Below are 55,343 nucleotides of genomic sequence, written 5' to 3'. Positions count from 1 at the left end.
CTTCATCGCTTCCTCTTTTTGCACGCTTTCTCAACAACCTCGCCCCACTTTGTGGGGTTATTTTGTTTGGCCGCGTGACTTTGCCCGCGTTTTCGTTACACGGGCTGCCGCTGGCGGCAACAAGGCCCGAAAACGATCGGAATGTCACAACAACGCAATGGATTCGCCTACAGGGATCGTGTCATGCTGGGCATACGGAAACGGCGTAAGCCAATCGAATATCCAGGAGGAATCGCTTATGAAGGAGAACGAGGATGCGGAGAAGAAACCGGAACCGATAAGAAAACGATGGAGCCGCCGCGAGGCGATGGCCGCCTTCGGCTTGACCGGAGCCGCGGTAGTCGCGGGCGCGCTGATGAACACGATGGGCTCGGAGGCGTCCGTTCAGCAGTCGGTGTACGGGGACGACGCCGAGGAGCTGAACGGGCGGATCGACGTTCTGTCGCGCAAGCTGACCCATCTGTGGATCGATTTGGAGGAAGACTTCCCGAGGCTCGAGACCGAGTCCGACGATACGGGGAGGCTGACGAGAGCGGTCCGCTACATCGAGGATAACAACTTGAACAACCGGAAGCTGTATTTGGCCAAAAGCGAGTATATCGTATCCTCCACTATCGTGATAATGAAGCGCGGTTTTCGCATCATAGGAGTGCGTTCCGGCCGTCCGAGCGATCCGTCGGGCAAGACGGAAGGCGGTACGCGGATCAATTACGCCGGAACGGGCCCTTGCTTCCAATTGGGATTGTCGACCGGCACCCCTTATAACGACATGGTACAAGGCTTCGCCCTGGAGCAGATCACGCTCGCTTACGCGGGAACGAATACGGCTCCGCTCAACAACCCGATGTCCGTCTCCATCGGCAGGGGCACTTACGGGCCCGGAACGTATGCGGTCAAAGATTACGGCAATGGCGGCATCCAGTTCCGCGACGTGCAGATCGAGCGGTTCGAATACGGCTTCTGGGGCGAATACAGCGACGTGAACAGCTTCGACACGGTCAATCTGTTCTACAACAAGATAGGGATGTATATCGGGGCGGGAAGCGGGCAGAACACGCTGCGGGAATTGTATACGATCGGCAACGACACGGCCTTGTCGATAATGGGGGCGGGCGGCATACGGGTGCAGGACTGTCAATTCGTCAAGGACGGCAGCTCTGCGGAAGCGCCCATCGTGATCGTGCTAAGCTCCCCGCACAATTCCGCTTATTTTCACAGGTGCTGGTTCGAGGTAGGCTCGTCGCACCGGCTGGATGCCTTCGTCAAGATTTCGTGCGGTCCGAACGCGCCTGCCTCCAAAAGCATCAAGTTCCGCGATTCGTATTTGGCTATCGGGGCCAAGGTGAACGGCGAGCCGTTGTGCAGCTATTTCGTCATGGTGGGCAATGCGAGCCATGTCGTGATCGAGGAGGTGACGAATTATCCGCATAATTTGAAAAAGCTCGTCGCCTTCGAGGGCAGCTTCGCCAGGCAGTCGGTGTCGTTCCAAGGCTGCGTCGATTGGGATTACGGGGACGGGACGCTGTTCGACAATCTGGGAACCGGCGAAGCCAAATTCAGCGCGCAGCTGCTCACGAGAGACGGCGTGAAGTTCAGGGAGAGCTTGACGATCGAACAACCGAGCCATGTGCGCGCTTACCGCGGAACCACCCAGTCGATACCGGCCGCGACATGGACGAAGGTGGCTTACGGCACCGAGTCCCGGGACAACTGGGGGGAATTCGATGCGGCAGCCGGCACGTTCACGGCCAAGGCGGCGGGGATTTATCTCGTCGCCGCCCAGGTGCAATGGTCGCAGCCGGCGGAGGCGAACCGGACGAGGCTGGCGATCCATCTGGACGGCGGCGCGGGGGCGTTCGCCTACCTTGACGACGGAGTGACGGAGGGAAGCAGGTCGTATTTGGCCAAGGGAACGATGCCCGTGCAATTGAACAAAAACCAAACGCTGGATATCCGGGTATGGTCCGAGCAGGCGATGACCATTCAGCCCGGCGCCGGCTCCACGACGCTATCGATCGTGAAAATTTCGTGACGGCTATCCGATATCGCCCAAATATTTGCTGCGGTATTCCTGGGGGGTAACGCCCGTCATACGTTTAAACATTTTAGTAAAATGGGACACGTTGCGATATCCGGACTCTTCGGCGACCTGCACGATTTTCATGTTCGTTTGCGACAGCAGGCGCCGGGCTTCCTCCATCCGGACTTGGCCGATATAGTCGGACAGCGATTGGCCCGTTTCTTTTTTGAACAGTCGGGATAAATAGGAAGGGTTCAGGTACACCTTCTCGGCGAGCTCCTCCCGCGACAAATCGTCCTTGAGATGGGCGGCGACGTAGTTCATGATTTTCGCGACGATGCCGTCGTGCTGTTGGTCCGTTTGCTGGAAGCAAGGTATTCCTTTATGAACAACCGCAAACGTCCAGCGCTTCAATTGCAGGACCGATTTCAAGGGTGGAGCCGGAGGATTCAGATCGGCCGCCTGATAGACGCTGTACACCGGTATTCCGTTCTCATGGAAAATCGTATACAACGTGTATAAAGTTCCATAGTAGATGCCCTCCATCGCTTCCTTCGCCGGGGGAACTCCCTGCTCGAGCCGTCCGAACGTCTCCTCCAGCTTCTCCCGGACGCTGTCCCATTTACCGAACTTGAACGGGATCGCCCAGTCCGGCAGCCAATACAGAGACGGCAATTGCGCCGAGAACGACTTCATATCCTTCTGGTAATAGACCGTGTTGGCCGCCGTAACATGATGCCGCTCCAGCTCGAGCAGCGCGTAATAAGTTTCGCTCAGCTTCAGAAGGGGAGACGGTTCGCCTACGTAGCAGCATAGCGAGCTGCAAAAGTATTGCAGGCAGGCGTCCAAATAGCTCGCGCAGTTGCGGTCGATTTGCGCCTGGATCGTCTCCAGCTTGCCGGCTGCGTCGGCTTCGAGATAAACGAGGGCGAAGATCGTGCCGTTCCGGTCTTGAATGACGTCTCCCGACAGACCGTTCAGCACAATGTCCCCTGCCGCATTGCGCAGCGCGTATTCCATCGTCGTCTCGTCCTCGGCCGATATATGTTGCTTCCATTGGGAGGCGCTGATGAGGATCGGGATGACGAAGCCGTCGGAGGCGAGCGGCTTTTTGAACAGCGAAATCATCGTCTCCAGCCGTTCCACGTTCAGCAGTTGGCGCCCGCTCAGCAAATCCTGCCAAAATTTATCGATAATGACGGGCCGCTGCGTCTCCCATATATCGATTTCCCGGATTCTCGCGACCATTTCGTTGAAGCTGTTCAACACATAGCCGAGCTCCCCTTTGTCGCTGCTGTGCAGCGTGACGCTCAGGTCTCCTTTCCCGACCTTGGCCATTCCCCGCAGCAGCGTTCTCATCGGCTTGTACACGACGTTTTGCAGAACGGCTATGAACAGCACGATAATGAGGGCCGCGGCGAGCGGAATGAGATATATCGCTTTCTGGTAGAAGAGGAGCGAGCGGAATAGCTGCTGCTCCGGAATGGACACGGCGATCGTAAAGGGGGCCAGCTCGGACTGTTTGGCGATGACCAGAAATTTCCGCTTATCCGGTCCGATCGCCTCCGAATAGGTATGGCCCGTTTCGGGAGCCGTCAAGCCGTTCGTCGCGAATCTGGAGGGGGTGAGCGCCTCTCCTTCCCGCGACAAGATTACCGCCTCCGATTCCGAGCCTTCGACCGATTCGACCGACTGCAGAGGTGCGATCAGCCGGTCCAGCCGAATCCAGGCGCCCGCGACCAGATTGACATCGGCCGGGACGAGCTTGATCAAGGCCGCCTCTTGGCGGCTCCGGACGATGATCCACCGGTCGGTTCGGTCTGCGCGAATCGTTTCCTTGAAAGCCGGCAAATCGAAATTGTTCAGAAATTTGTCCTGAAATTGGCTTGTCGCGATAAATTCGTCCCGGTCCGTCCGGTAGACGAAGAAGTTTTCGGCGTCGGGGAATTCCTCCAGCTCGACGCCCAGCTTGCCCATCAGCAAATATTTGGCGAATATGTAGTCGCGGCTGGCGTACGGATGCAGGCCGAGCGACTTCAGATCGGGGTCGTTCAGCACGAGCTTGTACAAGAAATCGCTTACCCTGTCGATATTTTTGTCGATGCCGTCGAAGTAAACCTGCAGCAGGTCGTTTTTGGCCTGAGCGGCCTGAGCGCGGATCATCTCCATACTGTAATAATTCAAGTAGGACAAGAAGCTGACGAGGGGTGCGATGACGATGACGAACCCGATAATCATTTTGATCCGCAGTGTGTGTCTCAGCTTCACGAGCCGTTCCCCCTATTCGATCTCTTTCCTCATCATACAGGCGAGGCCGGATTGAAGTCTACCGCGCCGGCGTGACAAACGTATCGCTCTCGTGACTGGCAGAAGGAAGGCAAGCCCCTTCCCGGACGGATAACGAGAATCGGATGCCAAAGCGACGGATATGTCACAACAACGCAATGGAAGCAAGGGAGGGAGGCGTGTCATGATGAATCCGTCGCCGCCGATCGTCCGGACAGGAGCTCATCCGCCGACGCGCGGCGACAAGTTCAACCGGATGACAGAGGGGGAACTTTCACGATGGAGGAGGAGAAACGAATTGATCAAACGGATTGCGACATTGGCTCTGCTCGGCGCTCTGGCGACCGGATGCGGGAACGGGAACAAGAACGGGGCCGAGCCGGGGGCGGCAGCCCAAACGGAGCCGGTCACCCTGTTGTTCTACACGGCGCAGAACGGGAACTACGCCAAGGAGGAAAATTTCGAAAGCGACATCGGCCAATTTATTAAAGCGAAATTTCCGCACATCAAGCTCGAGCATATCCATACCGCCAAAGGCTCGGAATATCAGGATCTGATCGGCGCGGGCAAAATTCCGGATATTGTGCTCGATTCGAGCTCCAACGTTACTTCCGCGATTATCCGCAACGGTCTGCAGCACGATATGACCGCCCTGCTCCAGAAGCAGAAGTTCGATCTGAACCGGATCGACCCGGCGCTGCTCCAGGTCGTTCGCAATTACGGGGACGGGAAGCTGAACGGACTTCCTTTTCTGGGAAGCAACTACTTGATGTTTTATAATAAGGATGTGTTCGATAAATTCGGCGTTCCGTATCCGCGCGACGGCATGACGTGGGACGAGACGTATGAGCTGGCCAAGAAGCTGACCCGTACCGACGGGGGCGTGCAGTATAACGGCTTCCAGGCCGATCCCGGGCTGCTGCTGAAGTATAATCCGAGATCGCTCGGATTTCTCGATGCCAAGGAGGACAAACCGGAAGTCGCAACGGAAGCGTGGAAACAATACGTTGCCCATGTAAAGCGGTTTTACGATATTCCGAACAATCCGGTCAGCAACGTGGACAATTTCCCGAAGGGCCAATACGCGCTGGCCGTCCATGTCGCCGAGAAAGTAATCGGATGGCCGCAGGCGAATCCGAATCTGAATTGGGACGTGGTGGCCGCGCCGGTGTTCAAGGACGCTCCCGGCGTAGGTCTCCAGTCCAACTTCTACTCGCTGTTCGTAACCGGCCAATCGAAGCATAAGGACGAAGCCGCCGCCGTCATCGCCCATCTGCTGTCCGACGAAGTGCAGACGCAGCTGTCGAAGAAAGGGCTGATCACGCCGTTGGTCGGCAAGGACGTGCAGAAGGCGTTCGGCGATAATATGCCCGAGCTGAAAGGGAAAAACGTGCAGGCGGTCTACGCGAACAAGTACGCCCCGCCGCCTCCCGCGCGCGCGAACGGACTGACTTTCGTAGACGGCTCCTCGAAAATGCGCGCCGCATTCGTCGACATGATGAAAACGAACGAGGATATCAATACGGTGCTGCGCAAGGCGGAGGACGCGATCAAACAGGACATCGCCGCCGCCAAGGCGCTGCAGACGAACAAATAAGTCGATTTCGGCCGGGGAAATGACGCAACGGGCGAGCGGTCTGGGAAGGAACGGTGTTGACGGATGAATATGGCGCGTTGGGCGCTCCTTTTGATGACCGCTTGGCTGCTTGCCGGGGCGATCGGCTGCGAAAGAGACGGAGAGCAGGCTGGATTGCCTCCTCCGAATGAGGAGCCTCCGCTTGCGGTCGGCTTCATGAATATCGCCTGGAGGACGGCGAAGACGGATACGGAATTTCAGCGCGAGCTGGAGAAGCGGTTGAACGTAACGTTTACGCCCAGCTTCATCCCCCGCAGCGATTACGAGCAGAAGCTGAAGGTAGCGCTTACTACGGGTCAAATTCCCGATCTCGTCCAACTGCTGCCCGACGGGCCCCAGCATTATACGTCCGTACAGGTGAAGGCGATCGAGGACGGGATGTTTGCCGATCTGACCCCGTATATCCGGTCGGCTTCTTTTGCCCGGGACTATCCGAATTTGGCCTCCTACCCGGCCTCCGTCTGGGACAAATTGACGTATAAAGGCAAAATATACGGCATCCCCCGCTATTTGGAGCCGGAGACGTTCGACGGCTTCTACATGCGCAGAGACTTGCTGGACGCGGGCGGCATGAAGCTGCCCGAGACTGTCGACGAGCTCGCCGACACGCTGATCCGGCTTAGCTCGCCGCCCGACCGGTACGGGCTCGAGATAGGCGGCGCCAAGGCGCTCGACGGACCGGGGCTGAAATCCGTTTCCGTCGCTTTCACCGGCGTCATGAATTGGGGCGTCGACGACAAAGGAAACTTTACTTATCAGAACTTTATGCCGGAGTACAGGCAATATTTGCTGTGGCTCAAAAAACTGTACGATGCCAAGGCGATCGATCCGGAGTTCGCGCTCGGAGCCGACGCCGACGCCTATAAGAAGGGCGAAGCGGCGGCCAAAGCGCACCGGTGGCATTCGTACGCCCCGGCGGACAACCCGCGCATGACGACCGTTCCTTTCGCCGCCCATGTGAACCCCGCCGCGGACAGCGTGCTGATTCCGCCGGTCAGAGGGCCCCGGGGCTGGGCTGTAGACGCGAATATCGGGTTCTACACGCAGACGGTGATTCGCGCCGAGGGCAACGAAGGACAAATTCCCCGCTATTTGAAGCTGATCGACCGATTGGCTGCGCCGGAGTACAGGGAGCTCGTAACGCACGGGGTGGAGGGCGTCCACCATTACATCAAGGACGGCCGAAAGAACAACCTGCCCCGCTTCGAAGAGGATTGCGTGGCTTGCTGGGGCTGGTTTCAACACGAGGCGCGGGATATTATGGCGGATACGCTCCAGCGCGGTCTGAAGAGACCCGAGGAGTTTGCCCAGACGGTCGATACCATATATGCGAGATACAAGGAAATGGGCTTGACCAATCCCCACTATTCGCTCGAATCCGATACGTTGATGACGCGGTGGGGGAACTTTACGAAAGATTTGAACGACAACCGGGTGAAGGTCGTCATGGGCATCATGACATTGGAGCAATGGGACGATTATGTGGACGGGCTCGTCGCCTCCGATATATACAAGGACATCCAACATGAGCTGAAGGCGGCGTGGGAGCAGTCTCAATAAAGTGTTTCGGATAGCGAATGATTTATATCGTTAAGAAAGCCGCTCTACCGGCAATTTGGGCAAACCGATCCGGCTGAATGAGCCGGCAACCCCGCCGAATCGGTTTGCCCAATCGACCCAAGTTGCCAATGGGGCGCTCTATTTGCCGGGCGGAGTCCCGCTATGCACGTTCAACAGGAACGAGGCATGTCTCTGCTTGCCGGTTAACCCCGTTAATAATTGCGCATCGTCTCGTCCAGCCGTTCGGCTGATACGGCGGCCTTTTGCGCAGCCTCCCCTACTTGGCCGACCGCTTCGACCAACGATTTCATCTCCTTCTCCGCCTTGCCGATCTCCAGCAGGCCGCTCTCCAGAGAGCGGACGATCTGCGCGAACGTTTCGCCGGTTTGCGCAGATTCGCGCTGTCCGGCTTCCACCTGCCGCTGTACGTTCTGAATCGAGTCGACCACCTGCTGCGTAAATTCGTTCGACCGTTCGATCAGCTTGCTGATCTGGGACACTGCCTCCCGTGTATCCTCGGACAGCTTCTTCACCTCGCGGGCGACTACCGAGAAGCCGGCGCCATGCGTCCCGGCCCGGGCCGCTTCGATTGAAGCATTGAGCGACAGCAAATTCGTCTGGGTGGAAATGTCCTTCACGATCGTGACGATTCCGCCGATTTGCCGGGAAGACTCCTTCAGTCGGGTTACCGCCGCTTCCACCTGCTGCGAGCTGTGACGAATCGTCTCAATGCGCGTCCGAAGCCCGGTCACCTTGAAGGTGCCGGCGTCGGCCAACTGCCGGGATTCGATCGCTTTGCCCGCACTGTGGGCGACCGAATCGTTCACTTGGGCGCTGGCCGCCGCGAGCTCCTGCGTAGAAGCGTTCGTCTGCTCCGTTATGGCGGCCAGCTCCTGGCTGATCGCGCTGATCGCCTGCTTCAATTCCCCTTTGATTTGATCGTATTGCCGTTCGCGCTGTTCGGTATTTTTTTTCTCGTAAGCTTCCAGCACGAGCTGCTGCTCGAAATTAAGCAGCTTCGTGACCGCTTTTCCGACGAGCAGGCTTTCTTCGCCGTTGCGGACGTAGGGCTGGATGACGGAAAGGAACGTGTTCTGCAGGTTTTGGAAGGCGCCCATGTACCACTTCGGTTCAAGTCCGATCCTCTGGTGCACTTCGGCGATCTTCAGCCGCTTTCGCACGAATTCGTCATCGAGTCTCCCGCTGAACATTTCGGTCAGATGATGGCGCAGCGTCTCCCGCAGCCGCTCGACCGTACTGTGCTTCTCAATAATCGATCGGAGTCCTTCCACATCGATCACCGTTTTGTAGAAAGCGTCGACGACTTCGTCGATGCGCTCCAGTATGAACGGCTGTATCCCCCGGATGATGCGAAGATCGTCCTCGGTCAGATCGATCATTTTGAGCTGATCGGTCCATTCGGGATTGCCGAGCGTATCGCCCTTCGGGGCGGCATCCCGTTCCCGCAAGCGGATCTCCGACAAGACGGGGCCGGCTTCGGGCTTGGCGGAGCTACTATTGCGGAACATGGAGGTAAAAGCATGATACGGACATTTAGTCATGGCGGATGCTCCTCGGGGACTTGTAGTTCCTTCCTCTATGCTTATTGTATAGGAGATTTTCATAACTTTCTAATTCAATATGTATAGAAATGGAAGCGGAAGGCATGATTTTGCACGTTTGAATTTTCGGATGAAATGAAATAGGCGGAGTAGTCGATGCTGCGGCGCGGAAGCGCTGTCGAAAGCGGGATGACTCGGCGTCGCCTCCGATTTATTACAACGGCAACAATATTATGGAAACGATCGACGATAATGATCATAAACGATTCGGTCGGGCAATGCTGTGATGGAAATCACGGGATACCCCAGCCTGCGCTGAAGCGGTCCGACTGACTGTTTACATTCTGTTCGGCTTAGCGGTACTCCGATCAAACGGAGATTCGCGCTCCACCAACCTGTGGGCGTCCGTATGGCTGCCGTGAAATCAAGTGCACGGTCCGTGAATTTTTTGTGCATAGTCATGGAATTGTTCTTTCCCTATGATGAAAGAGTGTACACGGCAGACAAATAAAAGCGAGGCCCCGCATTCAAGGAGAGAAACCTATTGGATATCGAACAAACGGTCAATCGAATCAGGCTGAAGACGCAATTGCTGATAGCGGGAGGAGGCGTCGCAGGTGTGGCGGCAGCGCTCGCGGCGGCGCGGAACGGAGCGAAGGTCGTGCTATGCCAGGATCGTCCGGTTCTCGGCGGCAATGCTTCCTCGGAAATTCGCATGCACGTCTCGGGATCGTCGCCTAGAGGGTCGGAGCTGCGCACCGAAGGACGGGAGACCGGGATTTTGGAGGAGATCATGCTGGAATGCGCCGTGCGCAACCCGCAGCGGAGCCCGGCGATGCTCGATCTGATCTTGTATGACAAATGCCGGGCCGAACCGAATTTGACACTGATGCTCAACACTACGGTAACGGGCGTCAGGATGAGCGGCAACAGGATCGTGGCTGCCTATGCAAGCCGGGAAAGCACGGAAGAGCGGTTCGGGATCGAGGCGGATTGGTTCGCCGACTGCACCGGGGACGGCCGGCTCGGGTACGAGGCGGGAGCTCTGTTCACGACCGGAAGGGAGGCAGCGGGAGAATATGGGGAGACGGCGGCCCAGACGGAGAGGGACGATTACCGGCTCGGTTCGTCGCTTCTGTTCATGGCCAGGGACATGGGCAGGCCGATGCCGTTCGTCGCCCCCTCCTGGGCGCGTACCTTCAGCGAAGAGGACTTGAAATTCCGCAGTCACAGCTCGTGGGAATACGGCTACTGGTGGATCGAATTCGGCGGCATGCTCGATACGATCAAAGACAATGAAACGATTCGCGACGAGCTGCTGGGTATTATGCTGGGCGTCTGGGACCATATCAAGAACAGCGGACATCATCCCGGATCGGCCAATTGGGCGCTGGACTGGTTCGGCTTTTTGCCGGGCAAGCGGGAATCGCGCCGGTTCGTCGGCAAGCATGTGCTCACCCAGACGGATTTGGAGGAGGCGGTCGATTTTCAAGATGTAATCGCTTACGGCGGTTGGTCGATGGATACTCACCCGCCTTCGGGGATCGAAGCCGTGGATGCAAAGCCTTGCAACCAGCCCTATACGCCGTATATGTACGGGATACCGCTGCGCTCGCTGGTCAGCGCCAATATTGCCAATCTCATGTTCGCCGGCCGCAACATGTCGGCGACGCATATCGCCTTTTCCAGCACGCGGGTTATGGCCACTTGTTCGGTTATGGGAGAAGGGCTGGGAACGTTCGCCGCGACCGCCATCGAGCTCGGCAAGACGCTGGAAGAAGCGTGGCGCGACGAGCGGGTCGTACGGGAAGCGCAGCAGCGGCTGCTTCGCCAGGGCGCTTATTTGCCGGGCAGGCTGCTCACGGACCGCAATCTGGCCGATGAAGCGAAGATCTCCGCGTCCTCGGAGCAAGAGCTCGGCGCCGTCGCGCAAGTTGTCGACCGCCACAGCCGTGCCGTGTCGGGACCGAGAGGGGTACGGAGCGAGCTGACCGCCCCAGGCACTCATCGCTGGATGTCGGAGCCGGCCGACAAAGAGCCGTGGCTGGAGCTCTGTTGGGAGCAGCCGGTAAGCCTTCGCCGGATTACGCTCGTTCTTGATACCGGCTTGCACCGGTACCTTTCCTTGACCCAGCAGGACGCCTTTCATGCCAGAATGGTATGGGGACCGCAGCCGGAGACGCTTAAGGAATTTCGGCTGCTCGCGGAAACGATCGGGCAATTCCGCGAAGTCGTTCATATTCGCGACAACTACCGGCGTCAGCTTGAAATCGGGACGCAGCTGGACGAGGTCTCCCGGCTCCGGCTTGCAGTTATCGCCACGAACGGACTGGACCACGCGAGACTCGTGGAAATTCGCTGCGAATAAGGACGTATGTCCGATAAGTATACAGCTAGCATACGAGCTTGGAAAAGGAACAAAGGGGGTTCGGTATGACCGGAAACAGGAAACGATTTGTAGCGCTCGCCCCGCTTCTAACCTTCGCGATTGTACTGGCGGGCTGCGGCGGCCGCGATGCGGGGAATGCAAAAGAAGAGAGAGCCGAGCCGGTAACGCTGCAGCTTGCGAGCCAGAGCGTAGGCACGCTTCTGGACGAGGATTTTCAGGAAGTGGTCCGGACGCATCTCGGCAAGAAGTACCCGCATATTACGATCAACTACAACCCGGAAACGAAAGGCACCACGCTAACGGAACTGATCGCGGCAGGCAGCGTCCCGGATATTGTCGTAACGTATACCGGAGTGCTTCCCTCTTATCGGGATATGCGGCTGGTTATGGACATGACGTCTCATTTCAAGAATCAGGGCGTCGATTTGGACCGGTTCGAGCCGAACTACATGACAGACGTCAGAAAGGCGTCGGACAAGGGAGAGCTGTACGGGCTGCCGATCAATGTCAACTACCATGCGATGTACTACAACAAAGACATTTTCGACAAATTCGGTGTTCCTTATCCGACGGACGGGATGTTATGGCAAGGCGTCATCGACTTGGCCAACAGGGTGACGCGAATGGACGGCGGCGTGCAATACCGCGGCTTCGATCCCGGCAGCACGGTACAGTGGATGTCGCAGCCTCTGGCGATCGCGGCGATCGATCCGCTAACGGACAAAGCGACGATGAACAACGACAGCTGGAAAAGGGTGTTCGAGCTGGCCCGATCGATCTACAGCATTCCGGGCAACGGTCTCATAGCCGAAACGCCGAAAAACCAATTCATGAAGAGCCGGACGCTGGCCATGCTGCTGGATCTCAATATACTCAACCAGTTGGCGGCGCCGGAGAACGCGGGATTGAACTGGAATGTCGTGCAGTACCCGAGCTATCCGGAGAAACCGAATACGTACGGCAATGCCAGCGTATATACGGTGATCGCCACAAAAGCGAGCAAGTATAAGGATGAAGCCGCGAAAGTCATCGATGTCATTACGTCGGAAGAAGTGCAGCTTGAGCTTTCGCGAAGAGGGAAGCTTTCCCCGCTCAGAAGCGAGAATGTCAAGCAGGCGCTTGGAGCGGCAAATTCTTCCCTGAAGGACAAGGGGCTACCGGGCATTTTCAAAAGCAAGCCGGTTCCGTACCCCGTCGCCTCGACCTATCGGGGAAAAGCCGAAGCGATCGCCATCGCGAAATTCAAGCTATATCTGGAAGGGGCTCTTGACGTCAATACGGCGATCGCGCAGGCCGACGAAGAAATTAACAAGAGGGTCGATGCGGAAAAAGGCTCGGCCAAATAGTCCATATTACGAGAAGGAGCTGCGTTAGCAATGAGAACTCGTTTCTACAAGCTCATAACCATCTTCTTATGCATGACTCTTATTTTTCCTCTGTACCTTTCTACCCAGAACCGGATCGCGTTAGCCGACGGGATGAACTACAATGTCGGCGGGCCGGTGAGCGCCATGCTGCAACTGATAGACGGGTATGAGGATTCCGGGGACATCAACCCGACATTGGCCGAGCAATTGCGATACCGCCTGACGATCATCCGCCTCTTGAAGGATCAGCAGGCATACGCGCAGGCGAACGCCTATGCCGCGGATATGCTGCATTATATCCAAGATCCGTCGGTGCGGCTGCAAAACCTGATCTCCGCTTCGGCCGTGTCGGGGATAGAGTGGGAGGCGAACGAGCTTATGCATATGCTGCAAGCAACATCCGATCCGCTGCTTATCGTGGAGAACGGTGTCTCCAAGGCAGTGGTCATCATTTCTCCGCCGCCTAATGCCGACGCGGTCGAAGCCGCGCAGCGACTTGTCCATTATGTGCAGAAATCTACGGGCGCCGCGCTTCCCGTCATGACCGAGCAGCAGTTGGACGCCACCCCTGGCCCGTTGAGCGGCGCGGTGCGTCTGTACGTCGGCACAACCGCTTCCGCCGGCGAAGCCTATGTCGAATCCGTGCTCCAGCACCTGGATCGGGACGGCTTCGTTATTCATCCGCACGGGAATTCCGTGACGATTATCGGTCCGAGCCGGTGGGGAACGCTTAATGGCGTACACGCGTTCCTGGAGAAATATGTCGGCGTGCGCTGGCTTCTCCCCGGTCCCGACGGCGAGGATGTCCCCGTGCAGGCGGACATTGCCGTGCCGCGCGACCAAGTGCTGGAGGAACCGGCGTTTACAGAGCGGGTCATCAGTCCGCTCAGCGGCAGTCCGTATGATACCACGAGACCCTTGCTGTCGCGTCAATATTACGAATGGGCGCAGGTTAACCGGCTGCAGGGCAACTACAACCGCCCCGTCGAGTTCCATCATAACTTATACTCGTTGTTCTCCGTAAGTCGGTACGGAGCGAGCAATCCGGAGTTTTATCCGAAGGGAAAGCCGCCGGCTCAGGGCGTGACGGCAGGCTGGCAGCCGTGTTTCTCCGAGCCCGGCACGGTGGCGGCCGCCGTATATGGAATTGTTCAATATTTTCAGACCAATCCGGACAAAACATCGTACTCGCTTGGCGTAAACGACAGCCGGGGATTTTGCGAAGCCGACCCCGCCCATCCGGCCTACCCGAACAAGACCAATTCGCTCGGTCTTGCCGACCTGTCCGACCTGTATTATGGATGGGTTAATGAAGTCGTCGGGCAGGTAGCGGCCGTATATCCCGATAAATGGTTCGGACTGATCGCTTATCAGAATGTGGTCGATCCGCCTTCATTCCCGTTGCATCCGAAGGTGATTCCGTTTTTGACGAAGGATCGGATGACCTGGCTCGATCCGGTCATGCAGTCCGCCGAGCATCAGCGGCTGCTGCAGTGGGAACAGAGAACCGGCCAGACCGGATGGTACGATTATATGTACGGATCCAGCTATGTGGTCCCTCGCGTTTACCCGCATCTGGCGGCCGATCATTACAGCTTGTCCTTGGAGCATGGAACGACTGCTCATTATGTGGAGATGTACCCGAGCGGAAGCGAAGGTCCGAAAGCATGGGTGACGGCCAAGCTGATGTGGAACCCGGAGCGGGATGTAGACGATTTGCTGGAGGAATGGTACGAGCGGACGGTCGGGACGGCGGCTGCGCCCGATTTGGCGGCCTATTACGATTTGTGGGAAAGCTTCTGGACCGAGCGGGTTCCGCTCTCCCCCTGGTTTCAAAACGGTAAGGCAAAGACGTTCCTGCCCTTTACCTCCGGAGCTTATCTGGATCTGGTGACCGAGGCGGATCTGACAGAGAGCAGGAGCCGAATGGAGGCGGTAGTGGATAAGGCCGGGACAGCCGCGCAGCAAGTACGCGCGAATAAGCTGATGCGGGCCTTCGAGCTTGTGGAAGCGGCGGTGCTCAGTTATCCGAAGCAGGGGGAGCCGCCGACAACGATCGGCGATGCTATGGACATACTCGACCATACGGAGGCAACGATCGCAGTAAAGCTGCAAATGGCCGATAAGCGCGACCAACTGATCGAATCATTTAAAAACGATCCGATACTGGCTCTTCCGTTCGTTCCCAACGTCGAGGCATCCGGATGGAACAAGCATAATTTGTGGGATATGGTCGATTATGTAAAACGCGAGGAGCCTGCGGGAGGACCTGTTACGGATCGGATCGGGCAAATCGCGGCCGCAGGCATCCCTTCGCCGATGCGCGACTTCGCCCGACTGCTGAAAAGTGCCGCGGAGGAAGCCGAGTCGCTAACCGAAAATTCGTCGTTTGAGACGGGATCGACCGGCGTTGCCCTATGGAAGCAGTGGATCGTATCTACCGGAACGATGAAGCGTTCTGTCGGTGTAGCCCGCACGGGCAACGCCAGCATGCAAATTACAGGGCTGGAGCGCGGTGGACCGTATCAGACTTTCCCCGTCAATCCGGGACTGACTGCGGCGCGCGTTCATTATTATGTGCCGGCCGGGTCGACGACCGATGGCACGATTCAGCTTAGTATGAATATCAGAGGAGATACGAGCGCGAATTTGGCCACGGTCACTTCGGAAATCCGTTCGCTTTCGGATACTGCCGGGGAGTGGGCTACACTTGGACTGCTGGAACAAATACCCGAAGTCATCAACAATAAACAGGTGAAGCAAATCCAATTTATTGTCGTGGTCGACGGTCTCTCCGTCACGGAATCGGTATATATCGACGATGCCATTGTATTGCAAGGCATATAAGCCTTGGAATAGAAGCCTTGGCAGCCCGGGTCCCTCTTGAGGAGGGGGTCCGGGCTGCCGTCGTTTCAAGACGTGTTATATGCGGTGTCCTTGTCGGTACTGCGACGGACTTATGCTCATTTTTTTGGAAAATATCCGGCTCAAATACATGCCGCTTTCGTATCCGCACCTCTCGGCAATCTCATCGAGCGTGAGACGGGTCTCGAGAAGCAGCGTTCGCACCCGGTTCAGTCTTATGGCGGTAAGGTAATCGATCGGAGTCATCCCGAACGAAGCCTTGAACCTGCGCGTAAACTGAACGGCACTAAGTCCGAATTTGCCGGACAGCGCTTTCATACTGAACGGCTTCAAGGCGTTATCCCGTAATATCTTCTCCGCTTGCCGAATCAGCGGATCATCCTGACGGCCGATCTTCTCGCGTTGGGCGCAACTCCACTCCCAGGCAAACAGCTGCCACAAGTCCTGCAGCAGAAAATTTCTGCGACTCCGGCTGAACGGATCGATAAGATCGGCCGCTTTGAGCAGGTGCGCGTGAGTGGAAGCGAGCCGCTGGATGTCTTGAATCATAAATTTGCCTGTCGGATCGGGAGTCAGTTGCCGTTCGCTGCGTACCGATTCCCCGCTCGGGGAATACCAGTTGAAGTTGGCGACGAGAAACGTCGATGGCTTCAGCATTTCACGCTGAAACGGCGTATCGGGAGGACACAGCAGCAGGTCATCCGCTCCGGCCGTGCCCTGATGCTTTCCGATTTTGAACCGGAAGCCGCCGGCGACCACGATAAAAATGATCCACAACGGAGAGCGCTCGTTGGCATGCTTGAAGCTCTCTTTGTTTTTCCATTCGGCCACGTGGATCAATTGCGGCAGAAGCTGTCCGGGATTGTATTGTTCCATAAACGCGTTCTCCATCGTAATCGGATTGTAACGGATAGACGGGACGGAAGGGTGAACGATCCGCTCTTGTTCCCGTCATACGCCGGGAAGAGACAACTTCAGCTTACCTCACGGACGAAATCTTGACCACTGTTTTACAAACTATATAAGATGAACTAAAGACCCAGCTAAGAGTTGCCCAATGCAATGGAAGAAGGGAATTGCCTTGTGAGCGAGTTTTGGCTCCCAAGTTTCAACCTTGGCCGCAGGCTATTCATTCAAAGAAACTCAAAACAACCTGTCTGAAGCTGCAAGGCAATCCCTTCCGGAATGGAATGAACGTTAAAACCTTTAGTTTAACTTATATAACGGTAAGAAATGCGAGTGCGCCACTAACGAATGCCGGTTTGACTTCGCGATTCCCGATTGCTACATTAATGAAAACACATTATGCCGCAAGGGTGGGACCAGCTTGACCGGATTTTTGCTTCTGTTAGTCATCGGCCTCGTATCCGCCACCTTCGGCAGCATCGTCGGGCTTGGCGGGGGCATTATTATCGTGCCGGCTCTTCTGTATCTCGCTCCGATCATGCTGGACAGGGACATTTCCACGGCTGCGGCGGTCGGTACATCGCTGACCGTTCTTATTTTTACCGCGCTCTCTTCCACGCTGACGTTCATGAAGGAAAAGAAGGTCGATTTTCGCAGCGCCTGGCTGTATTTCATCACGAGCGGCCCGGCCGCTATGATTGGCGCCTCGCTGACAGGCAACTTCGCTCCGCGTCCGTTCGAGCTGACGTTCGGCTTCTTCATGCTGTTCATGGCGCTGCTGCTCATCCTGCGCAACAAGATGAAGCCGGCGGCCATCGATTGGCGCATTTCAAGGACGTTCACGGATGCGCACGGAGATACTCACCATTACGGCTACAACATACCGGCCGCTCTCGCGGTCGGGTTTTGCGTAGGCTTCATTTCCGGTCTGTTCGGCATCGGGGGAGGGTCTCTGTTCGTGCCCGTCATGGTGCTGCTGTTCCGCTACCCGCCGCATGTGGCGACGGCCACTTCGATGTTCGTCATCTTCCTGTCCTCGATCCTCGGGAGCATAACGCATGGCCTTCACGGAGAAATCGACCTGTACAGCGCGATCGCACTCATTCCCGGAGCATGGGTCGGCGGCTGGCTGGGCGCGCGGATCGTCCGCAGAATGAGCGGGGGAGCGCTGCTGTGGGTGCTGCGCATTACGCTGGTCGCGTTCGCGGTCAAGATGATAGGGGGATAATTCCCGCGAAGCCGGGAAGGAAAGCGCTTTTGTCGGAAGCGCCTAACCGATTTGGGTGAAACTCCGAAGAAATGTTGACGTATATGTAATATACTAATCTCGTACCGCAGATTTGAAAGAGAAAGTATGAATGAAATGAGTGAGCGATATTGGGCAACGATCAAAAAACACCCTTTACGGTAAGCGGCAAAAGCTTCACCGCCGTCGCCATCAACACGGCCGCCAAGGCCGGAGAATGGATTAAGCTGAAGCTCGGGGCGCATGCATCGCTAACGACGAAGAGCACGCCGCATGACCTCGTAACCGAAGTGGACAAAGGCTCGGAAACGATGATCCGCAACTTGATCAAGACGCATTTTCCGCATCATTCGATATTGGGCGAAGAAGGAGTCGCGCCGGGAGCCGAGGCTTCGGCCCAAGCGCTGAAGGAGCTGCAGGACGAGGAATATTTGTGGATCGTCGATCCGATCGACGGGACGACCAACTACGTCCACGGTTTCCCGTTTTTCTCCGTCTCCATCGCGCTGGCGCACCGCGGCGAAGTCATCGTCGGCGTCGTCTACGATCCGAACCGCGACGAGCTGTTCGTGGCGGAGAAGGGCAAGGGCGTCTACGTCAAAGGCAAGCGGTTGGACGTCTCCAAGGAAAGCAAGCTGTCCGAAGCTTTAGTCGCGACCGGGTTTCCGGCGGACAGCAAGTTCGCCCTTCCGGTTAATATGAAAGGCTTGCAGGCCGTTGCGCCGAGAGCAAGAAACGTTCGCGTCGCGGGCTCCGCCGCCCTGCATATGGCTTATGTGGCCGCGGGCCGGTTGAGCGGCTTCTGGGAAATCGGCTTGAACAGCTGGGATATCGCCGCCGGCGCGCTGTTGATCCAGGAAGCCGGCGGTCAAGTGACCGACACGGCCGGACAACCGTATTCGCTGGCCGTCCGCCACGTGCTGGCCACGAACGGGGCGATTCACGAAGAGCTGCGGGAGACGCTGGCGAAAGCCCAAGCGACGGGGTTTTAGTCCGGGAGCAAGGAGATGACACGGCTTCTCGGCGGAGGGGCCGGATGTTTCCCTTATATGCGTCGCATCCAGCAGGACCGTCGGGCGTTTTCGAGGCCACTGAAAAAGACACGTTTTTTTCGTGAAGCATCGATTATTAAGCTTGATGTTACAAAAAAACAACGAAAAGACCGTTTAAAGCCATCTTACGGCTAAACACGGTCTTTTTCATCTTTGAAATAAGTCGAAAGGACTTTTTCAGTGGCCTCTCAGCTTCCGGACGGTTTTGTGCGGTTCAGACGGCTAACGGTTATCGGACCTGTCTGCCTCATCTTTTTCCTGTTGCTTTGTACCGCGTTTTGCTTTGTGCGTCCCCTCCAACCCCTTCAGTTCGGTGACTACGTCGATTAACTGTAAAACATGCCGTTAATTCGGTAGCGAATCACCCTTCAGCTGTTATTAACTGGAAAATGTACAGTTAATTTAGCTCGTTATTCTTGTTTGGCGTTATCGTGAACATTTACCTGCATGTATTCCAGTTATTTCGAATAATTTCGGTTTTTCGCTGTATTTACCTGCATGATTTCCAGTTGTTTTACAGAGGGCCGAATCCGGCCGGAGATCGCCTCATCCAAAGGCTTTCGCGGCCTTGGCAAGTGTCCCGTTTTACTGTCCGATCGGAAGGGACGATCGTCACCGCCCGGATCAAGAGAGCGGGCTAGCCCGCATAAGTATAATTCTCCGGGATCTGCATCAACGGGGGCTAAATGTGCCTACTGTGTACCGACGGACTATTTTCAGCAATTGACACACTCATAATCGACTGCTTCGTCTGCGCTTCCTTATCGCAAAGAACGAAAACAGGGAAACGCCGGATGAGACTCCTATCACAGCCCGTAATTGCCGCAGCCGACGAAAATCCATTCCTCCGCACAGTAAAATCCATTCCTTTCCGCTGACGAGTATGGTATATTCGCAAAGAAAAAGCGATAATGAGATTCATTATCAACGAATGCTGCCACATTAGATGCGGGAGGTTGAAAGGATATGAGCTTGGCCAGCACGGAAACGGAATTGGCCCGAATTATAAAGGAACGCCGGTCGGTGCATCAATTCGACAGCAGGGAAGTGGAGACCGATCTCGTTCGCGAGCTGCTTGATACGGCGGTATGGGCGCCGAACCACAGGCTGACGCAGCCGTGGCGATTCGTGCTCGTTCATGGAGCCGGTCGCGAGCGGCTCGCCAATATCGCCCGCGGCAACATCGAGAAAAGAGAAAGCGACCCGGCAAAGCGCGAGGAGATGGGACGGAAGTTTTACGACCGGTTCATGAACGTTCCCGTTTTTCTGGTCGTCGTGCAGAAGGAAAATCCGAATATGGCGGTGCGGGAAGACGATTTCGCCGCCATGAGCTGTCTTATCCAAAATTTCAGCCTGCTGGCGTGGGAGCGGGGGCTCGGACTTGTCTGGGAAAGCTATCCGCTGCTTGCACAATCCGAATTCCGCGAAACGCTGGGCATCGTTGCCGGCGAGAGGGCGATTGCGAGCCTTCACATCGGCTACCCGGCGAAGGTGCCGACCGCCCAGCCGCGGATTCCGGCCGCCGAGCTGCTGACCGTAATCAATCAGCCGTAAAGCTTCGCAACAAAGTACAGGACGCTTGCGTTACCCGACGGCGATACGGCCTTGCCCGCGGTGAAACGCGGGCGTTTTTGCGTAGACGGGGCCGAGACGTCCGGCTCGCCTTTTCGTGGACGAGAGGGACGTATTTTGGAATCCTAACTATTCAAACCGGACGTCTACAGGTATAATTTTATAGATAATGATTCTAAAGAAAGCAGGGCCATCGGAATGAGAAGCAGGTTCAAATTTACTATCCGCACCAAAATCGTACTAGGGTATATGGCAGCGATCGTATGCTTCATCGTTTCGCTTGTTTTCGTGGACAACCAGATTACCGTCATGCAGCAAGAACGAAATTACGTTATCGAGCACGATATCGGCGTCCACGACTTGACGAACCGGATCGAGAAGCATTTGCTGGATATGGAGACGGGCCAACGGGGATTTACGATTACCGGAGATCAGGAATATTTGGATCCCTATAATAACGGGAAGTCGAGCTGGAGGCAGGATTACCTGCAGCTGTACGACTTGCTGGCAGACAACCCCAGCCAGCAGAACAAGCTGGTGGGCATCAGGGCGCTCATCGAGCATTGGATTGAAATTGCCGGTGATACGGCCGTCAACCTGAAGAAGGAGAACCGGACCGAAGCGCTGGCCCAATTTTACAAAAAAGACCCGGGCAAGCAGGATATGAACGAGATCCGGGCCCAATTCGAAGCATTCAGAAATACGGAAACCAACCTGACCAATGAACGGGCCGCTCAGTTGAATGAGCGGAATACGGCGTTGAAGATAGTGCTATATATAATGCTGGCCGCGATTCTGCTCATTTCCACGGCGCTTGCGACCTGGATCTCCGGATCGATCGTCAAAACGATTCAGGAGGTCATTCGGTCGATTACCGAAATCGCCACGTCCGGAGGGGGCCTGGGCAGACGGATCGATGTGACGACCCGGGATGAGATCGGCGAGCTGGGACAAGCGACCAATGCGCTGCTGGAAAGCCACGAGCGCAAAAACTGGCTGAAAACGAAGCTGGCGGAAGTCGTCGGCATGTATCAAGGCATCGAAGACATGTGCACGCTGGGTCAATCGTTTCTGGCCAAAACGGCTCCTCTGTTGAACGCGGATTACGGGGTGTTCTACATCCGCTCCGGCAAGGGCGAGCAGCGGCGGATGGTTCGGTGGGCATCCTACGCTGCGGCGGGCGAAGCGGCGGGCACCGAAGGCTTCAAAATCGGGGAAGGACTCGTCGGACAGTGCGCGGCGGAAAATCGCGTCTTCCATATGACTCGCGTCCCTGACAACTATATCCGGATTGCTTCCGGTCTTGGACATACCGCTCCGCACAGCGTGCTGATCGCCCCGGTGGAGTTTGACGGCGAAGTAACGGCGGTTATCGAATTGGCCGCCTTGGAACCATTCACGCCGCTTCAGCAGCAGCTGCTGGAAGAGCTTCTGGACACGATCGGACCGGCCATCAGCAGTGTGGAGAGCCGCATGGAGATCGAGAGGCTGCTTCGGGAGTCCCAGGCGATGACGGAGGAATTGCAGACTCAGGCGGAAGAGCTGCAAACGCAAGCGGAGGAGCTGCAAACCCAGCAGGAGGAGCTGCGCGTGTCCAATGAACAGCTGGAGGATCAGAACCGCTACTCGGAGCAGAAATCAAAGGAACTGGAGCAAATCCGCATCGAGCTCGAGGAATATACCGAGCAGTTGAAGCAGAGCTCGAGGTACAAGTCCAATTTTCTGGCCAACATGTCCCACGAGCTCCGAACGCCGCTCAACAGCATGCTTATTTTGTCGCAGCTGTTGTCCGAGAACGCCAATCTCACTCCCGACGAGCAGCAGTATGCGAAGGTCATTCATTCGGCCGGCAACGATCTGCTCAATTTGATCAACGACATTCTCGATCTGTCCAAAGTCGAAGCGGGCAAGGTCGACATCGTCCCCGAGGAGATGAGCTTGACCGAGCTGCCGACGATCATGCAGTACCAGTTCGACAAAGTCGCCGAGCAGAAAGGGATCGAATTCGCCGTCCGGCTGGACCCGGAAGTGCCTACGATTTTCTGGACGGACGAACGCCGCCTGCATCAAATATTGCGCAATTTGCTATCCAATGCATTCAAATTTACCGAAAGCGGCTCCGTCACGCTCTCGATCGGAACCGTCGATCCGAAGCAGTTGGCGGGCTTGCTCCCGGTCAAACGGAGCGGACTCGTGCTTGCTTTTTCCGTCATCGATACGGGAATCGGCATCCCGAAAAACAAGCGGGAGGCGATATTCGAGGCGTTCCAGCAAGCGGACGGGACGACGAGCCGCAAATACGGCGGGACCGGGTTGGGCTTGTCCATCTGCCGCGAGCTGGCCAAGCTGTTGGGGGGAACGATCGTCGTCGACAGTATGGAAGGACGGGGCAGCACGTTTACGCTGTATTTGCCCTCGGTCGAGAACGGGCATATGCTGGAGCTGGTCCAGGCTTATGAGGAAGCGGCGGCGGGCGTCGAGCTTGCGGAAGCCCCCCTTCGGGCGGGTAGCGCCGACAAGAGCGGAGACGAATGGAATGCGGAGATCCACTCCGAACCGTCCGACAAGTCCGTCTTCGAGCGGAAGCGAGTGCTGGTCGTCGATGACGACACCCGCAATATTTTCGCGCTCAGAAGCATACTCGAGGAGTCGGGGATCCGCGTAACCGTAGCGGGCAACGGTCAAGAGTGCCTGGAGCTGCTGGAGAAGGAAGAGCGCTTCGATTTGATCCTGATGGACATTATGATGCCGGTGCTGGACGGCTATGCGACGATGCGCCAAATTCGCGAAATTCCGCAATTCGAGACGCTGCCGATTATCGCCCTGACGGCGAAGGCGATGAAGTTCGACCGGGAGAAATGTTTGGAAGCCGGTGCTTCCGACTATATAAGCAAGCCGCTGAACATGCATCAGCTGTTTTCGTTGATGCGCGTCTGGCTAACGAAGGGGTGAGTCATGGACGATCAAACGAAGTACGAGGGCGTCGACCCGGATGAGGACCAGACCGCAAACGAAATCGAGAACGTCGAGATCGAGCTTCTGCTCGAAGGATTGAATCGGCTTTACGGCTTCGACTTTCGGAACTACGTGCGATCTTCGATTCGCAGACGCATACTGAACCGCGTACGGATGGACAATCTTCCGTCCATCACCGCCCTTCTGGAGAAGGTGCTGCACGATCGGGCTGCGGCGGGCAAGCTGTTCGAGGACTTTTCGATCAACGTGACGGAAATGTTCCGCGATCCCGATTTCTTCTTCACCTTCCGGAAGATGGTCGTCCCTCTGCTCCGGGCGCTCCCGGAAATCCGCATCTGGCATGCCGGCTGCTCCACGGGGGAAGAAGTATACTCGATGGCCATTCTCATCCAGGAGGAGGGGCTTGCCGACAAGACGCAAATTTTCGCTACGGACATGAACGAGCGCATATTGGACAAGGCGAGGACAAGCGCCTTCCCGCTGACGCGGATGCAGGGCTACACCCGGAACTATTTGCTGGCCGGAGGAACGCAGGAGTTCTCGGCCTACTACACGACGGACAACGAGTATGCGTACTTCCACCCGGAGCTGCGGGAGAACATTATGTTTTTCCAGCATAATCTCGTAACGGACCGTTCGTTTCACGAATTTCATGTGATCGTGTGCCGGAACGTCCTGATTTATTTCAACCCGACGCTGCAGGCCAAAGTGCACCGGTTGTTCGACGAGAGCCTGCATCAGACGGGCATTCTGGCGCTGGGCAGCAAAGAATCTTTGATCTATATCGACAATGCGGACGGCTACGAGCCGATCGATTCGGGGAGAAAAATATTTTGCAAAAAGCAGAAGTAAGCCGCGCCGGGCATTTGCTTTCTGCTAGTCCTTGTTTTCTTTATCCGAACGATGAGCTTCCCTGTATTGCGTGGGGGTGATCCCCGCGCTTTTTTTAAACAACCGGCTGAAGTAGAAAGGGTCGGCGAATCCCGTAACGCCGGCGATTTCCTGGATCGGCTTATCGCCGGAGCGAAGCAAATGCTTGGCCAACTGCAGACGAAGCGACTGGATATACTCCACGATCGTCACACCTGCAAACTGCTTGAAGACATGGCTCAAATATTCGGAGTTGCGGTCCAATGCCCGTTCCATCTCGGCTTTGTTCAGCAGCGGGTCGCAAAACCGCTCGTGAAGCAACAGCAGCAGCTTGCGGTAAGTCAAGTACGAGGTCGGCGGAGAAGTTTGGGCATGGTGGTGATGAAGCCAGTCGTCCGCCAGCAGCTCGAGAAATTGTCCCAGCACGAGCGAAGCGCGGAAGCGGAAGTAGCCTTGCGGGAATTTCAGCCCATGTACGATACGTTCCAGCAGTACGAGCAGCTCATACTGATTGGAAGGCAAATACCGGCGCGGCAGCAGCAGCTTGTCCTCATCGGGAAACTCCCCGGTTCTCAGATTGCTCCCGGCCAGCATTTTTTTGAGGTCGATTTCCTGTTTTGTCCATTCGCCGATTCGCGCCAAGGCCGGGCACGCTTCGAACTGGAGCCAGAAAAATCCGCTGTTGTCGCCGATCCGCCTCCACCCGCCATGCTGCTCCCACGGCTCCAGCAGCACCATTTCCCCCGACTGCAAAGTCATATTGTCCCCGACCGCTTGCAAATAAACGGGACCTTCCGTCACCATAATCAAGTTGAAATAAGGATTGGCGTGGGGTGTCTGATAAAACATGCCGTCGCCCATGTGCCGGTCCGCCCATTTCACATCAATTCGGTTGTGCGTAGAAAGCGTATAAAACATCCTGTTCTCTCCTCAGTTCCGCATACCCCATTATCGCAACTTACACTATGTTGGCCTGCTGTCCGGTCCGCTATAATCGACTTGAACCGGCATTCAAATTCATTATAGCAAAACCGGCAGGGGAGCGATGACAGACGAAAGCATATGAGGTGGCCGTTTATTATTTTCCGAATTATCATTTGGATCCGCGCAACGAGCGATGGCACGGAGAGGGCTGGACCGAATGGGATCTGGCGCGTGCCGCGACCCCGCGGTTCGAAGGACATCAACAGCCCAAGCTGCCGTTATGGGGCTTCGAAGATGAAGCGGATCCGGGCGTGATGGCCAAAAAAATAGCGGCCGCCGCCGATCACGGGATCGACTGTTTTATTTTCGACTGGTACTGGTACGAGGACGGGCCCTATTTGCAGCGTGCGCTCGAAGAAGGATTTCTCGGAGCGGCGAACAACGGGAACCTGAAGTTTTCGTTGATGTGGGCCAACCATGATTGGGTAGACATTCACCCCGCCCAACGAAGCCGACCCGCGAACAAGCTCGCCGGCGGGACCGTTTCGGAGCAAGCTTTCCTGACAGCGACCGACCATATGATTCGCCGCTATTTTACGCATCCCTCTTACTGGAGAGTGAACGGGGGATTGTACGTTTCTTTGTATGAAATCATGAGCCTTATTCGCGGATTGGGCGGGATCGATAAAACGAAATCCGCTCTGCAACATTTTCGTGAACGGGTCAGGGCGGCCGGTCTGGGCGAGCTTCATCTCAATGCGGTCGTATGGGGCAAACAAATTTTACCCGGGGAACAAGGCATGACGAATGTGAATGACCTTCTGGACAGTCTCGGTTTCGACAGCATCACCTCCTACGTGTGGATTCATCATCAAGCGATGCCGAATTTTCCGACTACCTCGTATGACGAATACCGGGAGGCCAATGTCGCGGATTTCGGGAAATTCACCGACTTGTACAGGCTTCCTTATTACCCCAATGTTACGATGGGATGGGACCCGAGTCCGCGCACGATCCAGACCGACCGATATGACAATGTGGGCTATCCGTTTACGCCGATATTGGCCGGGAATACGCCGCAGTCGTTCGAGCAATCGCTGTTGGCCGCCAGACGATTTCTCGACTTGGGCAAGACCAAGCCGCCGATCGTTACGATCAACGCATGGAACGAGTGGACGGAGGGAAGCTACCTGGAGCCCGATACGGTGAACGGTTACGGTTACTTGGAAGCAATTCGGCGCGTGTTCGGAAGCCGTTAACCCGTCGGGACGAAGTCGCTTGATAATCTCGCGGGTGGAGGCCAGGTATGCGTAAGGATGGATGGAAGCGTCGAGACGATCGAGAAGATGGGACTGGACGAATAGTCGAACATCCATCAGGATGTTTATGCAGTTTGGAAAAAAAGGAAAAAAGAGAGAAAAAGGGAACAGGAAGGAATCCCCGGCATGGGACTCCTTCCTGTTTTTCGTTTCCAAACCATTATGCCGCAGCAAGCTACATCCCCGCCGTCGTCACGATGACGACATGGATTTCGTCGATGGCCCGGCGCACTTGACGGACGATGCTCCAGTTGTTGACTTGCCGTTCCTGAAGCGCCTTCAGCCTATCGCGGAGCTCCTGCTGCTCGTACGGGGAGAAATACGCCTTCAGCAGCTTCGAGGCGTCCAGCAGCATAACGAGCAGGACGGTCGCATCGTCGGCGGGCGGCTGCGCCAGCATGCCGGAGCGGATGTGCTGTACGATCCGGTGGACGGCGGCCGGATCCGGAGTTTGGACCGTCCTGGGAAAGACGAACAGCACCTTGCGGCGTTCCTCGCTCATCAGTCCGTCAGCGACCAGCGGCGCCATCTCCGCATCGCAGAATGGAACGCGGAACCGCCGGTGAGCGTACAGATCGTGTATCCATTTCCGTACCGTTTTCGGTTTGGCGGCAGCCGAGCATTGGGCGAGCAGCAGATCGGCGCCCGCCGAGCCGGTCGGAGTGGCGTTAACGACTTCGAGCTTGCCGTTCTCGTGCAGACGGAGCCGGCCTTCCAGCAGCAGACCGGCTATGCCCGCGCCGCAGACGTACGTTTGCATCACCTGCTTCACCGGCGGAACCAGCTTGTGTACGGCCGGATCCGAGGCGAGCAGCATATATTGTTGGGACAACGTCAGCCCGGACATCGGAGCCCTCCTAGCGGCAGATTGCGTTCCGCATCCTATGCCTATTTTTTTCTGCGACAGCACAATTCGCCTACGGGCGTGCATGTGCGGCATGATCGGTGAAGGCTGGCTGCCTTGGCCGGCGTTTTGCGGGACCGCGAATCCAACAAATAGCGGAACTAGAGTATGCTATTGACCCGACCACTCGTATGGATTGCAAAATAACGGAAAACCGTTCCGCTATTCTGCTGTTCCTGATCATACTCACCCCGGAAGATCGAGATAACGAATGTCTGTTCCGTTATCTTCAAGAGTATAACGGAATTCGGGACCATAACGGAACATAGTTCCTCTAATTACAGCAACGCGCCGTACCCGCTTCATCATCAAGGGGCCTCCAGCTTGTATGCGGATTATGCTGTCGTAGTTTTTTACGTTATACAAAGTTTAACATCGCCACGGCACGAAAGCGAGATGCTACTTTCCCTATCGCGAAAACTACCGCTATTCTCGGGAGCCAAACTTGTGCTATTCTCGGGAGCCAAACTTGCGCATTGTCGGGATGGCGAAAATCGTGTACAATCGGTTCTAGTCTAATTGTTAACCAAATATCATTATTACAGGTTGACAATTAAACGGGACGTTTGCCTGCAGCAGCACAATAGGGAAGGCGGGAAACGATGAATCGACGAGGACTGTTTATTACGGGAACGGATACGGGCGTAGGCAAAACGAGGGTTGCGGCCGGAATGGCCGCCGCGCTCCGGCGATTGTCCGCCGAGGGCCGATTCCCCGCCGCCGAAATCCGGGTGTGGAAGCCGGTGCAGACCGGAGTCGTATCGGCCGGACATTGCGATGCGGACAGCTTCCGGCTCGCGGCGGAAGGCGGTCTGGCGCAAAATCCGCGGGATATCGCCACGTTAACGTATGCCGAACCGTTGGCGCCATGGATGGCTGCGCGGCGGACCGGCGAGACGATCGATTATGCCGCGCTGCTTGCCGACGGGCGCAGGCGTTTGGGCGACGGCGATTTTTTGCTCGTCGAAGGGGCGGGCGGGCTCGCCGTGCCGATTACGGACACGAAGCTGATCGCCCATCTGGCGGCGGAGCTTGGTTTGCCGGTTCTCATCGTGGCTCGTGCCGGACTGGGCACCGTCAACCATACGCTGCTGACGGTAGCCTTGGCACGACATAGCGGCATACGCGTTGCCGGGGTCGTTCTGAACGGGGCGGCGGCTCACACTGAGGCGGATCGGCTCTCCGTGGAGGAAAATGCGGAAATGATCGCAGCCTTCGGGGAAGTCCCGGTCGTGGGCACGCTGCCGTGGACGGAGCAGGCAGACGGAGCCAGTTCCCCCGACTGGATCGACACGATGATAACACGGCTCGATTGGACGACATTGCTCGGAGAATAACAATAACGATATAAGCCATAGGAGGAGATACGCGTGATCGAATTGCGTTCGAAATGGGATATGTTCGCCGAGAAGGCGCTTCGCGGGGAACGGTTGACGATGGAGGAAGGACTTGCCGTGCTGGAGGCGGACGATGACGAGCTGCTGCCGATGATGCAAGCCGCTTTTCAGGTGAGGAAGACGTACTTCGGCAAAAAGGTGAAGCTGAATCTGATTATTAACGCGAAGAGCGGGCTTTGCCCGGAAGATTGCGGCTATTGCTCGCAGTCCATCCTGTCGAAGGCGCCGATCTCGAAGTACCCGCTGCTGGAAAAGGACGTGCTCGTGGACGGCGCCCGCAAAGCGATGGAGCTGAAGGCGGGCACCTACTGCATCGTGGCCAGCGGCCGGGGACCGACCGGCAGGGAGCTCGATCAGGTCGTCGAGGCGGTGAAGGAAATCAAGTCGACGATGCCGATGAAAATATGCGCCTGTCTCGGCATTTTGAGCGAGGAGCAGGCCGTTCGGCTGAAGGAAGCGGGCGTGGACCGCTACAACCATAATTTGAATACGAGCGCCGGCAACTTCGCCAATATTACGACTACGCATACATACGACGACCGGGTGAATACGGTGGAGAAGGTGAAGGCGTCCGGCATGTCCCCTTGCTCGGGCTGCATCGTCGGCATGGGCGAGACGAACGCCGAGATCGTGGAAGTCGCCTACGCGCTGCGGGAGCTGGATGCCGATTCGATTCCGGTCAATTTCCTCAATTCGATCCCGGGCACTCCGCTCGAGAACAACCGGGAGCTGAATCCGCGCAAATGCTTGAAGGTGCTTGCGCTATTCCGATTCCTATGCCCCACCAAGGAAATCCGCGTATCCGGAGGACGCGAAGTCAATCTGCGTTCGCTCCAGCCGCTCGGGCTATATGCCGCCAATTCCGTTTTCGTCGGCGATTATTTGACGACGGAAGGCCAAGAGGCGACCGCGGATCACCGGATGATCGAGGATCTCGGATTCGAGATCGAGCTGTGCGCGCTGTAAGGCCGGACGGGGATCATCCGATGCAATGGATGAGGATCGAACTGGACCGGTTGAAGGCGGAGGGGCAGTACCGGACATTGGCCGAGTCGGCTTCCTCGTGCGAAGACGGCTGGATTTGGCGGGACGGCAAGCGGATGCTCAACCTCGCGTCCAATCATTATTTGGGACTCGGCCATCGTCTGGATGAAGCGGCATTGGCGCGCTGGACGGAGAATGCGGGCGAAGCGGTCGCGGGGTTCGGGACGGATGCCGATGCGGCGATCCGGACGGGGGCGACCGCCTCCCGGCTTATAGTGGGAGGCGATCCGGCCATCGGCCGGTTCGAGCGCGACTTCGCCGCCTACAAAGGGACGGAGGCCAGTCTTGTCTTCGGCAGCGGGTATATGGCCAATGTCGGCATCATCGGAGCGCTGGTCGGTCGCAACGACATCGTGTTCAGCGATAAGCTGAATCACGCCAGCATCGTGGACGGTGCGGTGTTAAGCCGCGCGGAGACGGTCCGTTACCGGAATCGCGACATGGACCATCTCGAGTCGCTGCTCCGCAGGGCGGACCCGTCCAAGAAGAAGCTGATCGTCACGGATTCCGTGTTCAGCATGGATGGAAGCATTGCCCCGCTGGCCGAGCTGGCGGAGCTGAAGGAACGGTACGGCGCGATGCTCATGGTGGACGAAGCCCACAGCGGCGGCGTATACGGCCGGGAAGGAGAGGGACTGGCGCACGCTCTCGGACTGACCGGGCGGATCGACGTGCAGATGGGGACATTCGGCAAGGCATACGGCTGCTATGGCGCTTACGCCGCGGGTGATGCCGTCGTGATCGATTACTTGGTCAACAAGGCACGAAGCCTTATTTTCTCGACCGCGCTTCCCCCTATGGTCGTTCATGCCATTCGCGACCAGTGGAAGGCGGTCAGGAGAGACGGCTGGCGTAGGGAACGCCTGCTGAGCCAAGCCGAGTGGCTTCGGATGCAGCTACGGGGGGCCGGCTTCGATACGGGGGACAGCGAGTGCCACATCGTCCCGGTTATCGTCGGCAGCAACGAACGGGCGGTCGCGTTCGGCAGGCGGCTGCAGGAGGAAGGGGTGGCCGCCGTCCCGATCCGGCCGCCTACCGTACCGGAAGGGACGGCCCGAATCCGTTTCACGCCGATGGCGACGCACCGGGAGGAAGATTTGCAAATGGCTCTGGAGCGGATCGTTACCGTCGGCAGGGAATTGGGGGTTGTGCCAGGATGAATGGTTCCTGCTGCATATGGATACACGGCTGGGGCATGTCTCCGGGAGTTTGGGACGATCCTCGGGACCTGCTGCCCGCTGCGAGGCACCGGATGTTCAGCTATGCGGATTGCGACTCCGTCGAGCAGATGCGGGAGCGGCTCCGCCGGATGATCCGTGAAGAGACGGCGCCGGTCCATTTGATCGGCTGGTCGCTGGGCGGTATGCTGGCTCTCGAAGCGGCGTTGGAGCAGTGGGAGCGTTCAGCGCCGGGAGATGCGGGTGGCGCGGAGCACCTCCCGCATCCGATCGTTCGGGTCATCTTGATCGGCGCGACGCTTCGCTTCGCAGGCCCGGACAGGGCGAAATCGTGGCCGGAGCGCATCGTGCGGCGCATGAAGACCCAGATGGAGACGCGGCCCGAGGAGACGCTTCTCCGCTTTGCCGAGTCGATGTTTTCGGCGGCGGAGCGCGAGTACAGGTCGGAATATCCGCGGTGGATGGAGCGGCTTCGCATGAATACCGATTTTTCCCGTCAAGGCTTGGACGCCGGCTTGCAATATTTGCTGGAAACGGATTTGACCGGACGGTGGAGTCGATTTGCGTCCGGCCGTTCGGAGAACGGGAGTGCCGCATTGTCTGACGAGCATCGGCCGGACGTCGTCTGGCTGCATGGAACGGAAGATCCGATCTGCCCGTTTGGAGCGGTGGCGGATATTCCCGGCCGGGCATTGATTGTGTTCCGAGGCGCGGGACACGTCCCGTTTATGACGGAGCCGGACCTTTTTGCCGAAGCAGTGAGGAGAATCGTTCATGACTATCGATAAATCGCTCGTACGGCTACATTTCGACAAGCATGCCCACGAGTACGAGCAGTACGCCTCCGTGCAGATGGAGATGGCATCCCGGCTGACGGCATGCGCGGTCGAGGCGATGCGGACAGGAACCGGCGGGCGGCGGCCGGTGCGACGAATACTCGAAATCGGCTGCGGAACCGGCCGGCTGACCTCGATGCTGGCGGCGGCTTTCCCCGAAGCGAGGTTCGTATGCATCGATTTATCCGCCCGGATGATTGCGGTCGCCAAGCAAAATCTGGGTCGGACGCGGCTTGATGCGACGGGCGATGAGCGGATATTGTTCGTTGCGGGCGACGCCGAAAGGATTTTGCTTGAAGGCGACCGTATCCTTGCCGGGGCCGAAGAAGCGGAAGGCGGACAACAGGGGCGGCGGTTCGATCTGATCGTGTCCAACGCGGCATTCCAATGGTTCGCGACTCCGCGCGAGACCGTAAAGGCTTGTCTCGGCTTGCTTCATCCGGCAAAGGGGGCACTGGCCTTCTCGACATTCGGACCGGGAACGTTTCGCCAGCTGCACGCCTCGTTCGCGGAAGCGGAGCGGCTGTTGGGGCTTGCCCATGCGCCGCATGGACAGGCTTTCGCAGGTGGAGACGAGTGGAGGGACTGCTTCTCCGGCGAGCCCGGGACGTTTCAATGGAGCGGGAATGTCGTCACGGAGGTGAGTCCGGACGTGCGCTCCTTTCTGCACCGGGTCAAGCGGATCGGAGCGGGCAATGCGGTCGCAGGCGGCCGACGCGGCATGGGCGGCAGAAAGCTGCTGGAGACGATGGAACGCATCTATGCGGAAATGTTCGCGGCCCCCGGCGGCGGGGGAATAGAGGCCGATTACGAGATCGGGTACGGGACGTTCGTCCGGACTAATGGAGTGGCGGTACTGTAGACCGACCGAACCGTCGGTCTGGAGATTCGGGAACGACTGCGGAGAAGGAACAAATCGCGTTATGCGGTATCGCTACGTTTTGCGATAGTCGCGCGGGGACATGCCGTTTTCTTTGCTGAACCGACGGCTGAAATAGAACGAATCGTCATAGCCGATCTCGGCGGCGATTTGGTGGATCGGGATATGGGTGCTGCGCAGCAAAAATCTCGCCTGATCCATTCTCAGCCGATGTACGTATTCGCTTAAGGAATATCCGGTATGGCGCTTGAACATGCCGGCAAAGTGGCCGGGCGAGACGGACAGATGTCGGGCTAGCGTTGCGCGGTTCAAATCGTCCCGCAGATGGTCGCGGATAAAGGCGATGGCCGATTCGACCAGAACCGCATTCTGCTGAATATGTTTGGACGATTCGCGAGTCATGCGGATGACCAAATTCAGCAGCTGCAGCAGCTCGAGCTTGCAATGCCACAAGTAACCGGCATCTTTGCCTTTCCATAGATGCAGCAGACGGCGGTAAGCGTCCAGAAGAGCCCCGTTTTCCGTGAAAAACATCGTCGTCTGCAGCGGGATCGGGCCTTTTTCCGCTACGATCCAGCTATCGGAGGCGCTTTCCCAATGCATGTGATTATACTGGAACTGGCTGGAATAAAACTCGAGCGTGTTTGTCGGCTGTGTGGTCATTTTCATATAGCTTCCTTTTGGAACATAAAACAACACTCCGCTTCGCAGCTTGTGGCGTTTTCCGTTCAATTCCAAAAAACCTTCTCCGCTTCGCACCAGACCGAGCGTATGTCCGAGCGTCTCCTCGCGGACAATCGTATATTGAAAATGGACCCAAAACCGCTCCGGGCGATCCGACGCGTTCGTGAGCTGCGGCACGAAATTGTCCATAAAATCGTAGTTCATGCTGCGCGACCGCCTTCCCCGCCGTTCGAGATGATTTCTTCTTCCTTTCATTATAGTCAGTACGAGGTCGAGAAGGTAGCCCTCTTCAAGCAGTCGTTTCGACAGTAAAAAAGAAGGGGGCATGCAGCCCCCCGATAACCAAATTACCGATTGACGAATTCGACGTCGTCAACATAAACCTCAACCGAGTTCAGACTGTATACGAGTACGGCTAGTCTGGCCTTTTTCACCAGGACGTTGGTTCCCGGGAATTTCTCCGGTATGTCCACGTCCCAAGTTCCTTCGCCCCATGCGCCCGCCGATAGGGCAAGCAGATTTTGGGCTGGTTTGATGGCGGTGCCGTTCACATTTTTTCCTGTCGAGTCCAGCAAATATAAGCCGATGCCGATATTGGCATTCCCGCTTACCCCCGGTATGGCATTATACCGCAGCCTGACCGTAGCCGGCCCCGGCGAAACGTCCAACGTTTGCGCGGGTCCGCCGTATCCGGTTCCGGTGACATGAACGCTGGCCGTTCCCGAATAAGCAATCTCTTCTATCCGCCGGTAGTTCCTCGTCTGCGTAGTATTCGGGGACAAGATCCACGAGTCTGCCGAATCCGTTCCATGCTCGAAGGAAGGATTGACCGTGAGCGATGCCCCGAGCGGCGGACCATGAAGGACGAGATCGGGCGAGCCTGCCGACACGTTGCCTGCCGGGTCGACCGCATACGCCGTATACGTTCCGGCCGCGAACGAAGCTGTATTCAAAGCGCCCGTTGTATTGGCTTTTACGGATGTTTTCGTGCCGTAGACCGCGCTTCCGACCGTAACGGCGGCAGCCGCTTCGATTGCTGCCAACGTCGGTGCCGTACCGCTTGGCACCAGATAGATCCAGCCGTTTTCGGAGCTGGTCGCCCCGATTTTCGTTCCGATCGGCACCGGATCTGCCGCAGAGACGGAGAGAGCGGGAGCGATTTCGTCGCTCATGAACACATCGACGGACGCCGTTCCCCACTTCGTCAACTGGAAGGACGGCGACACGACCGGGCCATAGCTGGCATGCGTTACCGTTACGGTATGATCTCCGGGCGGGACATCTGCGATGGCATAATGCCCTTGCATGTCGGTGACCGCGCTATTGCCGGACCCTGTAATGGATACCGTTGCGCTTGCCAAAGGAACCGCGCCTGCCCCATATACGGAGCCCGTCACGATTCCGGCGCCGTTTGTCGCGGGGAAGCTATACAGCACCACGTCGTCCACATAAACCTGCACCGGATGATCGCTCTCCACCAGAATGATCGGCAGCAGCTTCTTGACCGGGACACTGCCGATTTTATCCGGAATTTCTCCGTTCAAATAAGCGGTTGCCCACGTTCCGGACCCTGCGGATAGGGGGAATATGTCGGAACGGACGGAACTGTTCTTGATAATATCCCCATTCTCATCGAGCAAATTGACGCCGATCTGGATCACGTCCCTGGCGTAAACGACCTCGGACACCGTCTTGTATCGCACTTGCATATTGGCGAATCCGCCGGAGCCCGGGACCATCTGTCCGGGGCCGCCCCAGCCGCTGCCATCGATCAGCAGACTTGCGTTTCCGGTACGTGCCGTTCCCTCTACCCGATGGAAGCTTCTGGTGTCGGTCGTCTTGTACACGGTCCAGGGCGGAGCTTGATCCGTGCCGTTCTCGAACGACGGATTCTCGATCAGATTGGGCGCCGCCAGCGCAGCGAGCAGCAGCTTCGCATATTCGCGGGAGGAGGGATCGAATCCCGCGGACAGATCGAGCGTTTTGCTCGTCACCGGCCCGCCTGACGGCTCGTACTGCCTCATGTAATCGGCCAGATGCCAAAATTCGTCCAGATTGTAGCCGGACCAGACTAGCGTGCTTTTCGAGTTGGCACTCGACATATGGATCAGAACGGGATCGTCCTTGAACTCATCCAGCAGGGCAAGCCTCTTTTCTCCCATCAGAAGCCGTTCCGTGAACGTGCCGGAAGCGTGTTCCAGAAGCGCCAGCGCCTCGATTTGGTCGGCGGGCGGGTCCGTTTGCTGCGGATAGCTCCATGCGGATGCTTCGAAATATTCGAAGGCTTTCAAAATAATGGCTGCGCGGGCCCGCTGTTTGTCCGTCTGCGCCATGGAGAAGGCGGCCTCCAACCATTGGCGGCTGTCCTCGATTTCCTCTGTCGTGACCAGCTCCAGGTAATCCGGACGAAGCGAGGAGGGCGACTGGAAGAATGGGGATTGCTTGATGCGCACCGTCCAGAAGTTTTCCCAATGATCGTAAAACGCTTTCAAATAGGGAGCGGCTGCCGAACCGACCGCACGCTCGTACCACTCGTCCAGCAGCTCGTCGACGTCCAGCTCCGGATTCCATTGAAGCTTGCTCGATATCCATGCCTTTGGGCCCTCTCCCCAGTTCGGATACAGCTCCGCATACTGTCCGATCACGTCGGCCTGTTCGGCGAGCTTATAATTTTCGGCCATTTGATGCGCGTAGATTCTCGGCAGCAAGTAAGGGTTGCCGTTCAAGTAGTCGTACCAGCCTACGCGGGAAGCCACCGCTTTCCAAGCGGCATGAAGCTGGAGGTCCGCAGCCTTTCGAGCGGGGTCGATCCAGTTCCAGCGGTCGCGGGTAATGTACACGATAATATTCGGGTTGAGCGCGAAGGTAGGGGGCTGCTTCACCTCCTGGTAAGCAAGCAGACCGAATTGTTTGCCCGGATGTACCTGAAGCACCCCTTCGACGATCTGATTCACCCACTGGTAGTAAAGCTCCTTCGGATTTTCCTCGCAGTACCCTCCGGAATCGTTAACCCCAAGCGAGTAGGCGGTCGCATCCGGATTGTTGTTAAAGTAAGCCGTAATGATCGCGATGGCTTCCGCGGCGGTTGCGTTGGTCAGGCATGGCTGCCAGCCGGCTCCTACCGAATCGTCCTTCGGCACGGTCGGATAATACTCCGGATGCGAGATTCCATATACGGAGGGCGGAAACATTTTATACAGGTTGTGGTGGAACTGATCGCGATAATGCATGCGATTGTATTCCGCCCACTTGATCTGTACGGAATAGCTGCTTTTGCCGTATTCATTGATCGGGCTGAATACGCGGCTTTGGAATTTCGGCTGCTGCACGATATCCCCGAGTGGCACCGACAAAAGGGTCGATTGCGGAATATCGGTTCCATTCTCTCCCGGCATCAGCCAGCGAACCCCGACATAGCGCTCGAGAAATTCATAGACGCCAAACTCCGTTCCCCATGATGTCGGGCCGATAATCGTAATTGTGCTGCCGTATGGGAAAATGCCGAATCCGTCATCGTCCAGCACGGACATTTTGTTCAAGGCGCCCGGATCGCCGCCTGCTCCGGTTGTCCCGACGTAAATCCGAGCTTTGCCGGCGAGACTCGGATCGGCTTCATAGGCGGCCGCGGTCATGACGGGCAGCAGCTGCCCGGTCGCTTGCTCAACATACTCGGCCAAAGTCTGCGCAGCGGCAATTATTCTTGCGTCCGCGTAGACCGAAGTAACGACTACTGCATGCGCCTGGCCGTTCGACACCAGGTCGATCGAAGGCGCGTCTTCACCGGATAGGAATCGATTGCTTTCGGAAGCGGCATTGCCCAGCGCGGGACAAAGCAGGGACGTAGCCAAAATGAGTATGATCCATCGGGACATTCCTTTCAGAGTTACTCCGATTTTCACATTCAAGCTCCTCTCTTAGCGTTTTGGCAGTTTGGAGCCGCTTATTTCGCTTTCGCGCTGTTGATCGTTTTCGTGGCTTCCTCTTCGGCCATCCGCAACGACGTGTTCAGGTCGACTTTTCCTTGCAGCATATCCAGCGCGGGCTTGATGTAATTGCTGATCAGGCTCGGATCGTACTCCGGCGCGTAAGCGATAGGCGCGGGCTTGACGAAGAGCGCCTTGTAGTTTTTGTCCTTGAACGGCGTGTCTTGGGCGTATGCTTTGCGGACCGCTTCGCTTGTCAAAGAGGACATCCATCCCTTGCGCGCCAGGCCGAGCTGAAATTCCTCGGAAACCATATATTTCAAAACTTCGGCAGCCGCATCGGGCTGCTTGGACAGCTTGGTCACCCCGAAAAACATCGGATACGATTGGGAGCCGACTCCCGGCAGTTCTTTAAAAACGGGCAAAGAGACAATATCCCATTCCATCGCTTTCATCTCTTCCGGATTCGTCAAGTACAGCTGGCTCGGGAAAGCGTACATCGCGGCTTCCTTCGTCTTGATAAAGGCATCCGACGCCGCTAATGTCGAATTTTCCGTGAACCTCTTTTTGTAGGCTTCGCCCGCCATCATTTTGCCGTACAGCGTTTCATAATACGTTTTCCACCTTGCGTCCGTGTTGATCGTCGGTTTGCCCGTCTTCGGATCGACCCGCGGCAGCGAGAACTGGTTCATGCGCAGCATATGATTGATCGTCGTGGTGTAGCCGTAATATTGTACGCCCCCGTCCTCGCGGGTCAGCTTCGCGGACAGCTCCGCCGCATTGTCCCAAGTCATGCCGTCCTTCGGGTAGGACACGCCGAACTTGTCGAAAAGGGATTTGTTGTAATATAAAATTTCCACGCTAGTCTGCACCGGCAGGCCGAAGATCGAGCCGCCGGTATTCAGCTTCATCACTTCGAGCAGCGTAGGCTCGAATTTCGAGGTGTCGATGCCGTGCTTTTTAATCAGCTCGTTCATATCGAGCTGGAGGCCGTACGATTGCAGCGCGCTTTCGAAGTTGCCGACAGTTGCGTAATAAATGTCGAATCTCGTACCGGAGGCGACCAGATTCTCGATTTCGTTGCCTTTCGTTCGTTGGAGATAGGCGATCTTGTAATCGGGAAATTTTTTGCGGATCGCATCGCCATAGTACGTGTTGAAGTATTCTTCAGGCTGTGTCGAGTTGCCGTAGAATACCAGCTCCACGGGCTCGCTTGGTTTCGGCGCGGGCGTATCCGCACCTGTCTTGCCATCCTGCGGGCCGCTCCCCTTGTCCGTCGAGCAAGCGGTCAATATGACCGCGAGCGATACGAAACCGGCGATTGCGGTTTTAGATCGGTTGCCTTTCCCATTCATCTTGCAGACCCTCCTAATAATTGTTGTCGGCTTCAATCAATCCTGTACTATGCCTAATCATATAAGGAAACGTTTGCAAAGAACATGAACAAGACGTTTCAGAAATCTGGATTTTATGAACCCGGTATCGAGAAAACGAGGGACGTCATTCGAAATGTCCATGATTTTGAGGCATTCCGTACATGTTTTTTTGTCGGCTTTGCAACTATGATTGATCGTGGGCCGGGCGGTGCCTGCGCGGTGCAAAGAAGAGAAAGGTGGAACGGAGAATGGAAGCTCGCGAACTGTTTGTACACGATAAATACGCCATAGCGATAACGTCCATGACCAAGCTGGGGGATAAGCTGTACTTGGGCTTGACAGGAGGAACGCGCTGTCTCGCTTCCTACGACATTGCGAAAGATGAAATCGTGATGGAAAACGAGATTTTCCCATGGATCGAAGGGCGCGGATACTGCGGGAAAATTCATAATGCGATGGGAGCTATGGGCGAGGACAGCCTCCTGATCGGCGAAGGAAACCATTTTACCTGGGACGGCATCCCGGTCGCTTACAACTACTTGTCCAAGGAGCTTCCCGAATCGATGCTGTACCGGAAACGGGAGCAAGGATTTCCCGAAGCGAAGTTTACCGACTTCTGCCTGCCGGATTTATCGAATTGGGATCGCCGAGCGAGCGACCCCGGCGGGAAGATCATCAAATACGGCACGAAAAACGGGACGGTCGAAGTCGTATGCTCGCTGCCCGATTATTTATACGTTCAGGCCATGGTGACCGATCCGGCACGGCAGCGCGCGTACGGCTGCACGATACCGGACAACCACTTCTTCTCGCTCGATTTGCCGACCGGGACGTTGACCGATTACGGGCATATTTCGGATTACGCCAACCACAATCTTGTCGTTACGCCCGATGGCCGGTGCCGTGGCGCATGGATCGACCGTTCCGACGGTTCGATGAAACTGCTGCAATTCGATCCGGACCGGGACCGACTGGAATATTCGAATACCGTCATCCTGAAAGATCCGGGGTCCAAAATCGCCGGCAACCTCGGGATCGACCAATGGCTGGTCTCGAGAGAAGGTAAAGTGTATATGGGGACGGTCGCCAACTCGCTCCTGTTCGAGTTTCACTTCGAGGAAGGGAGATTCGAATTGCTGGGACAATTGGCGCAAGGAGGACGCGTTACGTCCATGGATGAGGATGAGCAGGGCGTAATCTGGATCGGTGCGGGCTATCCGAATATGCATTTGGTCCGATTCGATCCGAAAGCTTCCGGGCGCGGACGTCTGATCGACTGCGGGCCGGTCAATTCCCGGTACGAGCGCTGTTATTTCCATGCATCCTCCTATGCGGACGGCAAGCTCTACCTCGGCGAGACCGACGGCTTCTCCCCTTCGCTCCATATTATCGATCTTCATACGCTATAAGAGAAGAAGGTGATGCAAAATGACAGACGGAATCGTGTGGGCATTCTGGGGGCATGAGCCCCTCCATCATTACCGCAGAATGGGCAGCGGCGCTGCGTCGATTTTTAAAAACGGAAAGTGGATCGAGCCTTGGTATGAACGGCTCCATGCCGAGGACACGATTCGGCAAGCGGCGGAATTGAAAATCAATCTTGTGTATACTCATTTTTTTAAAGGGTTCGGCCTACGTGCCGAAAAGGAACAGATGGAGCGCACGCGCGAACTGGTCCAATTGGCGCATCGATACGGCATAAAGGTGCTTGGCTACTGCCAGTTGAACTCGCTTCACTACGAGACGCTGCTGGACGAAGCGGACGATTTGGAGGACTGGGCCGGCAGAAATGCCGATGGCGGCATCGATTGCTGGGGCGGGGCTTATTATCGATGGGTTCCGTGCTTCAACAGCGATGCCTTCAAGCGATATATGAGGAAAGTGATCGCTTACGGCTTGCGGCACATCGGACTGGACGGATTCCACTTCGATAATTCTTACAACAAGCCCTGCTATTGCGATCGTTGTCAGCATGCTTTCCGCCGCTATTTGGCCGATCGTTTGCATGATCCGGAGCGTACACTCGGCCTCCGTCATGTAAGTCATGTGCGTATTCCGGCATTCTCGGGGGCGGTTGAGGCGATCTCGGACCCTTTGTATGGACAATGGTTGCATTATCGCAGGCAACTGACCGCATCGGTGCACGAAGATCTGTTCGGATATGTGAAGCGGCTGTCGGAGGATCGTGCCATTGTCGCCCATAATCCCGCATTTCCGCGTCATTACGGACATGTGAACCGAATCGGATACGAGCCGGCCTGTTCGCCGGATGCGGTCGACATCGTGTTCGCCGAAAACGACGGATTTATCGAAATGACGGAGCAAGGAATGAAGACGCAAATCGAGGCGTACAAATACGGCCAGCTGTTCGGTTATCAAGTATTCAACAGCTCCTGGCTGAAAGACGGTCAAGGGAATATACGAGTCCCCGAAACGTCGGAGGAAATTTGTCTGTTCGAAGCGGAGGCGTTGGCATTCGGGGGCATATGCGGCTCTCCGTGGCTTATGCGGCCGCTGAAAAACGGGAGCCGGTGCGTGATGGATCGGGCTGATCATACGAAGACTTTGGCGGACATCTTCGCCTACTTTTCCGAGCATTCCGCCTTGTATACGAATGTAAGAAGAACGAATCCGGTCAAGGTGCTGTATCACCCCGACAATTTGATGCTTGCCGTCAAGCAGGGTTACTTGAGCTTGCTCGCTGTCGTTCAGTCGCTCGTCCTGAAGGGGACGCCGTTCTCGTATTGCATGCTGGACGACATGCGCGAAGTCGGCGACAGCGATCTGATCGTCCTGCCGGGCATAGACTACATTTCCGATGCGGAAGTCGCCGCCGTCCGGGCTTTGTCGGATAAGGGCCACCCCCTTTTGGTGGTAGGCAGCTTCGCCGCTTATAACGAATGCGGGGTAGAGCGGGAGCCGGGTTCCCCCGTACTCGAAGAGCGCGATTCGATTGTTAGGCTTCCTTGCCGCTTCGATGCCGCCAAGTATGACCCTCGCAAGCACTTCTCGGCCATGAGCGCGAATATAGCGCATTTCGATCGAAGCTTTGCGGAAGTCGTCGGGGAAATGGTGTCCGGGGTACGGATTTCGTTCTCGCAACCGGGATTGTTATGTGAAACCGCATCGGATGCGAAAGGGCATTATTTGGTGCATGTGATCAATCCCGGGAACACGGAGACGATCGACAGCTTGACGGTCAGCCTGACGTTCCCTTTGGACGGGGGGCAGCCTCCTTATGCGCATTGCGAGCTGTATTCGTTCGAGCTTGCGGAATTGAAAGGATTCGAATGGATCGATAACCGGTTGGAGATCGACGTCCGGTCGCTCAAAACGTTTTGTACGTTAAAGCTGTACGGGTCTTCGGTTAAAGAGACGGCGGCGATTGGCGCGAAAGGGTAGACGGCGGAAACGAGTGGGAGATAGAATGAAGGGAAGGAGAGGGAGTGCCTCCGTGCCGCCTTCGCGCGGCGGCGTGGAGGCCGATCTGGAGGCTGGGGCGGACTGCGGGTCCGTGCCCGGGAGGAGGCGACGATTTGAACGGCAATCCTAATATTCGCAGCGCGGTGCACCTGTTTCTGGTGCGCGAGGGACGGCTGCTGCTGTCCCGGCGCAGCAATACGGGCTACGAGGACGGCAAGCTCAGCGTGGTGGCCGGCAAGCTGGACGGCGGCGAGCAGGTAGTGGAGGCCGCCAGGCGGGAAGCCGAGGAAGAGGCCGGGCTGAGGCTGCGGACCGAAGATATTAAAATCGTCGGTGTCATGCACCGGCGGACGTCCTTCGACGAATGGATCGATTTCTTCGTAGAGGTCGAGCGTTGGGAAGGGGAGCCGGTAAATGCCGAGCCGCACAAATGCTCGGAGCTGAGATGGTGCGGCTTGGACGAGCTGCCGGACGATGTTGTCGTTTATATGCGCCGGGCGCTTGGCAACTACCGGAACGGAGTATGGTTCGACAGCTATGGATGGGCAGCGTAGGAGCGCGGCATGAAGAATATTCGTTCCATAAACTAATAACGCCCGCCACGGGACGAGCTCTCCGCACCACACGGATTTAGGTAATTCAGAAAACAGAAATAGCGGAATAGATTTCCGCTATGGAAGTCATTTCCCGGTATTCCCCCAAATAAAGGAACTCCTTTCCGCTATTCGTCCGATTTTCCTGCCGAACACCCCCATTCGCGCCCGATAACGGAATGGTTTTCCTTTATTCGGTTTAGTTTTTTTCTATTTGGCGAGATAACGTACCTCGGTTCCGCTATTTTTGTTTTCTAATCAGTTAAGCGAGTGAGGACAAGTAGCTGCAATCTGATTCGCTCACCGGACTCGATTCGGTTCGGGGTTTTCCGTTCTGCCATTGAATTAAACGTTTAAACTTGCTAAAATGAGGACGAAATCGGTAAGATGAAAGGAAAGAGACGATAAAGGAACGGTTGTTTGTCCCGTCTCGAAACGTTCGGGGACGGCAGCCGGCCTATTTCCTATACAAATGACGGGTGGATGGTGCGATGATAGACGAACGGCCCAATCATAACGGCGCGGCCGAAGCGCCGGAAGTTGTTACCTTCGGCGAGACGATGGGACTCATGATGCCGACCGGGGTGAAAGGAATCGAGTATTCGGCCCAATTCGAGAAGTCGTTCGCCGGCGCCGAAAGCAACGTGGCCATCGGCGTGGCGCGCCTCGGACACCGGGTCGGCTGGTTCGGGCACTTGGGCGCCGATCCGCTCGGACGCTACGCGCTGAAGCAAATTCGGGGCGAGGGAGTAGACGTGACCCGCGCCCGGCTGGTCGAGGGCGCTCCGACCGGTCTGATCATCCGGGAAGTCGTGGGCGGCAAATCGTCCGTCTTTTACTACCGCCGCCATTCGGCTGCGAGTCTCATGCGTCCCGAGCATGTGGACGAAGCGTATATCAGCCAAGCGAAGCTGCTGCACGTAACCGGAATTACGCCGGCGCTCGGCGAAAGCTGCCGGGATACGGTACGGGAGGCGGTCCGTCTCGCCCGCAAGCATGGCGTAAAGGTTTGCTTCGATCCGAACTTGCGCCTTAAGCTGTGGTCGGCGGCAGAGGCGAGAAGCTTCTTGCTCCCGCTGGCCGAGGAAGCGGATTATTTCCTGCCGGGGCTCGACGAATTGAAGCTGCTGTACGAGACGGAAGACTTCGATACCATCGTCGAACGTCTCGGCAAGCTGCAAGCCGTCTCGATCGTCAAGGGCGGAGAAGATTGCACTTATGTGGTGGAGAACGGCAGCATTGCGTCCGTTCCGTATTTCAAGGCGGAGCACGTCGTCGATACGGTAGGCGCGGGAGACGGCTTCTGCGCGGGCTTTATCGCCGGCCTGCTGAAGCAATACACGCACGTCGAGGCGGTCCGCATCGGCAACTTGATCGGATCGATGGTCGTGCAGGCGCATGGCGACTGGGAAGGACTTCCGACCTGGGCGCAGGTGCGGGCGGTTCTGAACAACGAGACCCATGTAGAGCGTTAAGCGTCAGCGTTCCAGGGTGCGGGCGAGGTCCGACATTAGCGGAAACGGGTGGATGAGCGGATATGAAGAAGATCAAGCTGGTACAGCAAATCGCCGGGGAAGGCGTCGTCGCCGTATTGCGCGGGGAAACGCCGGACGAAGTCGTCCGCATGGCCGAGCATGCCATCGCCGGAGGCATCAAAGCGATCGAAGTGACGATGACCGTACCTTTTGCCTTGCGCGCGATCGAGGAGCTGGCCAAGCGGTATTCGAGCGCGAAGCCGAACAGCGACAACTACGCGATCATCGGCGTAGGGACCGTACTCGATCCGGAGACGGCAAGGGCGGCTATTCTCAGCGGCGCCGAATTCGTAGTAGGACCTTCGCTCAATCCGCAAACCGTGGCCTTGTGCAACCGGTACCGCATTCCGGTCATGCCGGGCGTCATGACGATTCAGGAAATCCAGGCCGCCCTGGAGCTTGGCGTGGACATCGTCAAGCTGTTCCCGGGCAACTTGTATTCGCCCTCGATGATCAAGGCGATCAAGGGGCCGATGCCCCAAGCCAATATAATGCCGACCGGCGGCGTATCGCTGTCCAATCTCGGCGAATGGATCAAGGCGGGGGCGATTGCCGTCGGGATCGGCTCGGATCTGACGGCGGAAGCGGTGAAGCAGGGCGACTACGCTCTGGTGGCAGAGAAGGCCGCGCAATACGTAGCCGCTTATCGCGAAGCGAAAGGAATTTGAGTGCAAGTGAACCGGAAGAGGAAACGGACCGCAGCCGCCAAGCGCTACGGTCTTTTTTTGTTCGTCTGCAGATGTAACGAGCCTTCCGCCGCATGAGGTGTGAAGAGGGAGAACGGTCTTTACCAGCCCTTATTTTGACGCGTGAGCCGCACGGGGCTTCCGCATAAATTGGCCTCCATCATGAATAGCGCGGAACGTCCGACCGCGATGGTAGCCGATAGCCAGGCCGCGCTATTCCGTGTCATCAAGATTTTCCGGCAGCTTGCAATCCGTATACCGGACGACATCTCCCTGATGGTGTACGACGACATACCCGAGCTGGAAATATTCGAAGTTTCCTTGACTACCGTGGGGCCGTCCATTATCAAATTGGCCGTTATGGCGTTGGATATTTTGACCGGTGAGGCGAAGCCGGAGGAAGGGACGAGATGGATCAAGGAGGTCGTAGAGGCTGAATTGATCGTAAGGGGATCGACGAGGGTCGTGCCGTCTTAAGAGCGCGGAGCCAGGACGTTGCTCTTTTCCGTCTGGCATATCGCGCCTTGACTAGTAGGAAATCGATTGCTAACCACGGAGAGGGGAATTGTCATGCCAAACATGGCGGATCAACGCGAGGAACACGGCAGCGCGGATATCGCCGCGACCCGCACCCGCAACATCTCCCATTGGCTATGCGTCGGCGACGGGGCTCCCGGTACGTGGCGCGCCTTCGGGAGCGGCTGGGGCACTACGGCGGAGCGGCCGACGCTAGCGGCAAGCGATGCGGGCTACCAGTATATGGACTCCGATTTGAACAAAACGATTTTATGGAACGGGGAGGCTTGGTTGGGAATATAGAGTAAAGAAAGCGTTGCGCCTTCAGAAACCGATTGCTATATTTAATAGGGAAATGGCCAATTGGGAAATTCGGGAGGAGTTTATTTATGTCCTACAGGTTCGCGATTCACGGCTGCCAACACTCGCATATCGCCACGTTCATCGATCAGATGCTGGCGCTCGGAGGAACCTGCGCCGGCATATACGAGAAGGAATCGCCGGGATTGGCACGCAAAATATCGGAACAACACGGTATTCCGCTCGTGGACGATCCGGCCGTATTCGAGGAGGAGTCGATACGGATCATCGGCTCCTCGGCGGTCAACAACCGCAAAATCGACGTCATCGAATGGTGCGAGCGGCACGGCAAGCATGTCATGGTCGACAAGCCGGTTATAACCGGCCGGGCGCAGCTGGAACGGCTGGAGGCGGTAATCGACAGGGGGCGCATTCAGGTAGGGGTCATGCTGACCGAACGATTCCGCCCCTCCGTCTCGACGTTGAAGCGGGCGATCGATGACGGGCGGTTGGGCCGGATCGTCAGCGTGACGATGCGCAAGCCGCACAAGCTGCTGCCGGCATCCCGCCATCCGTCGCATTTCTCCAAGGAAGAAAGCGGCGGGATCGTAATCGATCTGTTCATTCACGATTTCGATCTGCTGCGCTTCTTGACGGGACAGGAAGTAGCGTCGATTCATACCCAGTTGGCCAAGCATATTATGCCGGAGCATCCGTCCTTCTACGATACGGCGACCGCCCAGGTCATGATGAGCGGCGGGACGCTCGCGCAGCTGTATACGGACTGGCATACGCCGAGAAAAAGCTGGACATGGGGCGATTGCCGCATCTTCGTTAACGGCACGGAAGGCTGCGCAGAGCTGCGGTTGAATGGCGACCCGTCCGTTGCCGTCGAGGAGCTGTATTTCCAGATTACGGACAACGAGCCGTTCGAGAAGCAGGAGCTGCGAGCGCCGGAAGCTAACATTACGGAAGATTTTATGCGCAGAATCGAGAGCAAGCCGAGCGTGCAGACGCATCGGGATATTTTGGAGACATGCCGGGCGACCGTCATCGCCGACGAGAACGCGGTCGTGTTCGACGCGTTCCGGACTACATGATGAGACGCCACAACGGAATGACGGCCAGAGTGACGATCGCCGCGACGATCATCGAGATGCTCGCGATCGCTCCCTCGACGCTGCCCCATTCATAAGCCAGCGACGTTCCGGCCCCGTGGGCTCCCATGCCGAGGAGCACGCCTTTCGCCACGGGGCCGCGAATGCGCAGCAGCCGGATCAGATGCGGAGCGATTAGCGATCCGCCGATCCCGGTGACGATGACGAAAGCGGCCGTAACGGAAGGCACGCCGCCCAGCGATTGCGATACGGACATGGCGATCGGCGTAGTGACGGAACGGGGAACCATGCTTACGATCATTTGCGGACTCGCATGCATGAGCGCGAGAATAAGCACGGAGGAGACAACGGCCACCGAGGAGCCCAGCAGAACCCCGGCAACGATCGCAGCCGCATGCTTTTTGAGCAACGCGTAATGCCGGTACAGAGGTACTGCGAATGCAACGGTAGCGGGCTGAAGCAGATCGGTCAGCAGGTTTCCGCCCCGATTGTAAACGGCCACGGAAGTATGTGTAAGAAGAAGCCCGGCGATCAAAGTCAGCGGAACGATGACGATCGGGGACGAGTACCATTTCCGCATGCGGCTATGCAAGCTTTGCGCTCCCCAGTAACATACCACCGTAACGAGTGCCCACAACAAACCATCCATCATTTCGATACCCCTTTTCTGCGCGCCACCGCTTCGGCCAGTACGCCGGAGCAGCCCATGACCGCGAACGTGCCGATCACGATCGCCAGCAAGAAGCCGAGTCCGGTCAGGCCGAACAGCTCCCGGTGCCCTAGAATGCCGACGGCGGCCGGGATAAAGAACAACAGCATCTTCGAAAGCAGCCAGTTCGCCCCGGCTTCCAGCCATTCCGCTTGGACGATGCCCAGCCGGAGCAGGGCGAATAGGAGGAACAAGCCGATGATGCTGCCGGACACGGGAAGCCCGAGCGCGGCGGAGATCAAGTTTCCGATATAGGCGAAGCCGGCCAAAACGGCAATTTGCCGGACGATTGCGAAGGACGTTTTCATCGGGATTCGCCAACCTTTCACAGCCAGTATACAATTCCATTGTTCATAGGTAAAATACATATATGGAATCAAATCCATTCCATTTGTCTATGGCAAAAAGGCGGTGATCCGGACGGACATCCGGCATTTGAAATATTTTATGGAAGTCGTCAAGTGCCGCAGCTTTACGAAAGCGGCCGAAGCTCTTCATATTACCCAGCCGACGATCAGCAAAATGGTGAAAAGCATCGAGGAGGAACTGGGCGTCGTCCTGTTGAACCGGTCGGGAAAGCATGTCGAGCCGACGGATGCGGGGCTGGCGATTATGAATCAGGCGCAGCTGATCGTGAACTCGTTCGATAGCTTGTCGTCCGATTTGGCCGATATCGTCCAGCTGAAGAAGGGGGAAATCCGCGTCGGGCTTCCTCCGATGGCCGGGGCGCGCTTCTTCCCGAAGGTGATCGGCGAATTCCGCCGGGAATATCCGCTGATCCGGATCGAGCTGATCGAGGACGGGGCGAAAACAATCGAGAAAGGCGTGGAAAGCGGCAGTCTCGATATCGGCGTCGTCGTGATGCCGACGGATGACGACTTGTTTCAGTCCTTCCCTTTCGTGCGGGAAAATTTGATGCTGCTCGTTTATCCGGAGCACCGGCTCGCGAGGCGGAGCGGCGTGCCTCTCGAAGAGCTGAGCGAGGAGCGGTTCATTCTGTTCCGGGAAGATTTCGCCCTGCACGACCGGATACCGGCCGCTTGTATACGTGCAGGCTTTCAGCCGCAGGTCGTTTTTGAAAGCTCCCAATGGGATTTTATTAGCGAGATGGTCGCGGCCGATCTTGGCATCGCCATGCTGCCGGAGACGATATGCCGCAACCTCGATTCGCGGCGAATCTCCGTCGTGCCGCTCGCGCCGCCCGGAATACCGTGGCATCTGGCGATGATATGGCGTCGGGACGCTTATATGTCGTATGCGCTTCGGGAATGGATCCGTTTCGCCCGGGAGCGGCTGCAGCTGCGTTAAAGGAGCCTCGATTGCCGGAATAGTTAGACTTTTCCCCGAGTTGTGGACAAGGTGTGGATAAGTTTGTGGATAACTTGTTCCTACTTTTCGAGAATTAAAAACCTCCATGTTCGGCTGCACTTCAGCCATCGCATGGAGGTCTTTCTTTATGAAATAGTGGAATAGTTGTCCAGATCATATGAAGCTGAACCGGCTGATCGCCGGAGGTACGTCCAGCAGCTTCTTCAACTGCAAAAAGGCTTTTCTCGGCTTCACTTCTATATCGATTACATTATATTGCCACTCGGTGATAGCCGGAATATGAATCGCGTTAATGCCCGTCTCCAAAGCGGGTACGACATCGGTGCGGATCGAATTGCCGATCATCCACGTCTTGTCCCGGTTGAAGCTATGCTTCGTCAGGATCGATTCCAGCACTGTCGTCGTCTTATGGGAAGAGACGAACAGACGGTCGCCGAAATAAGCGTCCAATCCCATCCGGGTCACTTTGCTCGTCTGTATGCTATGATCGCCTCCCGTATATAGAAACAGCTCATGGCCTTGGTCGCGCAAGCTTCCGAGCGTTTCGGTCATATTCGGATAAGGCTCGATATTCGGAAAGTCGTATACGCTTTTGCCGAGAGAGGTCAGCTGCTTTCGTTCTTCCTCGCTGGGATGCCGTCCGGTCATCGCGGAGTAATGCTCGTACGTTTCTACGAGCGACTGTGGAAAATGACCGGCTGCAAAGCCCAATACGTGTATGCCCGCGGAATCGAACTCGTACTGCTTGCGCTTCACTTCGTCGGCGGTCAGCCTGTAGCCGCCAAACCACGTCGTCATCAGATCGGCGAATTGGTCGAGCACCTCGTCGAAATATTTGTTGCAATGGATGAGCGTATCGTCCAGGTCGAATAATATCGTTTGCTTGTTCATGTCGAATTCGCCTCCTTGCGCTTCTTGTAATCGGTGCGGGTACAACCTATTGTATCACGACAATCGGGGTATCCTAAAGAGGATTTGTTTGACACCCCACACCAGCAGCAGGAAAGGTGAGCCATGTTGAGAAAAATTTGCATCACGCTCGCGGCGGCACTCCTCGTTCTAACGGCCGCCGGCTGCCAGCAAGCCAATTACCGGATGAAGGAGCAGCGCAATCCGAACCATGATCCCCGCGGGATGAAGGACGAAAGCTATTTGGAGGACCGGGTCAACACCAATCTTCCGCAAGGCGGCACCTCGCCCAAGGACGAGCTCGATATGCAGCAGAACATACGCCCCGGCGACGCGAACGGCGGCAATCCGCCAACGGTCGAAGGCGGCAACATTCTCGAGCCCGGCTCGATGGGGAAGACGCCGCGTTAATGTCTTTGTACCGAGGGAGCGGCGGTGCTGCATGAATCGAAAAATAACGGAATTCGGTTCCGCTATTGGTATATTTCCCGACTTTTCCCGAAAATAAAGGAAGCCGATTCCGTTAAAGTGTCGGTTTCAGTGAGTTTTCTTGGGTCGCAGGCCGAATAGCGGAACCTGATTCCTTTGTTTTACTGTTGTGCTGCTTTATGTGCGAAATAGCGTACTGTGGTTCCGCTATTCAATGGTCTGAGGTTGAAGGCACCGAGGCCGCAACAAAGCCCCCGGAACATAACGTTCCAGGGGCTTTGGCGTTTAAGCTGTTACTCTGTCGCTACCGATTGATCGGCTTGCATGCCGACAGGAGAGATGCGGACGAAGTGGGAGTCCAGATCGCCAAGCAGCGCGTCCACCTTGGCTGCGGCTTCGGCTTGGCCGGAAGCTTGCAGCTCTTGGCGGTATACGCCGAGCAGGTCGGTCAAGTCTTTGCGGCTCTGCGCTCCGAGCGGCTGGATGCTTACCTTCGCGCCTTTGGCGACACGGCGTTCGATCGCGGCGGTATCGAGACCCATCTCCGGCACAAGGCGTTGATAGATGACGCCGCCGGTCATTCCCGCGCAAATCCATGGACCCGGGTCGCCCATTACGACGGCACGGCCGTTCGTCATATACTCGAACGCGAAGCCTTTCAGGTTGGCGCGGCTTGCAATCGAGCCTAGCTCGTCTTGCAGCGGCTGCGCAATTTCGCCGCCGAAGATGACGTCTGCGCCCGACAGCCGGATGCAGGCGCGGGAATCGGCTCCGCCCTGTACGATAAACGTGCCTTTTTGCGCGCCATAGCAGAACGATTTGCCGACGGAACCGTCGATATACGCGTTGTTTTTGCCAGGCGATTTCAGGATCGCTACTTTGCCGCCGAGCGACATTTTGCCTACGCCGTCCTCTGCGCCGCCATGAACGGTAATGTTCACGCCGCGCGCGTTGAAGGCGGCGAGACCGTTGCCCGGCACCGAGCCGTCGCTCAGCACGAGCGAAGCTTCAGGAAGCTTGTCGTAGCTGCCGTCGAAACGATCGCGTACGCGATGGCTGGAGAAGCGGGTGCCGATAATGCGCGATTCGGCGTCGATCTTCGACCAGTTCCGTTCAACCGATTTGTTGTACGAGAGCGAATCCGGGTAAAACTCTTGGCCTTCCGCCCCCGCCGCGATACGGATGTCGGACGAGATGGCCGCGGCCGCTTCCGCCTCGGCCGCCTGCAAGAACGACAAAGGTGCCGGACGGAGCAGATCGGACAGGTCGATGCGCGTAAGCTGAGCCGCTTGCTTCAGCAAATCGGAACGGCCTACGAGATCCTGCGCATTTTTGAAGCCAAGCTTTGCTACGATATCGCGGATTTCTTCACCCATGCCGCCGAACAGGCGTACAAGGGAATCGACCGCCAGATCGAATTGACGCGGTACGAAACGGCGCAAGCCTTTCTCTTCGGCTTCCTCCATCGAATCGATTTGCGTGGCGATCCCGACGTGGCATGTATCCAGATGGCAGCCGCGGCAAGTCGTGCAACCGATCGCCTGCATCGCGAGACTGCCGAAGCCTACGCGGTTTGCGCCGAGCAAAATCATCTTCACGACATCGGCGCCGGATTTCATGCCGCCGTCGGACCACAGCTCGACCTTGTGGCGAAGACCGGCTTCGATCAGCGCGACGTGGGCAAGCTTCGTGCCGATTTCCGTCGGCAAGCCGACATGAGTGAGCGAGTGGACGCGGGCCGCGCCCGTGCCGCCGTCGAAGCCGGACAACGTAATGACGTCCGCGCCCGCTTTGGCTACGCCCACCGCGATCGTTCCGATCCCCGGCACGATCGGCACCTTCACGATAATTTGCGCTTTGCGCCCGCTCGCTTCCTTCAGCTCGGAAATAAGCTGGGCCAAATCCTCGATCGAGTAAATGTCATGGTTGTTCGATGGCGAGATCAGGTCGGAGCCGATCGTGGCGTTACGGGCCGCGGCGATTTTCGCCGTAACCTTCGAGCCCGGCAGGTGACCGCCTTCGCCCGGCTTCGCGCCTTGACCGATCTTGATCTCCAGGAACGCTACGGCGTTAGCCAGCTCGACGTTGACGCCGAAGCGTCCGGAAGCGACCTGCGCGCCGCGCGTTTTTTTGTAGCGGCCGAGCATATCTTTGATTTCGCCGCCTTCGCCGTTCATCGTCACCATATTCATGCGCTCTCCCGCTTCGGCATAAGCGCGGAACGCGGTTTCGTTCTGCGAGCCGAACGACATGGAGGAGATCAGCATCGGCAAGCTGTGCTTGCCTACGGCTATGCTGACTTCAGACGGATCGACAGGCTTGCGTCCCGACTTCTCATAGTCGAATTCGGCGACGTGGCGGATCGAGATCGGATTTTTCTTTTCTTCTTCCTGCAGCTTGTCGCTGTATTCGCTGTATGGCGCTTCCCCGGAGGCTGCGTCGCCAAGCGCCTTCCACATCCGTTGGAAGAAGCGGAAGTTTTTGGCCGCCTTCGCCTTCGGATTTTGGGAGTCCGCGTACCGGGCTTCAGCGTCCTTCTCCAGCTCGGCATAGCCGGTACCGGCATTATCGCTGCCGAGATAGCTGACGATATCGAGCACTTCCGCGAGCTCCGGCTTCAGGCCGATAGCCGAGAAGAAGCGGGTGTAACCGCGCAGTTCGTGCGTTCCGATCGTCGAAATGACTTTTTCCAACCCTTTTTGCAGCGTCAGCAGCACTTTGCGGGCGGCAGCGGCGCCATCTTTGGCGGAAGCTGTCTCGAACAGAATATACGGCGAGACGATTTCCGCGCCGAGTCCGCAAGCGAGCGCGATGTCATGCAGGTTGCGGATCGAGGCCGAACGGACGGCGATCGAAGCGCGGCGGCGCAAATTGTCGCCGAAGCCGAGCTTGACGGCACGCAGGGCGACGTCGATTTTGGATATGGCCAGATGCGGGTCCATCCACAGGTTGTCGTCCTGATGGGCGTTCGCGTCGTCGAGCAGCACGAGCACGGCGCCGTTTTGAACGGCAGCCACGGCATCCAGAGCAAGCTGGTCGAGTGCCGCTTTCAGCGAAGAGCCGCGTTTGAACGTAATCGGAAGCGTAGCTACGGCATGATCGCCTTGCTTGCGGCATTCCGCGATAATTTGCTCAAGAGACATATGGCCGATTTCTTCGGAGGAGCCGATACCGTTGTCGCCTTCCAACACCATAGGCGCCATGATTTCGAAACGGGTTTCGCTGCACGGCTGTGCGTAAACCGAAGGACGCTGTCCGATTACGACGCGGGTGGAGAAGTGCTCCTGCTCGCGGTCGCGGTCGATCGCAGGGTTCGTGACGACGGCTACGCTCTCCTTGATGAAATCGGGAATGTTTTGACGCTCCCAATGAATAGCCGCATGAGGAGAATCGTGACCGAGCGAACGGATCGGTTCGGCTCCCGTTTGCGACATCGATTCGATCATTTGGATGCCGTCGCGATCCCAGCCGAACGCGCTGTACACCTTGTCGGTAGCGACGAATTTGGCGAACTTCTCTGCCGCGGCGTCGGTTTTGCCGAACGACAAATGCTTGCGCATGCCATCCAGGTTGAACCGTTTTTGCGCGCGCTCCAGTACTTTCGATTGCAGCTCGATGTAAGGGACGACGCGGACCGGTTGACCTGTCGTGAGCTCTACGCCGATTTTCTCGCCCGGAGCGATCGGCTTCGGTTCTGCGACCATTTGATCGACCGTAATAACCCCTTGCTCGGAGGAGAAGTAGAGCGAATCTTCGCTTTCCACCATCCATACCGGACGAAGGCCGAGGGCGTCGACGCTGAATACGCACTCGTTGCCGTAGCGGGATACGATACCCGCGGGACCTTGGGCATAGTGGCCCCAAATTTGGCGATAATACATATACAAGTCCTGCAGCTCCGGACGGAACAGCTTGATTTCGTTATGAATCGGCGGGAAGACGAGTTCCATCGCTTCGAACAGGCTCATGCCCGAACGGTGGATGAACGTCTCGATGACGCGGTTCATGTCCTGCGAATCGCTGCCGCCATCCACGAGCGGTACGCCGACCATATCGGCCTCGTAGCGCATTTTTTTGACGGTATTGATTTCCCCGTTGTGACCGAGCAAGGAAAACGGCTGAACGCGGAAAAAGTTCGAGAGCGTGTTCGTCGAATACCGGTTATGGCCGATCGTCACCTGTGCCGCGAACAGCGGATCTTGCGTATCTTTGAAATATTTGGGCAAAATGCTGGCCGCGCCCAATACTTTGTACGAAGCCGTTACGTTGCTGAGCGAAGCGACGTGAACGTTGAAGCGGTCTTCGATCGCTACATGAAGCTCGAACAGATGATCGGCGACTGCGACATTTTGCTGCTCGCACAATGCCGCCACTTGCCAGAAGCAAGGCTCGTCGAGGCGGCCGCTTTTGCCCAGCACGCTGCTGTCGGTTTGCGCTTCTTGCTCGAGCAGGATGCGGATGCCGCGTTCGGCGAACATCGAGCGGATGATCGTTTGAATTTCGGCAACGGTCTGGTCGAGCTTGCGCGGGATAAAGATGTGCGCAACCGAGAAGCGGGAGTCATGGGCGAGCTCGCCGGACAAACCGGCTTCCGTCAGCCGTTTGGCCCACAGGGCGCGCGGAATGTCGGTCAAGATGCCGCAGCCGTCGCCTTCGCCGTCGATAAATCCGGAACGGTGCTCCATTTTCACGAGCGCCTCGATCGTTTTCTGAATGTTGTCGCGGGACGGGTGCCCGTTTTTCTCGATAATGCAAATAATGCCGCAGCTATCGTGCTCGGTCTTTAACAGGTCTTTAAATCGACCTTCATTGATCATGTTTTGGTTCATATCTATTTCAGCCGGTACTCGTTCCCATGTTGCTTCCCCGGCCTACTGCACCTCCAGAATAGGATTGTAATGCGTTTCGCCGGAACGACGAAATAAAGCAGGCTCTGCTTGAGATAGTAGGGTAAGGGTTTAAGCTTATAGGGTTTTTGGGATGGGTTTAAGGGTTTTAGGTTTAAGGGTTTTAGGTTTAAGGGT

At 56.9% G+C, this 55,343-nt stretch carries 40 protein-coding genes; 28 read left to right on the top strand and 12 right to left on the bottom strand.

The genetic code is table 11. From position 1 onward, the window contains the following. Nucleotides 1-209: hypothetical protein (locus FE784_RS41660; RefSeq protein WP_218103850.1), on the top strand; the 209-nt coding region annotated here is incomplete at its 5' end. A gap of 29 nt (nt 210-238) precedes the next feature. Continuing rightward, nucleotides 239-2,032, top strand: a complete 1,794-nt coding sequence (locus FE784_RS32950) for a hypothetical protein (protein WP_139606499.1) — start codon at nt 239-241, stop codon at nt 2,030-2,032. Nucleotides 2,033-2,035: 3 nt separating this feature from the next. Here FE784_RS32950 and FE784_RS32945 read toward each other — a convergent pair whose 3' ends face one another. Next, nucleotides 2,036-4,288, bottom strand: coding sequence for a helix-turn-helix domain-containing protein (locus FE784_RS32945; RefSeq protein ID WP_139606498.1), 2,253 nt, complete (start codon nt 4,286-4,288; stop codon nt 2,036-2,038). Nucleotides 4,289-4,490: 202 nt separating this feature from the next. Between FE784_RS32945 and FE784_RS32940 the strand changes: the two genes are divergently transcribed. Continuing rightward, nucleotides 4,491-5,903: an ABC transporter substrate-binding protein gene (locus FE784_RS32940; protein ID WP_176706683.1), complete on the top strand. Its 1,413-nt coding sequence runs from the start codon at nt 4,491-4,493 to the stop codon at nt 5,901-5,903. A 63-nt stretch (nt 5,904-5,966) separates the two neighbouring features. Next, on the top strand, nt 5,967-7,502 hold the full coding sequence (locus FE784_RS32935) for an extracellular solute-binding protein (RefSeq protein WP_139606496.1): 1,536 nt from the start codon (nt 5,967-5,969) through the stop codon (nt 7,500-7,502). Between the two features lie 212 nt (nt 7,503-7,714). Here FE784_RS32935 and FE784_RS32930 read toward each other — a convergent pair whose 3' ends face one another. Further along, nucleotides 7,715-9,064 (bottom strand): globin-coupled sensor protein, encoded by a 1,350-nt coding sequence (locus FE784_RS32930; protein ID WP_176706682.1) that lies wholly within the window; start codon nt 9,062-9,064, stop codon nt 7,715-7,717. 544 nt (nt 9,065-9,608) lie between these two features. Here FE784_RS32930 and FE784_RS32925 point away from each other — a divergent pair. From FE784_RS32925 to FE784_RS32915, 3 genes are all read left to right on the top strand, one after another. After that, on the top strand, nt 9,609-11,432 hold the full coding sequence (locus FE784_RS32925; protein ID WP_218103849.1) for an FAD-dependent oxidoreductase: 1,824 nt from the start codon (nt 9,609-9,611) through the stop codon (nt 11,430-11,432). 65 nt (nt 11,433-11,497) lie between these two features. Continuing rightward, nucleotides 11,498-12,799: an ABC transporter substrate-binding protein gene (locus FE784_RS32920; protein ID WP_139606494.1), complete on the top strand. Its 1,302-nt coding sequence runs from the start codon at nt 11,498-11,500 to the stop codon at nt 12,797-12,799. A gap of 30 nt (nt 12,800-12,829) precedes the next feature. After that, nucleotides 12,830-15,667, top strand: a complete 2,838-nt coding sequence (locus FE784_RS32915; protein WP_139606493.1) for a DUF4838 domain-containing protein — start codon at nt 12,830-12,832, stop codon at nt 15,665-15,667. 75 nt (nt 15,668-15,742) lie between these two features. Here the strand turns inward: FE784_RS32915 and FE784_RS32910 are convergent, their stop codons facing one another. Further along, nucleotides 15,743-16,561, bottom strand: coding sequence for a helix-turn-helix domain-containing protein (locus FE784_RS32910; protein ID WP_176706681.1), 819 nt, complete (start codon nt 16,559-16,561; stop codon nt 15,743-15,745). Between the two features lie 451 nt (nt 16,562-17,012). On the opposite strand from FE784_RS32910, the gene FE784_RS32905 reads away from it, so the two are divergent. The 5 genes from FE784_RS32905 (at nt 17,013) to FE784_RS32885 (ending at nt 24,289) form a co-directional block, all read left to right on the top strand. After that, nucleotides 17,013-17,819: a sulfite exporter TauE/SafE family protein gene (locus tag FE784_RS32905; protein WP_139606491.1), complete on the top strand. Its 807-nt coding sequence runs from the start codon at nt 17,013-17,015 to the stop codon at nt 17,817-17,819. Nucleotides 17,820-17,968: 149 nt separating this feature from the next. Continuing rightward, nucleotides 17,969-18,829, top strand: a complete 861-nt coding sequence (locus tag FE784_RS32900; RefSeq protein WP_139606490.1) for an inositol monophosphatase family protein — start codon at nt 17,969-17,971, stop codon at nt 18,827-18,829. A gap of 1,026 nt (nt 18,830-19,855) precedes the next feature. Then, nucleotides 19,856-20,443 (top strand): nitroreductase family protein, encoded by a 588-nt coding sequence (locus FE784_RS32895; RefSeq protein WP_139606489.1) that lies wholly within the window; start codon nt 19,856-19,858, stop codon nt 20,441-20,443. A gap of 216 nt (nt 20,444-20,659) precedes the next feature. Continuing rightward, nucleotides 20,660-23,413 carry a CHASE3 domain-containing protein gene (locus FE784_RS32890; RefSeq protein WP_139606488.1) on the top strand — a complete coding sequence of 918 codons (2,754 nt, stop codon included), beginning with the start codon at nt 20,660-20,662 and terminating at the stop codon, nt 23,411-23,413. Nucleotides 23,414-23,416: 3 nt separating this feature from the next. Beyond that, nucleotides 23,417-24,289 carry a CheR family methyltransferase gene (locus FE784_RS32885; protein ID WP_139606487.1) on the top strand — a complete coding sequence of 291 codons (873 nt, stop codon included), beginning with the start codon at nt 23,417-23,419 and terminating at the stop codon, nt 24,287-24,289. Nucleotides 24,290-24,313: 24 nt separating this feature from the next. Here FE784_RS32885 and FE784_RS32880 read toward each other — a convergent pair whose 3' ends face one another. Continuing rightward, nucleotides 24,314-25,225 (bottom strand): AraC family transcriptional regulator, encoded by a 912-nt coding sequence (locus FE784_RS32880; RefSeq protein ID WP_139606486.1) that lies wholly within the window; start codon nt 25,223-25,225, stop codon nt 24,314-24,316. Between the two features lie 149 nt (nt 25,226-25,374). On the opposite strand from FE784_RS32880, the gene FE784_RS32875 reads away from it, so the two are divergent. After that, nucleotides 25,375-26,490: a glycosyltransferase WbsX family protein gene (locus tag FE784_RS32875; RefSeq protein WP_139606485.1), complete on the top strand. Its 1,116-nt coding sequence runs from the start codon at nt 25,375-25,377 to the stop codon at nt 26,488-26,490. Between the two features lie 235 nt (nt 26,491-26,725). Here FE784_RS32875 and FE784_RS32870 read toward each other — a convergent pair whose 3' ends face one another. Beyond that, nucleotides 26,726-27,397 (bottom strand): GOLPH3/VPS74 family protein, encoded by a 672-nt coding sequence (locus tag FE784_RS32870; protein ID WP_176706680.1) that lies wholly within the window; start codon nt 27,395-27,397, stop codon nt 26,726-26,728. Nucleotides 27,398-28,056: 659 nt separating this feature from the next. On the opposite strand from FE784_RS32870, the gene bioD reads away from it, so the two are divergent. From bioD to FE784_RS32845, 5 genes are read left to right on the top strand one after another with little or no spacing between them, the layout of a single operon-like run. Further along, nucleotides 28,057-28,791: a dethiobiotin synthase gene (gene bioD, locus FE784_RS32865; RefSeq protein ID WP_139606483.1), complete on the top strand. Its 735-nt coding sequence runs from the start codon at nt 28,057-28,059 to the stop codon at nt 28,789-28,791. Nucleotides 28,792-28,851: 60 nt separating this feature from the next. After that, nucleotides 28,852-29,817 carry a biotin synthase BioB gene (bioB, locus tag FE784_RS32860; protein WP_218103851.1) on the top strand — a complete coding sequence of 322 codons (966 nt, stop codon included), beginning with the start codon at nt 28,852-28,854 and terminating at the stop codon, nt 29,815-29,817. A 29-nt stretch (nt 29,818-29,846) separates the two neighbouring features. Further along, nucleotides 29,847-31,055 (top strand): aminotransferase class I/II-fold pyridoxal phosphate-dependent enzyme, encoded by a 1,209-nt coding sequence (locus tag FE784_RS32855; protein ID WP_139606502.1) that lies wholly within the window; start codon nt 29,847-29,849, stop codon nt 31,053-31,055. Continuing rightward, on the top strand, nt 31,052-31,861 hold the full coding sequence (locus FE784_RS32850) for an alpha/beta fold hydrolase (protein ID WP_139606481.1): 810 nt from the start codon (nt 31,052-31,054) through the stop codon (nt 31,859-31,861). The genes FE784_RS32855 and FE784_RS32850 overlap by 4 nt, the downstream gene beginning before the upstream one ends. Then, nucleotides 31,848-32,771 (top strand): methyltransferase, encoded by a 924-nt coding sequence (locus FE784_RS32845; RefSeq protein ID WP_139606480.1) that lies wholly within the window; start codon nt 31,848-31,850, stop codon nt 32,769-32,771. Before FE784_RS32850 ends, FE784_RS32845 begins: the two co-directional genes overlap by 14 nt. Before the next feature lie 72 nt (nt 32,772-32,843). On the opposite strand, the gene FE784_RS32840 is transcribed toward FE784_RS32845, so the two are convergent. From FE784_RS32840 to FE784_RS32830, 3 genes are all read right to left on the bottom strand, one after another. Next, nucleotides 32,844-33,677 carry a helix-turn-helix domain-containing protein gene (locus tag FE784_RS32840; protein ID WP_176706679.1) on the bottom strand — a complete coding sequence of 278 codons (834 nt, stop codon included), beginning with the start codon at nt 33,675-33,677 and terminating at the stop codon, nt 32,844-32,846. A 143-nt stretch (nt 33,678-33,820) separates the two neighbouring features. Continuing rightward, nucleotides 33,821-37,372, bottom strand: a complete 3,552-nt coding sequence (locus tag FE784_RS32835) for a DUF4838 domain-containing protein (protein ID WP_139606478.1) — start codon at nt 37,370-37,372, stop codon at nt 33,821-33,823. A gap of 41 nt (nt 37,373-37,413) precedes the next feature. Beyond that, nucleotides 37,414-38,751, bottom strand: a complete 1,338-nt coding sequence (locus FE784_RS32830; RefSeq protein WP_139606477.1) for an ABC transporter substrate-binding protein — start codon at nt 38,749-38,751, stop codon at nt 37,414-37,416. Between the two features lie 269 nt (nt 38,752-39,020). On the opposite strand from FE784_RS32830, the gene FE784_RS32825 reads away from it, so the two are divergent. From FE784_RS32825 to FE784_RS32790, 8 genes are all read left to right on the top strand, one after another. Then, nucleotides 39,021-40,181, top strand: a complete 1,161-nt coding sequence (locus tag FE784_RS32825) for an NHL repeat-containing protein (protein WP_139606476.1) — start codon at nt 39,021-39,023, stop codon at nt 40,179-40,181. 19 nt (nt 40,182-40,200) lie between these two features. After that, nucleotides 40,201-42,174 carry a beta-galactosidase gene (locus FE784_RS32820; RefSeq protein WP_139606475.1) on the top strand — a complete coding sequence of 658 codons (1,974 nt, stop codon included), beginning with the start codon at nt 40,201-40,203 and terminating at the stop codon, nt 42,172-42,174. 134 nt (nt 42,175-42,308) lie between these two features. Then, the gene (locus FE784_RS32815; protein ID WP_139606474.1) at nt 42,309-42,749 is read left to right on the top strand and encodes an NUDIX hydrolase; all 441 of its coding nucleotides are present in this window, start codon (nt 42,309-42,311) and stop codon (nt 42,747-42,749) included. A 530-nt stretch (nt 42,750-43,279) separates the two neighbouring features. Beyond that, the gene (locus FE784_RS32810) at nt 43,280-44,263 is read left to right on the top strand and encodes a sugar kinase (protein ID WP_139606473.1); all 984 of its coding nucleotides are present in this window, start codon (nt 43,280-43,282) and stop codon (nt 44,261-44,263) included. A 62-nt stretch (nt 44,264-44,325) separates the two neighbouring features. Beyond that, the gene (locus FE784_RS32805; protein ID WP_139606472.1) at nt 44,326-44,991 is read left to right on the top strand and encodes a bifunctional 2-keto-4-hydroxyglutarate aldolase/2-keto-3-deoxy-6-phosphogluconate aldolase; all 666 of its coding nucleotides are present in this window, start codon (nt 44,326-44,328) and stop codon (nt 44,989-44,991) included. A gap of 168 nt (nt 44,992-45,159) precedes the next feature. Continuing rightward, nucleotides 45,160-45,486, top strand: coding sequence for a substrate-binding domain-containing protein (locus FE784_RS32800; RefSeq protein WP_139606471.1), 327 nt, complete (start codon nt 45,160-45,162; stop codon nt 45,484-45,486). A gap of 93 nt (nt 45,487-45,579) precedes the next feature. After that, nucleotides 45,580-45,828, top strand: coding sequence for a hypothetical protein (locus FE784_RS32795; RefSeq protein ID WP_139606470.1), 249 nt, complete (start codon nt 45,580-45,582; stop codon nt 45,826-45,828). An 86-nt stretch (nt 45,829-45,914) separates the two neighbouring features. Next, complete coding sequence (locus FE784_RS32790) at nt 45,915-46,925, top strand: Gfo/Idh/MocA family protein (protein ID WP_139606469.1); 1,011 nt, start codon at nt 45,915-45,917, stop codon at nt 46,923-46,925. On the opposite strand, the gene FE784_RS32785 is transcribed toward FE784_RS32790, so the two are convergent. After that, nucleotides 46,918-47,595 carry an LrgB family protein gene (locus FE784_RS32785; RefSeq protein ID WP_139606468.1) on the bottom strand — a complete coding sequence of 226 codons (678 nt, stop codon included), beginning with the start codon at nt 47,593-47,595 and terminating at the stop codon, nt 46,918-46,920. The genes FE784_RS32790 and FE784_RS32785 overlap by 8 nt on opposite strands. Then, nucleotides 47,592-47,960 carry a CidA/LrgA family protein gene (locus FE784_RS32780; protein ID WP_176706678.1) on the bottom strand — a complete coding sequence of 123 codons (369 nt, stop codon included), beginning with the start codon at nt 47,958-47,960 and terminating at the stop codon, nt 47,592-47,594. Before FE784_RS32780 ends, FE784_RS32785 begins: the two co-directional genes overlap by 4 nt. 106 nt (nt 47,961-48,066) lie before the next feature. Between FE784_RS32780 and cidR the strand changes: the two genes are divergently transcribed. Continuing rightward, nucleotides 48,067-48,960, top strand: a complete 894-nt coding sequence (cidR, locus tag FE784_RS32775; protein WP_342779155.1) for a cidABC operon transcriptional activator CidR — start codon at nt 48,067-48,069, stop codon at nt 48,958-48,960. 174 nt (nt 48,961-49,134) lie between these two features. Here cidR and FE784_RS32770 read toward each other — a convergent pair whose 3' ends face one another. Beyond that, complete coding sequence (locus tag FE784_RS32770; protein ID WP_139606466.1) at nt 49,135-49,872, bottom strand: HAD family hydrolase; 738 nt, start codon at nt 49,870-49,872, stop codon at nt 49,135-49,137. A gap of 123 nt (nt 49,873-49,995) precedes the next feature. On the opposite strand from FE784_RS32770, the gene FE784_RS32765 reads away from it, so the two are divergent. Next, complete coding sequence (locus tag FE784_RS32765) at nt 49,996-50,301, top strand: hypothetical protein (protein WP_139606465.1); 306 nt, start codon at nt 49,996-49,998, stop codon at nt 50,299-50,301. Between the two features lie 311 nt (nt 50,302-50,612). Here FE784_RS32765 and FE784_RS32760 read toward each other — a convergent pair whose 3' ends face one another. Beyond that, nucleotides 50,613-55,148: a glutamate synthase-related protein gene (locus FE784_RS32760; RefSeq protein ID WP_246132298.1), complete on the bottom strand. Its 4,536-nt coding sequence runs from the start codon at nt 55,146-55,148 to the stop codon at nt 50,613-50,615. Between the last annotated feature and the right edge of the window lie 195 nt (nt 55,149-55,343).

This window comes from Paenibacillus hemerocallicola, from assembly GCF_006265175.1.
GTDB classification, from domain to species: Bacteria; Bacillota; Bacilli; order Paenibacillales; family NBRC-103111; genus Paenibacillus_AB; species Paenibacillus_AB hemerocallicola.
Note: the sequence above shows the minus strand (reverse complement) of the source record. Positions and strands in the feature narration are given on the sequence as shown.

Coding starts and splice junctions, on each gene's coding strand:
- FE784_RS32950 (WP_139606499.1), top strand. CDS start 239: ATGAAGGAGAACGAGGATGCGGAGAAGAAACCGGAACCGATAAGAAAA.
- FE784_RS32940 (WP_176706683.1), top strand. CDS start 4,491: ATGATGAATCCGTCGCCGCCGATCGTCCGGACAGGAGCTCATCCGCCG.
- FE784_RS32935 (WP_139606496.1), top strand. CDS start 5,967: ATGAATATGGCGCGTTGGGCGCTCCTTTTGATGACCGCTTGGCTGCTT.
- FE784_RS32930 (WP_176706682.1), bottom strand. CDS start 9,064: ATGACTAAATGTCCGTATCATGCTTTTACCTCCATGTTCCGCAATAGT.
- FE784_RS32920 (WP_139606494.1), top strand. CDS start 11,498: ATGACCGGAAACAGGAAACGATTTGTAGCGCTCGCCCCGCTTCTAACC.
- FE784_RS32915 (WP_139606493.1), top strand. CDS start 12,830: ATGAGAACTCGTTTCTACAAGCTCATAACCATCTTCTTATGCATGACT.
- FE784_RS32910 (WP_176706681.1), bottom strand. CDS start 16,561: ATGGAACAATACAATCCCGGACAGCTTCTGCCGCAATTGATCCACGTG.
- FE784_RS32895 (WP_139606489.1), top strand. CDS start 19,856: ATGAGCTTGGCCAGCACGGAAACGGAATTGGCCCGAATTATAAAGGAA.
- FE784_RS32890 (WP_139606488.1), top strand. CDS start 20,660: ATGAGAAGCAGGTTCAAATTTACTATCCGCACCAAAATCGTACTAGGG.
- FE784_RS32885 (WP_139606487.1), top strand. CDS start 23,417: ATGGACGATCAAACGAAGTACGAGGGCGTCGACCCGGATGAGGACCAG.
- FE784_RS32880 (WP_139606486.1), bottom strand. CDS start 25,225: ATGTTTTATACGCTTTCTACGCACAACCGAATTGATGTGAAATGGGCG.
- FE784_RS32870 (WP_176706680.1), bottom strand. CDS start 27,397: ATGTCCGGGCTGACGTTGTCCCAACAATATATGCTGCTCGCCTCGGAT.
- bioD (WP_139606483.1), top strand. CDS start 28,057: ATGAATCGACGAGGACTGTTTATTACGGGAACGGATACGGGCGTAGGC.
- bioB (WP_218103851.1), top strand. CDS start 28,852: ATGTTCGCCGAGAAGGCGCTTCGCGGGGAACGGTTGACGATGGAGGAA.
- FE784_RS32855 (WP_139606502.1), top strand. CDS start 29,847: ATGAGGATCGAACTGGACCGGTTGAAGGCGGAGGGGCAGTACCGGACA.
- FE784_RS32850 (WP_139606481.1), top strand. CDS start 31,052: ATGAATGGTTCCTGCTGCATATGGATACACGGCTGGGGCATGTCTCCG.
- FE784_RS32845 (WP_139606480.1), top strand. CDS start 31,848: ATGACTATCGATAAATCGCTCGTACGGCTACATTTCGACAAGCATGCC.
- FE784_RS32840 (WP_176706679.1), bottom strand. CDS start 33,677: ATGAACTACGATTTTATGGACAATTTCGTGCCGCAGCTCACGAACGCG.
- FE784_RS32830 (WP_139606477.1), bottom strand. CDS start 38,751: ATGAATGGGAAAGGCAACCGATCTAAAACCGCAATCGCCGGTTTCGTA.
- FE784_RS32825 (WP_139606476.1), top strand. CDS start 39,021: ATGGAAGCTCGCGAACTGTTTGTACACGATAAATACGCCATAGCGATA.
- FE784_RS32820 (WP_139606475.1), top strand. CDS start 40,201: ATGACAGACGGAATCGTGTGGGCATTCTGGGGGCATGAGCCCCTCCAT.
- FE784_RS32810 (WP_139606473.1), top strand. CDS start 43,280: ATGATAGACGAACGGCCCAATCATAACGGCGCGGCCGAAGCGCCGGAA.
- FE784_RS32805 (WP_139606472.1), top strand. CDS start 44,326: ATGAAGAAGATCAAGCTGGTACAGCAAATCGCCGGGGAAGGCGTCGTC.
- FE784_RS32795 (WP_139606470.1), top strand. CDS start 45,580: ATGCCAAACATGGCGGATCAACGCGAGGAACACGGCAGCGCGGATATC.
- FE784_RS32790 (WP_139606469.1), top strand. CDS start 45,915: ATGTCCTACAGGTTCGCGATTCACGGCTGCCAACACTCGCATATCGCC.
- FE784_RS32785 (WP_139606468.1), bottom strand. CDS start 47,595: ATGATGGATGGTTTGTTGTGGGCACTCGTTACGGTGGTATGTTACTGG.
- FE784_RS32780 (WP_176706678.1), bottom strand. CDS start 47,960: ATGAAAACGTCCTTCGCAATCGTCCGGCAAATTGCCGTTTTGGCCGGC.
- FE784_RS32770 (WP_139606466.1), bottom strand. CDS start 49,872: ATGAACAAGCAAACGATATTATTCGACCTGGACGATACGCTCATCCAT.
- FE784_RS32765 (WP_139606465.1), top strand. CDS start 49,996: ATGTTGAGAAAAATTTGCATCACGCTCGCGGCGGCACTCCTCGTTCTA.
- FE784_RS32760 (WP_246132298.1), bottom strand. CDS start 55,148: ATGAACCAAAACATGATCAATGAAGGTCGATTTAAAGACCTGTTAAAG.